The 48,196-nt window shown below is 66.7% G+C and carries 41 protein-coding genes, 2 tRNA genes and 1 riboswitch (1 of these 44 only partly in view); of the genes, 12 read left to right on the top strand and 31 right to left on the bottom strand.

The genetic code is table 11. The features are described 5' to 3' along the window. Positions 1-163: 163 nt before the first annotated feature. Positions 164-236 (bottom strand) — tRNA-Arg (locus tag ABIE24_RS09050). 108 nt (positions 237-344) lie between these two features. On the opposite strand from ABIE24_RS09050, the gene orn reads away from it, so the two are divergent. From orn to ABIE24_RS09030, 4 genes are all read left to right on the top strand, one after another. Beyond that, a complete protein-coding gene (gene orn / locus ABIE24_RS09045) occupies positions 345-965 on the top strand; it encodes an oligoribonuclease (RefSeq protein WP_354498860.1) in 621 nt (206 codons plus the stop codon). 49 nt (positions 966-1,014) lie between these two features. Further along, positions 1,015-1,090, top strand: a tRNA-His gene (locus tag ABIE24_RS09040). Positions 1,091-1,186: 96 nt separating this feature from the next. Continuing rightward, positions 1,187-1,537: a metallopeptidase family protein gene (locus ABIE24_RS09035; RefSeq protein WP_354498859.1), complete on the top strand. Its 351-nt coding sequence runs from the start codon at positions 1,187-1,189 to the stop codon at positions 1,535-1,537. Between the two features lie 59 nt (positions 1,538-1,596). Then, positions 1,597-2,829 carry a D-alanyl-D-alanine carboxypeptidase family protein gene (locus tag ABIE24_RS09030; protein ID WP_354498858.1) on the top strand — a complete coding sequence of 411 codons (1,233 nt, stop codon included), beginning with the start codon at positions 1,597-1,599 and terminating at the stop codon, positions 2,827-2,829. A gap of 11 nt (positions 2,830-2,840) precedes the next feature. Here ABIE24_RS09030 and ABIE24_RS09025 read toward each other — a convergent pair whose 3' ends face one another. The 10 genes from ABIE24_RS09025 to gatC form a co-directional block, all read right to left on the bottom strand. Further along, complete coding sequence (locus ABIE24_RS09025; protein ID WP_354498856.1) at positions 2,841-3,410, bottom strand: nucleoside/nucleotide kinase family protein; 570 nt, start codon at positions 3,408-3,410, stop codon at positions 2,841-2,843. Next, positions 3,397-4,185, bottom strand: coding sequence for an energy-coupling factor transporter transmembrane component T family protein (locus tag ABIE24_RS09020; protein ID WP_354498854.1), 789 nt, complete (start codon positions 4,183-4,185; stop codon positions 3,397-3,399). The genes ABIE24_RS09025 and ABIE24_RS09020 overlap by 14 nt, the downstream gene beginning before the upstream one ends. After that, positions 4,182-5,684 carry an ABC transporter ATP-binding protein gene (locus ABIE24_RS09015; RefSeq protein WP_354498852.1) on the bottom strand — a complete coding sequence of 501 codons (1,503 nt, stop codon included), beginning with the start codon at positions 5,682-5,684 and terminating at the stop codon, positions 4,182-4,184. The genes ABIE24_RS09020 and ABIE24_RS09015 overlap by 4 nt, the downstream gene beginning before the upstream one ends. Next, positions 5,681-6,337 (bottom strand): ECF transporter S component, encoded by a 657-nt coding sequence (locus ABIE24_RS09010; protein ID WP_354498850.1) that lies wholly within the window; start codon positions 6,335-6,337, stop codon positions 5,681-5,683. The genes ABIE24_RS09015 and ABIE24_RS09010 overlap by 4 nt, the downstream gene beginning before the upstream one ends. 26 nt (positions 6,338-6,363) lie before the next feature. After that, positions 6,364-6,474, bottom strand: a riboswitch (TPP riboswitch). Positions 6,475-6,490: 16 nt separating this feature from the next. Continuing rightward, the gene (locus ABIE24_RS09005; RefSeq protein WP_354498849.1) at positions 6,491-6,850 is read right to left on the bottom strand and encodes a hypothetical protein; all 360 of its coding nucleotides are present in this window, start codon (positions 6,848-6,850) and stop codon (positions 6,491-6,493) included. Positions 6,851-6,902: 52 nt separating this feature from the next. After that, positions 6,903-8,150 (bottom strand): DNA polymerase IV, encoded by a 1,248-nt coding sequence (locus tag ABIE24_RS09000; RefSeq protein ID WP_354498848.1) that lies wholly within the window; start codon positions 8,148-8,150, stop codon positions 6,903-6,905. Positions 8,151-8,222: 72 nt separating this feature from the next. Beyond that, positions 8,223-8,816 (bottom strand): hypothetical protein, encoded by a 594-nt coding sequence (locus tag ABIE24_RS08995; RefSeq protein ID WP_354498845.1) that lies wholly within the window; start codon positions 8,814-8,816, stop codon positions 8,223-8,225. Between the two features lie 117 nt (positions 8,817-8,933). Beyond that, the gene (gene gatB, locus ABIE24_RS08990; protein ID WP_354498844.1) at positions 8,934-10,448 is read right to left on the bottom strand and encodes an Asp-tRNA(Asn)/Glu-tRNA(Gln) amidotransferase subunit GatB; all 1,515 of its coding nucleotides are present in this window, start codon (positions 10,446-10,448) and stop codon (positions 8,934-8,936) included. Further along, positions 10,448-11,959: an Asp-tRNA(Asn)/Glu-tRNA(Gln) amidotransferase subunit GatA gene (gatA, locus tag ABIE24_RS08985; RefSeq protein ID WP_354498842.1), complete on the bottom strand. Its 1,512-nt coding sequence runs from the start codon at positions 11,957-11,959 to the stop codon at positions 10,448-10,450. Before gatA ends, gatB begins: the two co-directional genes overlap by 1 nt. Further along, positions 11,959-12,258 carry an Asp-tRNA(Asn)/Glu-tRNA(Gln) amidotransferase subunit GatC gene (gene gatC / locus ABIE24_RS08980; protein ID WP_354498841.1) on the bottom strand — a complete coding sequence of 100 codons (300 nt, stop codon included), beginning with the start codon at positions 12,256-12,258 and terminating at the stop codon, positions 11,959-11,961. The genes gatA and gatC overlap by 1 nt, the downstream gene beginning before the upstream one ends. Positions 12,259-12,344: 86 nt before the next feature. Here gatC and ABIE24_RS08975 point away from each other — a divergent pair, with 86 nt between their 5' ends. Beyond that, entirely contained in the window at positions 12,345-14,057 is a 1,713-nt protein-coding gene (locus ABIE24_RS08975) for a long-chain-fatty-acid--CoA ligase (RefSeq protein WP_354498839.1), read from the top strand. 398 nt (positions 14,058-14,455) lie between these two features. Here the strand turns inward: ABIE24_RS08975 and ligA are convergent, their stop codons facing one another. The 3 genes from ligA to ABIE24_RS08960 form a co-directional block, all read right to left on the bottom strand. Beyond that, the gene (ligA, locus tag ABIE24_RS08970) at positions 14,456-16,762 is read right to left on the bottom strand and encodes an NAD-dependent DNA ligase LigA (RefSeq protein WP_354498837.1); all 2,307 of its coding nucleotides are present in this window, start codon (positions 16,760-16,762) and stop codon (positions 14,456-14,458) included. Between the two features lie 86 nt (positions 16,763-16,848). After that, on the bottom strand, positions 16,849-17,991 hold the full coding sequence (mnmA, locus tag ABIE24_RS08965) for a tRNA 2-thiouridine(34) synthase MnmA (RefSeq protein ID WP_354498835.1): 1,143 nt from the start codon (positions 17,989-17,991) through the stop codon (positions 16,849-16,851). A gap of 41 nt (positions 17,992-18,032) precedes the next feature. Continuing rightward, positions 18,033-19,253 carry a cysteine desulfurase family protein gene (locus tag ABIE24_RS08960; RefSeq protein WP_354498833.1) on the bottom strand — a complete coding sequence of 407 codons (1,221 nt, stop codon included), beginning with the start codon at positions 19,251-19,253 and terminating at the stop codon, positions 18,033-18,035. A 57-nt stretch (positions 19,254-19,310) separates the two neighbouring features. On the opposite strand from ABIE24_RS08960, the gene glgX reads away from it, so the two are divergent. From glgX to ABIE24_RS08945, 3 genes are read left to right on the top strand one after another with little or no spacing between them, the layout of a single operon-like run. Continuing rightward, the gene (glgX, locus tag ABIE24_RS08955) at positions 19,311-21,365 is read left to right on the top strand and encodes a glycogen debranching protein GlgX (protein WP_354498831.1); all 2,055 of its coding nucleotides are present in this window, start codon (positions 19,311-19,313) and stop codon (positions 21,363-21,365) included. Positions 21,366-21,367: 2 nt separating this feature from the next. Next, positions 21,368-21,865, top strand: a complete 498-nt coding sequence (gene ybaK / locus ABIE24_RS08950; RefSeq protein ID WP_354498829.1) for a Cys-tRNA(Pro) deacylase — start codon at positions 21,368-21,370, stop codon at positions 21,863-21,865. A gap of 50 nt (positions 21,866-21,915) precedes the next feature. Beyond that, positions 21,916-22,836 (top strand): CPBP family glutamic-type intramembrane protease, encoded by a 921-nt coding sequence (locus ABIE24_RS08945; protein WP_354498827.1) that lies wholly within the window; start codon positions 21,916-21,918, stop codon positions 22,834-22,836. A 31-nt stretch (positions 22,837-22,867) separates the two neighbouring features. Here the strand turns inward: ABIE24_RS08945 and glgP are convergent, their stop codons facing one another. Next, the gene (glgP, locus tag ABIE24_RS08940; RefSeq protein WP_354498825.1) at positions 22,868-25,429 is read right to left on the bottom strand and encodes an alpha-glucan family phosphorylase; all 2,562 of its coding nucleotides are present in this window, start codon (positions 25,427-25,429) and stop codon (positions 22,868-22,870) included. A gap of 84 nt (positions 25,430-25,513) precedes the next feature. Here glgP and ABIE24_RS08935 point away from each other — a divergent pair, with 84 nt between their 5' ends. After that, entirely contained in the window at positions 25,514-27,634 is a 2,121-nt protein-coding gene (locus ABIE24_RS08935; RefSeq protein WP_502916258.1) for an alpha-1,4-glucan--maltose-1-phosphate maltosyltransferase, read from the top strand. Positions 27,635-27,780: 146 nt separating this feature from the next. After that, positions 27,781-29,913: a 1,4-alpha-glucan branching protein GlgB gene (glgB, locus tag ABIE24_RS08930; RefSeq protein ID WP_354498881.1), complete on the top strand. Its 2,133-nt coding sequence runs from the start codon at positions 27,781-27,783 to the stop codon at positions 29,911-29,913. 95 nt (positions 29,914-30,008) lie between these two features. Here the strand turns inward: glgB and ABIE24_RS08925 are convergent, their stop codons facing one another. Together ABIE24_RS08925 and ABIE24_RS08920 are read right to left on the bottom strand one after the other, a co-directional pair. Further along, a complete protein-coding gene (locus tag ABIE24_RS08925; RefSeq protein WP_354498824.1) occupies positions 30,009-30,956 on the bottom strand; it encodes a tetratricopeptide repeat protein in 948 nt (315 codons plus the stop codon). After that, positions 30,956-32,791, bottom strand: coding sequence for a DUF8094 domain-containing protein (locus ABIE24_RS08920; protein WP_354498822.1), 1,836 nt, complete (start codon positions 32,789-32,791; stop codon positions 30,956-30,958). The genes ABIE24_RS08925 and ABIE24_RS08920 overlap by 1 nt, the downstream gene beginning before the upstream one ends. Positions 32,792-32,993: 202 nt before the next feature. On the opposite strand from ABIE24_RS08920, the gene ABIE24_RS08915 reads away from it, so the two are divergent. Beyond that, positions 32,994-34,040 (top strand): AI-2E family transporter, encoded by a 1,047-nt coding sequence (locus tag ABIE24_RS08915; RefSeq protein ID WP_354498821.1) that lies wholly within the window; start codon positions 32,994-32,996, stop codon positions 34,038-34,040. 91 nt (positions 34,041-34,131) lie between these two features. Here the strand turns inward: ABIE24_RS08915 and ABIE24_RS08910 are convergent, their stop codons facing one another. The 9 genes from ABIE24_RS08910 to rpsB form a co-directional block, all read right to left on the bottom strand. Beyond that, on the bottom strand, positions 34,132-34,854 hold the full coding sequence (locus ABIE24_RS08910) for an alpha/beta hydrolase (RefSeq protein ID WP_354498819.1): 723 nt from the start codon (positions 34,852-34,854) through the stop codon (positions 34,132-34,134). Positions 34,855-34,864: 10 nt separating this feature from the next. Next, complete coding sequence (locus ABIE24_RS08905) at positions 34,865-35,158, bottom strand: Rv1322 family protein (RefSeq protein ID WP_354498817.1); 294 nt, start codon at positions 35,156-35,158, stop codon at positions 34,865-34,867. 108 nt (positions 35,159-35,266) lie between these two features. Next, a complete protein-coding gene (locus tag ABIE24_RS08900; RefSeq protein ID WP_354498815.1) occupies positions 35,267-35,980 on the bottom strand; it encodes an aggregation-promoting factor C-terminal-like domain-containing protein in 714 nt (237 codons plus the stop codon). 55 nt (positions 35,981-36,035) lie between these two features. Beyond that, positions 36,036-36,587 carry a DivIVA domain-containing protein gene (locus tag ABIE24_RS08895; protein ID WP_354498814.1) on the bottom strand — a complete coding sequence of 184 codons (552 nt, stop codon included), beginning with the start codon at positions 36,585-36,587 and terminating at the stop codon, positions 36,036-36,038. Between the two features lie 37 nt (positions 36,588-36,624). After that, complete coding sequence (locus ABIE24_RS08890) at positions 36,625-37,629, bottom strand: phosphatidate cytidylyltransferase (protein ID WP_354498812.1); 1,005 nt, start codon at positions 37,627-37,629, stop codon at positions 36,625-36,627. A 36-nt stretch (positions 37,630-37,665) separates the two neighbouring features. Further along, positions 37,666-38,220, bottom strand: a complete 555-nt coding sequence (frr, locus tag ABIE24_RS08885) for a ribosome recycling factor (RefSeq protein WP_354498811.1) — start codon at positions 38,218-38,220, stop codon at positions 37,666-37,668. 71 nt (positions 38,221-38,291) lie between these two features. Next, complete coding sequence (gene pyrH / locus ABIE24_RS08880; protein ID WP_354498810.1) at positions 38,292-39,008, bottom strand: UMP kinase; 717 nt, start codon at positions 39,006-39,008, stop codon at positions 38,292-38,294. Positions 39,009-39,120: 112 nt separating this feature from the next. Beyond that, the gene (gene tsf / locus ABIE24_RS08875; protein WP_354498809.1) at positions 39,121-39,972 is read right to left on the bottom strand and encodes a translation elongation factor Ts; all 852 of its coding nucleotides are present in this window, start codon (positions 39,970-39,972) and stop codon (positions 39,121-39,123) included. Positions 39,973-39,996: 24 nt separating this feature from the next. Beyond that, the gene (gene rpsB, locus ABIE24_RS08870) at positions 39,997-40,965 is read right to left on the bottom strand and encodes a 30S ribosomal protein S2 (RefSeq protein WP_354498808.1); all 969 of its coding nucleotides are present in this window, start codon (positions 40,963-40,965) and stop codon (positions 39,997-39,999) included. Between the two features lie 304 nt (positions 40,966-41,269). Here rpsB and ABIE24_RS08865 point away from each other — a divergent pair, with 304 nt between their 5' ends. Beyond that, positions 41,270-41,809, top strand: a complete 540-nt coding sequence (locus tag ABIE24_RS08865) for a M23 family metallopeptidase (protein ID WP_354498807.1) — start codon at positions 41,270-41,272, stop codon at positions 41,807-41,809. 25 nt (positions 41,810-41,834) lie between these two features. On the opposite strand, the gene ABIE24_RS08860 is transcribed toward ABIE24_RS08865, so the two are convergent. From ABIE24_RS08860 to ABIE24_RS08840, 5 genes are all read right to left on the bottom strand, one after another. Next, entirely contained in the window at positions 41,835-42,746 is a 912-nt protein-coding gene (locus tag ABIE24_RS08860) for a tyrosine recombinase XerC (RefSeq protein ID WP_354498805.1), read from the bottom strand. A 160-nt stretch (positions 42,747-42,906) separates the two neighbouring features. Continuing rightward, positions 42,907-44,037, bottom strand: coding sequence for a hypothetical protein (locus tag ABIE24_RS08855; RefSeq protein ID WP_354498804.1), 1,131 nt, complete (start codon positions 44,035-44,037; stop codon positions 42,907-42,909). A 367-nt stretch (positions 44,038-44,404) separates the two neighbouring features. Further along, positions 44,405-45,739, bottom strand: a complete 1,335-nt coding sequence (locus ABIE24_RS08850) for a CHAT domain-containing protein (protein ID WP_354498802.1) — start codon at positions 45,737-45,739, stop codon at positions 44,405-44,407. Then, positions 45,726-46,619 (bottom strand): hypothetical protein, encoded by an 894-nt coding sequence (locus tag ABIE24_RS08845; protein WP_354498800.1) that lies wholly within the window; start codon positions 46,617-46,619, stop codon positions 45,726-45,728. Before ABIE24_RS08845 ends, ABIE24_RS08850 begins: the two co-directional genes overlap by 14 nt. A gap of 470 nt (positions 46,620-47,089) precedes the next feature. Continuing rightward, positions 47,090-48,196: the 3' portion of a hypothetical protein gene (locus tag ABIE24_RS08840; RefSeq protein WP_354498798.1), read on the bottom strand. The gene runs 330 nt beyond the window's last position; only the last 1,107 of its 1,437 coding nucleotides appear in the window; its start codon lies beyond the right edge, outside the window; it ends in the stop codon at positions 47,090-47,092.

Genomic DNA, 48,196 nt, shown 5'->3' with positions numbered 1-48,196 from the left:
CTATCAAGCCAAGAAATGACGAAAACCCCCTCCCGAAGGAGAGGGTTTTCAAGAATGTCTCGACACATTTGTCAACGATGTCCCGACACATCACAAGAGTGCCCCCGGCAGGATTCGAACCTGCGACCAAGAGATGAGAAGCACCGCGAGATTGCTGACAGAGTGCCCCCGGCAGGATTCGAACCTGCGACCAAGAGATTAGAAGGCTCCTGCTCTATCCCCTGAGCTACGGAGGCGGGCAGAACCCAGAATACCGCAGCGACCAGTGCCTTTCCCCCAGGCGTCACGGCGGCCGTCGACACCCGGCGGCGAGCGGCGTCGCAGGTCGCAAGTAGCATTGACGCATGAGTAATGTGACCGACCGCCTGGTATGGATTGACTGCGAAATGACCGGGCTCGACCTCGCCGTCGATGAATTGGTGGAGATTGCGGTGGTGATCACCGATTTCGACCTCAAGCCAATCGACGCGGGAATCAGCATCGTCATCAAGCCCGACGCCTCCGCGCTCGAGAACATGGGCGATTTCGTGACCAACATGCATCGCTCGTCCGGCCTGCTGGAGGAGATCCCGAACGGTGTCAGCCTCGCGGATGCCGAATACCAGGCTCTCGAATACATCCTCAGCCACGTTCCCGACGAACAGAAGGCGCCTCTCGCCGGCAACTCGATCGGCACCGACCGTGCGTTCCTCGCAAAATTCATGCCTCGGCTCGACTCGCACCTGCACTACCGCAACGTCGACGTGTCGTCGATCAAGGAGCTTGCCCGCCGCTGGTATCCGCGGATCTACTTCAATGCTCCGGCAAAAGACGGCGGCCACCGTGCACTCGCCGACATCCTCGAGTCGATCCGCGAGCTCGCGTATTACCGCGAAGCCGTGTTCGTGCCCCTCCCCGGTCCGACGTCGGACGAAGCCAAAACCGTCGCGGCGACGGTGGTGCACAACTACACCCAAATTGTGTAATAGACTCTTCTAGTTGCAATCGAACGGTTCCGATCGTGAGTTGCGCATGGTGGGTATAGCTCAGTTGGTAGAGCGCCTGGTTGTGGTCCAGGAGGTCGCGGGTTCAAGCCCCGTTACTCACCCCAAATCGAAAGCGCCTGGTTGTGGTGCAGCATCCACGGTAAGGTCGCGGGTTCAAGCCCCGTTACTCACCCCAAGTAGATGAAGATCGGTGTACTCACATGGTCGACATGGATGCAGACACCTTTGAGGCCCTCGTCGGCGACGTATTCGATGACCTACCCGACGACATGGTCGAAGGCCTCGTCAATGTCGCCATCGTGATCGAGGACCGTCCCGAGGACGGGTCCCTCGACCTGCTGGGGCTGTACCACGGCGTCGCCCTCACCGACCGGGACCAGTACGGGTTCGGTGAACTGCCTGACATGATCAGCATCTACCGGGAGCCGCTTCTCTCTGCCGTCGACGACGCGGCGGAGCTCCGGGAACAGGTGCGGATCACGCTGGTGCACGAGATCGCCCACTTCTACGGAATTGACGATGACGAATTGCACGCCCTCGGGTGGGGCTGACGACCGATTCTCCCGGCCGGGGGTTAGCCTGAGGCCGTGACAGTTTCGAAGGACACCCCATGGGCCTAGCGCGCGGGATCGGTGTCTTTGCCGGCACCGTCGTGATTCTCGGGCTCGGGGTCTATGGGCCGGCCACCCTCCTCGGGCCGCTGCCGGCGGCATCCGTGTCCCGGGTCGCCCTCACCGAGCCGGAACCGGCGACACCGCCGGCGCTCCCGACGACCGGCGCCAGCGCGGTCGCCCTGTCGCCGACCGAAGCCCCCCTTGCATCGGCGGGGGCCGTCGAGGCCCTGCCCATGGCGAGCATCACCAAGACGATCACGGCGCTCGTGGTGCTCGACAGGCATCCCCTCGCCGACGGAGAAGCCGGGCAGACCGTCCCGATCACGAGCGACGACTACTTGTCGTATATCGATTACCAGCAGGCCGGAACCCGCACGGTGACGGTCTACACCGCCGACGCCTGGACCGAACGTGAGATGCTCCAGGCCATGCTGCTCGGCTCCAGCAACAATCACGCCGACACCCTGGCCCGGTGGGCGTTCGGCTCGGTCGAAGACTACGTCGCCGCCGCGAACACCTGGCTGGCGGAACAGGGCCTCGCCGACACCGTGGTCGTCGACAGCACCGGGCTCAGCGACGGAAGCGTCGGCACCGCCGCCGATCTCGCGCGCCTCTCCGCCCTCGCCCTGGAGGATCCGGCCATCGCCTCGGTACTGTCGGAGCCGGTGACGGGGCTACCCAGTCGTCGCGGCATCGTGAACACCACGACCTACCTCGCCGAAAGCGGCGTTGTCGGCATTTCGCGGAGCTACACGGATGCCGCCGGCATCTGCTTCCAGTTCGGACTCGACATACCGGTCGAAGGCTCAGCCGAACCGTTCCGGGTCTACGGCGCGTTCCTCGGGCAGCCCGATTGGGACACCCTCGACGCGGGAATGACGGCGCTCGTGGCCAGCGCCCAGGCAGGGGTGTCTGCGCTGCCCGTCATCGCGGAGGGCACCCCGGTCGTGACGTTCACCAGTGCCTGGGGTGATTCGGCCCAGGGAATCGCCGGGCTTTCGGCCGAGGCGGTGCGCTGGGGCCCCGTCACGCCGGAGATCACCGTCGACACCGATCCGGTATCCACGGCCGGAGCGGGAACGAAGGTCGGCACCGTCCTCGTCGACGACGGCTCGGGCACCGAGCGGTCCGTCACACTCAAGCTCGACAAGGCGCTTCATGGTCCGGGTGTTTTCTGGCGGTTGTCGCATCCTGTCGTGGTGGTCGGGGCCTTGATCGACTCGTTCTGAGCCCTCGTCGTTCAGGGAAGCCGGATGCGCAGGTCCGCTGCCGTGATCGGGTCATCGTCGGCCACGAACCGGGCGAACTGCCGCTGCCAGTCATCCCAGTGGGCGTCGAACCCGCCGCGGTCCCGGGCGAGCGCCCGGTCTTTCCTGACGCCGTCATCGGCATCCAGCCAAACCCGCAACGTCGCCAGCGGTGCGTTGCGGCGGGACAGCGCGCCGCACCCTTCCAGGAGCAACGACCGGGCGACCGGGACCGTGTGCCACTCGGCGGGTCGGTCGTTCTCCCAGTCATGCCTCCGCCAGCGGGAGTCGGCACCGCGGTACCGGGGTTCGAGCAGACTGTCGTGCACCTGCTCACTGCCCGCCGCCAGCCCGCCCCAGCCCGGGTAGATGTTGTCCATCCGCACCAGGCTGACCGCGCCAGGCCACGCGACAACGAGGGCATCGGCGAGGGTCGACTTGCCCGCGCCGCTCGGGCCGTCGAGGAGCACTGTTTCGACGGCCCGCGTACAGCGGGCCAGGACGAGCGCCACGGCGTCGTCCAGGCTGAGCACCGGCGCCCCCGCGGCGTCACGCCCGGTCAAGGATGAAGTTCCAGGTTCCGGCGGCCACAGCAGCAGCCACCGAGACGGTGGCGATGACGATCCCGATCAGGATCACGACTGCCTCGGCGACCCCGAACCGCGACGGCCGCGCCCAGGTCCTCGGGATGTCGGATCCGAAACCTTTCGCCTCCATCGCCGTAGCAAGTTTGCTGCCGCGCCTGATCGCGAGGACCAGCAGCGCGAAAGCCTGGGTGCCCAGGCGCACGAGCACATGGGCGTCGCCGACCCCACGGGCGCGCCTGGCCTGCCCAAGAGCGCGCCAGTCGTCGAGGAACAACCCGATCATGCGCATTCCGGCGAGGCCGCCGAGGACGAACCGGGCGGGCAGGCGCAGGACCTGGGCGAGACCGTCGGCGAGGTCGGTGGGGTCGGTGGTGGCGAAGAGCACAATGCTCGGCAGCCCGATCGCCAGCACCCGGAGGGTGATGGCGACGCCCAGGGTGAGCGATCCCTCCGTCACGGTGACCGGACCCCACTCCCACAGCAGCGCTCCGCTGTCCTCCCCATACAGCACGGTCGTGAGTCCGGCGAACGGCGCCGCGAGCCAGAGGGGCGCCGTCCGCATCCAGAACTGGCGAGCATCCAGTCCCGACCAGAACAACAGGATGCCGACAAGCAGCAGAGCGACGGCTGCGGAGACGACATCGATCGAGAGCAGGAGCGTGACACTGAGGAACACGGCGACGGCGAGCTTCGCGACCGGGTTCACCCGTGCGATCGCGGAATCGCGGATCTCGGGCAGGAGCGCACTCACGCCGTCACCGCCGTGGCTGCGCCGAGGACGAGCTCCGCGTCGGCGAACGCCGCCACGAGGGCGAGATCATGGGTGACGGTGACGACGGAACTGCCGCCGTCCACCAGTTCCCCGAGCAGCGAGACGAGTTCACCCCAGGTGACGGCATCCTGCCCGAAGGTGGGTTCGTCGAGAAGCAGCACCTGCGGCCGGGTCGCCAGAACGGTCGCGACCGACAGTCGGCGTTTCTCACCGCCGGAGAGCGTGAACGGATTCGCGTCGGCGAGGTGGTCCAGCCGGAGCCGCTGGAGAAGCTCGTCGACCCGCGAGCCGACCTCCGCCGGTGCCAGTTTGAGCGCCAGCGGCCCGATGGCGAGTTCGCGGCGCACCGTCGACGCAAGGAATTGATGCTCGGGCTCCTGGAACACCGTGCCCAGCCGGGTGAGCAGCGCGCGGGACTTCCAGCGGATCGGCTCGGGAGTAAGCCCGCGGGCCAGCGCCTCCGTGGCGCGGAGCGACCCGCCGACGGGCTCCAGCAGCCCAGCGAGGGTCAGGGCGAGCGTGGACTTGCCTGAGCCGTTCGGCCCGCTCACCGCCAGACCTGTCGACTCGGTCAGGTCGAGATCGAGACCGGATGCCGCGATCGACGCCACCTTCGAGGCGAACGGTGTTCGACCGACGGTGAGCCCGCGCGCCTGGAGCAGGTCGATCCCGGGAGCAGAGCGGTGGGGTCGGGCAGAGACCCGGGGCAGGATGCCGGGAACCCAGACGCCCGAGGCGGCGAGGCGCGGACCTTCGCGGTCGAGCACGATGCCAGGCGGGCCATCGGCGAGGATCCCTCCAGAGGGGTCAAGGACGATGACGCGGTCGACGACGTCCCGCCAGACGGCGACGCGGTGTTCGACGACCACGAGGGTTGCTCCCGTGTCGGCGACCACCTGGTGGACGACGTCCCGGATCTCCTGCACTCCGTCCGGGTCGAGGTTGGCGGTCGGTTCGTCCAGCAGCAGGAGGCCCGGTCGCATGGCGAGGACACCGGCAAGGGCGAGCCGCTGCTTCTGCCCGCCCGAGAGGGCGGATGATGAATGCCGCAGCGGAAGGTCGAGGCCGACCGCGTCGAGCGCCCAGCTCACCCGGCTCCAGATCTCGTCCCGGGGGATGCCGAGATTCTCAGCGGAGAACGCGACGTCGTCCCCGATCCGTGCGAGGACGATCTGCGAGTCGGGGTCCTGGAGGACGAGTCCCGCCCGCCCCCTGGCATCCGCCGGTCGTCTTCCGTCGAGCAGGAGGCTGCCGGATTCGTCACCCTCCTCCTCGCCGCCGAGAACGCCGGCCAGGGCCTGCAGAAGAGTGGACTTGCCCGCTCCTGACGCTCCGAGAAGGAGCACCCTCTCCCCCGGCGCGATGTCGAGGGTGAGCGCAGAAACGGCCGGCGTGGCGCGGCCGGCATGACGCCAGCCCCAGTCCCTGGCGCGGATGTGCACGCCAGGGACAGAGGCCGACCGGAACGCGGCGGTCATCGACTGCTGGCGCCCGCGACCGTCCTCGCTTGGCGGCCGGATGCGAATCGGCTGAGCGCTCCCGTGGCAGCGAGCCCGCGAACGGCGAACCAGGAGAGGAGGCCAGCGATGACGGTGCCTGACACGATGGCGCTGACGACGTAGGTGGTCTTCGCTGCGATGTCCAGAGCGGCGTAGCTGGTGAAGGTCGTGTCGAGGAGTCCGACAGCCAGGCCGGTGGTGGCGCCGGCGAGCAGGGCAACGCCGATCCTCCAGTTCGCGTAGAGGAACAGCGCGAAGACCAGCTCAGCCGCGAGCCCCTGCACGAAGCCCCAGATGAGGGTTTCGAAGCCCCAGACGGTTCCGATGAGCGCAGAGACGGCCGCGGCCACGAGTTCGGTGTAGAGCGCCGCGCCCGGTTTGCGGATGACCAGGCCACCGAGCACCCCGGCGAAGAGCCAACCGCCGGCGAGCAGGCCGCCGAGGCCCGGCGTGAAGGCCAGTGCCGCACTGAGCGGGCCCCAGGCCAGACCCCAGGCCCAGAAGATGACGCCGGAGGCGACGCCGAGCACACTGGCAGTGACGATGTCGACGACGCGCCAGCGAAGGTTGCGCTTCGGCTGACCTGCTCCGGCGAGGACAGATGATGATGATGATGAAAGAGTGGAATGCACGAAACGCGCCCTTCTGTGGGCACGGGTTGTGAGATAGTTTGCCTCCCTGCGCTGGCATGACCCAGATCAGGTTCGACGGTCGAAGATTACGGAATCTTCCTCTCAGCCCGGTTCACCGGACTCCCGTGTTACTACTCCCAGTCTAGGCGAGAATCATTTTTTCAGCGCACGGATGATGAGGGAAAGCGCCCTGCCGACAACCCAGACGAACGGGATTCCGATGGCGACGAGGGAGACGATGTTCGGCTCGAACCGCAGGCCTTCACGGGTCTTGAGATAGGCACCGATCGGAAGGGCGAAGCCGCCCCCTCCGCCGCCGGAACCGGCACCGTTGCCGTGGACGGTCACCGACGAGGCGTCACCTTCGCCCTCGGCTTCACCGGCGCCGAAGCCGTACCAGGCGAGCGCAACGGGTACGAGCTTTTCTCCGTCGACGTCCATGGGATCGCCGTACACGGTGGTCACTCCGACAGACTTGAATTTATCGGCCAGTTCGAGCGGTAGTTTTGTCATACCCGCCACGCTATCGGGCCGGGCCGGGCGAACAAAGGGGTTGCGCCTGATCTCAGTCCCGTGGCGCGCGGGTCCCGCCGGCCGTTTCGCCGCTGCCCCGGCCGAGCATCGATGCGCGACGGACCGCCGTTTTCCCGAACCGCGCCCGGAGGGAGTCGATCGTCGTCTCGGCGTCGCGCCATTCCTCGTCAGGATCCCAGAGGGCAGCCATCTGGCCGTCCCCGTCGACAAGGTGCTCAGCACGGACGCCGACCAGCCGCACCGGGCGGCCGTTGACCTCGAGCGCCGTGAAGAGGTCGTTGGCCTCCTCGTACAGCCGGCGCCCGACGTTGGACGGCTCCGCCAGGGTGTGCGAGCGGGTGAGCGTGGTGAAGTCGTCGAAGCGCACCTTGATGGCAACGGTCCGAGCCAGGAACCCGGCCTTCCGCAGGCGCACGGCGACCTGGTCGGCGAGCCGCAGCAGTTCCAGGCGCAGTCTGGCCGCATCGGTGATGTCGGTGTGAAAGGTGACCTCGTGGCCGATGCTCTTCTCCGTGGTTGCGGTGACCACGGAGCGGGGGTCGCGCCCGTTCGCGAGATCGTGCAGCTTTCGACCGGTCGCCTCGCCTACCGCCTTCCGCAGGGTGGCGATCGGAGTGTCAGCGACATCGCCGACCGTGTGCAGTCCGATTCGGAGCAGCGCCTCCTCCGTCTTCGCTCCCACCCCCCACAGGGCGCGGATCGACAGGGGGTGGAGAAACGCGAGCGTCTCGGCGGGAGGAATGACCAGCAGGCCGTCGGGTTTGGCGCGGCCGGATGCCACCTTCGCGACGAACTTCGTTGCCGCAGCACCGACCGAACAGGTGAGGCCTGTTTCGCGGTGGACCCGTTCCCGGATGAGCTGCCCGACCTGAGCCGGGGACCCGAGCAACCTCCGTGCGCCGGATACATCGAGGAACGCCTCATCGATGCTCAGCGCCTCAACGAGCGGCGTTGTGTCGCGGAAGATACCGATCACCTGCCGTGAGAACTGCGAGTACCGCTCGTGGTGCGGAGGAAGGACGACCGCCTGCGGGCACAACCGCATCGCTTTCGACACCGGCATCGCCGCCGTCACACCGAACCGCCGGGCCTCATACGTCGCACTCGTCACGACCGAGCGCCCCTCAGCGTGCCCGATGATCACCGGTTTGTCGCGGAGTTCGGGGTAATCGAGCAGCTCGACCGAGGCGAAGAAGGCATCCATGTCGATGTGCAGGATGGAGGCGCCCTCATCGTTCAGGGCAGAGACCTGCCGTGCGCTGCCGTCCTGCTTGCTCATGTGTCGATTCTCCCACAGTGCCGGAGAGATGCGAACATGTGTTCGACAGTGGGAAGCATGCTTCCATCGTCGTCAGACCAGGGCGATGACGATGGGTTTCAGCCACTCCCGGAACGCGGCCGGGTCGTCGCGCAGCGTCTCGCTGATGATCACGGTGTCCGGGGCGACCACCCATGCTCCTGATCCGCGAACCGGCAGGACTTCCAGGTCGAGCCGGAACGATCCGCTCTGCCGGCGCAACTCGAATTGCCGCCGTTGCACGAGCTCATACGCGTCAGCGAGCGGATGCTCTCGCGCGGCCACCGCACGCAGGTACTCGGCGTGTCGGTCCTCCACCCACTCCATTGCCTGTCCGTAGCAGGTGTAGACGAGATCCTGGAGTTCCAGCGCCCGGTCGAAGACTTCGAAGTGCGGTGGTCGCACCTGGCTGATGAACGGTCGCGTCGCGCGGCGGACGATGCCCGCCCACCAGCCCCGCCATTGGGCGGCGAGAGCCTCGGTGTCCATCCCGCCCAATTCGATGGGTTCCAACGCCGGGTGCGCCGGCGGAATCTGCTCTTCGCAGACGTCGCTCAGCCCGCCGAGTTCGCGCAGGGCAAGGGCAAGCAGCAGATCCCTTGGGCAATCCTCGGTGATCTGCCAGCGAATCGAGCCCTCGACCAGCATGGCAGCATCGTACCTCCGAAAAAAACGGCAGCAAAGACTGCAAGCTGGCAGCCTCCTCCCAAAACGACGAAGGGCGGTTCCCGGCTCTGAAGCCAAGGAACCGCCCTTCTCGATTCGTCAGCCGGCGGCGCGTTCCAGGACGAGTTCGCGCACGCGTGCAGCGTCGGCCTGGCCTCTCATCGCCTTCATGACGGCGCCGATGACGGCCCCTGCAGCCTGGACCTTGCCGTCGCGGATCTTTGCGAGCACATCGGGCTGGGATGCGAGCGCTTCGTCGATGGCGGCGATGAGCGCTCCGTCGTCGGACACGACCGCGAGCCCACGGGCGTCGACGACCTCCCGCGGCGTGCCTTCCCCGGCGATGACGCCTTCGAGCACCTGGCGTGCGAGCTTGTCGTTGAGCGTGCCGTCCTCGACGAGGGCGGCGACTGCGGCGACCTGTTCCGGGGAGACGAGGGCGGATGCCTCAACCCCGTTCACGTTCGCGATCCGGCTGATCTCACCGGTCCACCACTTTCGGGCGGCGGCGGGCGACGCTCCGGCGGCAACTGTCTCGGTGATCTCGACGAGGAGCCCGCCGTTGACGACATCCTGGAACTCGAGGTCGGTGAAACCCCAGTCCGCCTTGAGCCGGCGACGGCGTTCGGCGGGCGGTTCGGGCAGCGCGGCACGCAGTTCCTCGATGAGTTCGACGCTTGGCTCGACCGGGAGCAGGTCGGGCTCCGGGAAGTACCGGTAGTCGTCGGCGTCGCTCTTGGGCCTGCCGGCGCTCGTGCGACCGGTGTCCTCGTGCCAGTGCCGTGTCTCCTGCGTGATCGTGCCGCCGCCGGCGAGGATCGCGGCCTGGCGCTGGATCTCATACCGGATGGCACGCTCGACGGAGCGCAGCGAGTTCACGTTCTTGGTCTCGGTGCGGGTTCCGAGCGGCGCAGGGGGCTGACCCTCCGGCGTGCGGGGGCGGAGCGAGATGTTAGCGTCGCAGCGCAGGTTGCCGCGTTCCATCTTCGCGTCGGAGATCCCAAGCGAAACGACGATGTCGCGAATCGTCGAGACATACGCTTTCGCGAGCTCCGGGGCATCCGCTTCCGCGCCGTAGATGATGTCGGTGACGATCTCGACGAGGGGAACGCCGGCACGGTTGTAGTCGACGAGGGAGTATTCGGCGCCCTGGATCCGTCCGGTGGAGCCGCCGACGTGGGTCAGCTTTCCTGCGTCCTCTTCCATGTGGGCACGTTCGATCGACACGGTCACCGTGCGGCCGTTCGGCAACTCGACGTCGACGGAGCCGCCGAAGGCGATCGGCTCGTCGTACTGCGAGATCTGGTAGTTCTTCGCAAGGTCGGGGTAGAAGTAGTTCTTGCGAGCGAACCGCGACGACGGCGCGATCGAGCAGCCAAGGGCGAGGCCGAGGCTGATCGAGTACCGCACGGCCTGTTCGTTGACGACGGGCAGCGCACCGGGCAGGCCGAGGCACACGGGTGTGACGTTGGTGTTGGCATCCGATCCGAAGTCGTTCGGAGCGTGGGAGAACATCTTGGTCTTGGTGTTGAGCTCGACGTGAACCTCGAAACCGAGCACCGGCTCGAACAGTTCGAGGGCTTTGTCGTAGTCCATCAGGGCGTCTTTAGCCATTATTTGCCTCCCAGTGCCGGAGCGGTGGAGATCAGCGTGTGACCCCACTGTTGCTCGAGCAGAGCTTCGATTGCCGCGCCGACGCGGTAGAGCCGGGCGTCTTCGCGCACCGGTGCCATGATCTGGATGCCGACCGGCAGTCCGTCTTCGGGCGCGAGCCCGATCGGGACGCTGATGCCGGGCACGCCGGCGAGGTTCGCCGGGATCGTCGCGACGTCGTTGAGGTACATCGCCATCGGGTCTTCGAGCTTCTCGCCGAACTTGAATGCCGTGGTCGGCGCACTCGGGCTGACGAGCACGTCGACCTGCGCGAAGGCGGCGTCGAAGTCGCGCTGGATGAGCGTCCGGACCTTCTGCGCGCTGCCGTAGTAGGCGTCGTAGTAGCCGGCGCTCAGGGCGTAGGTGCCGAGGATGATGCGTCGCTTCACCTCGGGTCCGAACCCGAGTTCGCGGGTCGCCGCCATGACCTGCTCGACGGTTCCGCCGCCGTCGGGCTGCACGCGCATGCCGAACCGCACGGAGTCGAACTTGGCCAGGTTGGACGAGGCCTCAGCCGGGAGGATCAGGTAGTACGCCGAGACGGCGTACTCGAAGTGCGGTGCGCTGACTTCGACGACTTCGGCACCGTGCTGCTGCAGGAGCGCGACCGCTTCGTCGAAGCGGCTCTGGACCCCGGCCTGGAACCCTTCGCCGGAGAGCTCCTTCACGACGCCGACCTTCAGTCCCTTGAGCACGTCGCCGCGGGCGCCCTCGCGGGCGGCGTCGGCCATCGACGGCCAGACGTCGGTGAGCGAGGTCGAGTCGAACGGGTCATGCCCGCCGATGACGTCCTGCAGGAGGCCGGCGTCGAGGACGGTGCGGGTGACCGGCCCGACCTGGTCGAGGCTGGATGCGAGGGCGATGGCTCCGTATCGGCTGACGGCCCCGTAGGTGGGCTTCACGCCGACCGTGCCGGTGACGTGTGCGGGCTGGCGGATCGACCCGCCGGTGTCGCTGCCGAGGGCGAGGGGCGCTTCGAAGGCGGCCACGGCAGCCGCCGAGCCTCCGCCGGACCCGCCGGGGATCCGGCCGAGGTCCCACGGGTTGCGGGTGGGACCGTATGCCGAGTGCTCGGTCGACGAGCCCATGGCGAATTCGTCCATGTTCGTCTTGCCGATGGGGATGAGGCCCGCCTCGCGCGCCCGCTTGACCACGGTCGCGTCGAACGGCGACATGTAGCCCTCGAGGATCCTGCTGCCCGAGGTGGAGGGCATGTCGGTGGTGACGAGGACGTCCTTGACGGCGAGGGGGACGCCGGCCAGCGGACCGAGCTTCTCACCGGCGGCGCGCTGCTCATCGATGCGACGAGCGGTGTCGAGCGCGGAGCCGGAGACGTGGAGGAAGGCGTGGACGTCGTGGTCGACGGCGTCGATCCGGTCCAGGTGGGCCTGGGTGACTTCGACGGCGCTGACCTCACCGGCCTGAAGCTTCGCTGCCAGATCCGCTGCCGTCAGTCGGATGATGTCGCTCACTACTGCTCCTCGCCCAGGATCGCCGAGACCCTGAATCGGTTGTCGTCGTGCTCCGGGGCGTTCTTCAGCGCCTGCTCGATCGTGAGCGTCTCGCCGACCACGTCGGGCCGGAAGACGTTCGACAGCGGAACGGGGTGGCTCGTCGCCGGAACATCCGGGGTCGCAACCTGCTGAACCTTCGCGATGCTGTCGACGATCTGGTCGAGTTCGGTCGTGAGACTCGAGATCTCTTGGGGAGTGAGGGCAATGCGGGCGAGGTTCGCCAGGTGCGCCACCTGCTCCTCAGAAATTTCAGACATGGGGCTCCGTCGGTAAGTACTGGGGTGTGGTTCCATTCTATTGGGCGCTCGTAACAGCCGACTCGCCCGCCGGTAGGGTTGGACGAGTGACCGATACCACCACGCGTCCCTGGCTGGCCAACTACGCCCCGGGTGTTCCCCACGACATCCCCGAGCAGACCGGATGCCTCGGCGACCTGGTCGACGCATCCGCCGTCGCGCATCCTTCCCAGGTGGCACTCGAATTCTTCGGGGCGAAGACGACCTACCGTCAGCTGCAGCACGCGATCGCCCGCGTCGCCGAGGGTCTGAGGGCACTCGGCGTGCGGAAGGGCGACCGCGTCGCGGTGGTCCTGCCGAACTGCCCCGAGCACATCGTCGCCTTCTACGCGATCCTCCGCCTTGGCGCGATCGTCGTCGAGCACAACCCGCTCTACACACCGAGGGAACTGCGGCACCAGTTCGAGGACCACGGCGCGAAGGTCGCGATCGTCTGGGACAAGGTCGTCGCCACGGTTCAGGACTTCCCCGAGGACATCGCCGTGACCTCGCTGGTCTCGGTCGACATCACCCGGTCGATGCCGCTCGGCATGCGCCTGGCCCTTCGGCTTCCGGTCGAGAAGGCCCGCGAGTCGCGCACCGCCCTCACCGCGAAGACGAAGAACACCATTTCCTGGGCCACGCTGAGCGCGTCGCGCACGATCGAGCCCGGGCATCCCCGTCCGGAGTCGGCGGATGTCGCGATTCTTCAGTACACGTCGGGAACGACCGGCATGCCGAAGGGGGCCGTACTGACCCACGCGAACCTGCTGGCGAACGCCGCGCAGGCCCGGTCGTGGACCCCCACCATCACCCACGCGGGTTGCACGATCTACGCCGTCCTGCCGATGTTCCACGCGTACGGGCTCACCTTGTGCCTGACCTTCGCGATGAGCCTCGGCGCGCGCCTCGTGCTGTTCCCGAAGTTCGACGCCGACCTCGTCCTCAAGGCTGCCGCGAAACATCCGCCCACTTTCCTTCCCGCGGTTCCGCCGATCGCGGAGAAGTTGCTGGTGCGGGCGAAGGAGAAAGGTGTGTCGCTGCGCGGCCTGGAGATCGGGATCACCGGTGCGATGGCGCTGCCGCATGACCTCGTCGTTCCGTTCGAAGAGGCGACCGGGGGTTACCTCATCGAGGGGTACGGGCTCAGCGAGTGCTCCCCCGTGCTCATGGCCAACCCGGTCTCCGATCGGCGCAGAGCCGGCACGGTCGGCCTCCCGCTGCCCGGCACCGAGATCCGCATCGTCGAACCGGAGGACCCGACGGTCGACGTCGAGCCGGGCCGACCGGGCGAACTCCTCGTCCGCGGCCCGCAGGTGTTCTCGGGGTACTACCGCAAGCCGGAGGAGACCAGCGCGGTCTTCGTCGACGGCTGGTTTCGCACCGGCGACCTCGTGACGATGGATGACGACGGTTTCGTCACCGTCGTCGACAGGCTGAAGGAACTCATCATCACGGGCGGCTTCAACGTCGCGCCGACCGAGGTCGAGAACGCCTTGCGGCTGCACCCCGCCATCCGGGACGTGGCCGTCGTCGGGATGCCGAGTGCTCATTCCGGTGAGGACGTCACAGCCGCCGTCGTTCTCAAGCCCGGGGAGAAACTGGATCGGGAGTCCATCCGCCAGTTCGCCCGCGACAACCTGACCCCGTACAAAGTGCCGCGCCGCATCGTCGCCATCGACGAACTCCCCACCTCGCTCATCGGCAAGGTGCTTCGCAAGCAGGTGCGGGACGCCCTGCTGCAGAAGGAGACCGGCCGTCAGGCCGACATCTTGCGCTGACGGCTCCGGTCACCTCGCGCGGAGATTCTCCGGACACGCCGCGACAAGCCGACCGCCACACCGACGTTCACCGAACTCATCCTCCCGAACGTCACCAGCACGGCGTTCATCCCACGCGAGTTGCTGGACTTGAGGGGGTGCAGAGCGACCGCGACCCCTCAAACCCGGCAGTTCGCGGGAAGGCGACCCGCCGGCAGGCAGACATTTTGCGCTGACGGCTCCGGTCGCCTCGCGCGGAGATTCTCCGGACACGCCGCGACAAGCCGCCCGCCACACCGACGTTCACCGAATTCATCCTCCCGAACGTCACCAGCACGGCCTTCATACCCACGCGAGGTTGCTGGACTTGAGGGGGTGCAGAGCGACCGCGACCCCTCAAACCGGGCAGTTCGCGGGGTTCAGTCGCCGTCGAGCGCAGCCGGACCCTGCGTCACGAGCACGGCGAACTGGGCTGCGTCGATGATGCGCAGGCCGAGCTCCTCGGCCTTGCCGAGCTTCGATCCGGCGCCAGGGCCCGCGGCGACGAAGTCGGTCTTCTTCGACACGCTCGAGGCGGCCTTTCCTCCTGCGGCGATGATCGCCTCCTGCGCGCCCTCGCGCGAGAAGCCTTCGAGCGAACCCGTCGCCACAACGGTGATGCCGGCGAGGACTCCCCCCGCCTCAGCCGCGGCTCCAGGCCCCGGATGCCCGGGGGTCGTGAACTGGACGCCAGCGGCGGTCCACCGATCGATGATCTGCCGGTGCCAGTCCACGTCGAACCAGTCGAGAACGGCGTCGGCGATGATCCCCCCGACCCCGTCGGTCTCGGCCAGCTGTTCGCGGCTCGCGGCCCGGATCGCATCCAGCGACCCGAAATAGTCGGCGAGGGCGCGTGCGGCAACCGGCCCGACATGACGGATGTTGAGGGAGACGAGGATGCGCCACAGCGGCTTCGTCTTTGCCGACTGCAGGTTCTGCAGCAGCTCGATCGCGCCCTTCGATGGCACGGAGCCCTCGTCGCCGGAGAACTCCGCGGCATCAGGATCGTACGGCCCATCCGTGCGGGGGTTTCGCTTGCGCCGGAACGGTGTAACCCGTTTCGTCTCGCCGTCGAGTCCGACTTTGGCCAGACCGGTCTCGAAATCGAAGACTGTCACCGTGACCGGGAAGAGGTCTTCGATCGTGAGATCGAACAGGCCGGCTTCTGAGACGTCGCCGTTCGCATCGGCGAGCGGTGCCCGTGCGGGTTCGAAAGGCTGGGTGAGCGCTGCGGCGGAAACCTCACCGAGTCCCTCGACGTCGAGCGCGCCCCGGGAGCCGATGTGCTCGACCCGGCCGCGAACCTGGGCCGGGCAGGAGCGGGAGTTCGGGCAGCGGAGGTCCTTGTCGCCCTCTTTCGCCGGGCGAAGCGGCGTGCCGCAGGACGGGCAGTTCTCGGGCATGACGAACGCCCGTTCACTGCCGTCACGGAGTTCGACGACCGGCCCGAGAATCTCGGGGATCACGTCGCCCGCTTTACGGAGGACGACGGTGTCGCCGATGAGCACGCCTTTGGCTTTGACAACATCCTGGTTGTGGAGGGTCGCCTGGCTCACCGTCGACCCCGCGACGCGGACGGGCTCCACCTGGGCGAACGGGGTGGCGCGACCGGTGCGCCCGACGCTCACCACGATGTCGAGGAGCTTCGTGTTCACCTGCTCGGGCGGGTACTTGAATGCGGTCGCCCAGCGGGGTGCACGGCTGGTCGCGCCGAGCTCGTCGTGGAGGGCGAGTTCGTCGACCTTGACGACGATGCCGTCGATCTCGTGCTCGACACTGCCCCGGTGCTCGCCGTAGTACTCGATGAATCCGATGACGCCGTCGATGGAGTCGAACACCCGGAAGTGCGTCGAGGTGGGGAGCCCCCAGTCCGTCAACAGCGCATAGACCTCGGACTGCGCGGAGACCGGCGGGTTCGGCCAGGCGCCGACGCCGTGCACGAGCATCTGCAGCCGGCCGAGGCGGTTGTCCATGAGCTTGCGCTGGGCGGCGTTCTTGCCCTCGGCCTTCTGGCGGAGGCTGCCGCTGGCCGCGTTGCGCGGGTTCGCGAACACCTTCTCGCCTGCTGCCAGCTGCAGTTCGTTGAGTTCCCGGAACGACTCGACGGGGAAGAAGATCTCACCACGCACCTCGACCCGTGGCGGGTGTCCCGACCCGGCCAGGCGGGTCGGGATGGAGCGGATGGCGGCGATGTTCTCGGTGACGTCTTCGCCGACGACACCGTCACCGCGGGTGGCGGCACTGACGAGCCTGCCATTCTCATAACGCAGGCTGACGGCGAGCCCGTCGATTTTGAGTTCGGTGAGGTAGTGCACCGTCCGCGCGGATGCCCGCTCGACCCGTTCGCACCAGCCGCGCAGTTCATCGGCGGAGAAGACATTGTCGAGGCTGAGCATCCGTTCGGCGTGGGTCACCGGGTCGAACAACGACGCCTGCGCCCGGCCACCGACGGTCTGGGTGGGGCTGTCCTGCCCCTGGAGTTCCGGGAAGAAGTGTTCGATCAGTTCGAGCCGGCGCATCAGGGCGTCGTATTCGGCGTCTGAGACGAGTGAGGCGTTCTGCTCGTAGTACGCGTCGCGCAGTTCGAGGATGCGCGACGTGAGCGTCGCGGCTTCGGCCGCGGCTTTCTCGAGGTCTTTCGGCGTCGTCTGCTGGGCTGCGCTTTCGCGTTCGGTGCTCTCTGTCACGCGCCCAGTCTAGGGAAACCCACCGACACCGGTGAGGGGGTAGCGCGGCGCGCTCCGGCTTTCCTCAGCCTCCGGAAACAGCGGGGTCAGGCGGAGACGGCCGTTGGCGCGATCGAGGGAACGGCGCTGACCGTACGGTCGATCGTGCACTGGCCGAGCACCCGCGTGCCGACGTACACGACGGCTGTCTGGCCGGGGGCGACGCCGTCGAGCGGGTTCTCCGGGCGGATCATCAGTTCCGGTTCGCCGGTCTCGGCGTGGGGCTGGACGACGGCGATCGCAGGGACGGGGTCGGCGTGGGCGCGGATCTGCACGTCGCAATCGAAGCGAGTCTCGGGGTGCTCAGGCGCGACACCCGCCCAGGTGAACCGGGAGCCCGCGATCTCGCCGATTGCGAGGGCCTCCTTGGGACCGACGACGACTTCGTTGGTCTTCGGGCGCACTTCGAGAACGAACCGGGGGCGGCCGTCCGGGTCGGGAACACCGAGGTTGAGCCCGCGGCGCTGTCCGACGGTGAACGCGGCGGCGCCTTCATGGGAGCCGACGACGGAGCCGTCCCGGTCGAGGATCTGCCCCTTTTCGGCGCCAACCCGCTCGGCGAGCCATCCGCGGGTGTCTCCGTCGGGGATGAAACAGATGTCGTGGCTGTCCGGCTTGTTGGCGACACTGAATCCGCGCGACGCGGCTTCAGCACGGACCTCCGCCTTCGACGGGGTGGCCCCGAGGGGGAACATCGAATGGGCGATCTGCTCAGCGGTGAGCACGCCGAGCACGTAACTCTGGTCTTTCGCCCACGCGCTCGCGCGGTGCAGTTCGCGGTTCCCCGCGGCATCCGTCACGATCGTCGCGTAGTGCCCGGTGCAGACCGCGTCGAAGCCGAGGTCGATCGCCTTCTCGAGCAGGGCGGCGAACTTGATCTTCTCGTTGCAGCGCATGCACGGGTTCGGGGTGCGCCCTGCCGCGTATTCGGCGATGAAGTCGTCGACCACGTCGAGCTTGAACCGCTCGGAGAAATCCCAGACGTAGTACGGGATCCCGATGATGTTGGCGGCGCGCTGGGCGTCCATCGAGTCCTCGATGGTGCAGCAGCCGCGGCTGCCGGTGCGCAGGGTGCCGGGCATGCGGCTGAGGGCGAGGTGGACTCCGACGACGTCGTGTCCTGCTTCGACCGCGCGTGCGGCGGCGACTGCGGAGTCGACTCCGCCTGACATTGCTGCTAAAACCTTCACCCGAGCAGTGTACGCGCCGCTTGCTGGACGCCGTCTGCGGGTCAGGATCCGAGCGTGGTCGCCCGATCGGCGAGCCCGGCCCGCGATGCCTGGGCGTAGGCGCCTGGGAGCGCGGCGAGCAGCGCGTTGACGTCGTCTCCCGTCGTCGTGTGGCCGAGCGTCACCCGGAGGGCGCCGCGTGCCTCCAGCTCGCTCCTGCCCATCGCGCGAAGCACGTGGGAGGGTTCCGGGATGCCGGCCTGGCACGCCGAGCCGGTGGAGACGGACACCCCGGCCATGTCGAGCAGGAAGAGCAGGGAATCGCCCTCGCAGCCGGCGAAGGCAAAGTGCACGTTCCCGGGCAGCCGGCCGGGGCCGGACGGGCCGTTGAGCCGCGCCGCAGGAACGGCGGTGAGGATGCCGTCGATCAACCGGTCCCGGAGGGCGGCGAGCCGGGCGGCTTCGTCGTCCCGGTGCAGCGCAGCGTGCGTGGCGGCGACCGCGAAGGAGACCGCACCGGCGACGTCCTGGGTTCCCGAGCGCACCTGGCGCTGCTGCCCGCCACCGTGCAGCAGCGGCTCGATGCTTGCAGACCGTGACAGGACGAGCGCGCCGACCCCGACAGGGCCACCGATCTTGTGCGCTGAGACGCTCATCGCGACGAGCCCGGCCCCGCCGACACTGCCGGAGGCGTCTCGGACGGCGCTGAAATCCGTCTCCAGGTGGCCGTAGGCGGCGACGGCGTCGACGTGGACGGGCACCCCGTGGGCTGCGGCGAGCGCAGCGATCTCGGTCACCGGCTCGATCGTTCCGACCTCGTTGTTCGCCCACAGCAGGGTGACGAGAGCGACGCGATCCCCGTAACGGTCGAATGCCGCCTGCACCGCGTCCGAATGGACGAGCCCGTCGTCGTCGAGGGGCAGCCAGCCGATCTCGGCGCCCTCGTGCTGTTGCAGCCACTCCAGCGTGTCGATGGTGGCATGGTGCTCGCCTCCGGGGGCGAGGATCACCGGGCGGGCGGCGTTCCGGTTGCGGGACCACCAGATTCCCTTGAGCGCCAGGTTGATGGCCTCGGTCCCGCCGGAGGTGAGGACGACTTCGATCGGATCGCAACCGAGGGTGGCGGCGATCTGTTCGCGCGCCTCCTCCAGCATCCGCTTGGCCGCCTGGCCCTGGGAATGGATGGAGGCGGGGTTCCCCACCACCCCGAGTGCGTCGGCGTACGCGCGGATGGCGTTCGGCAGCATCGGGGTCGTCGCCGCGTGATCGAGATAGACGACCATGCCAGTCCCCTTCCGTCAGGTAAGCGCACGCTGTGCGCACAAACTACTCTAGAACGCATGACCCCAGCCGATCCCCTGCACGATCTCGGCGTCCGGATCACCTCACACGGTGGCGAACTTCGGGTCTGGTCGGCGTCAGCCGACTCGATGGACCTCGTGATCTTCGACGACACCGACCCCAACTGGGTGACCAAGACCGTTCCGATGCACAAAACGACGGGTTCCGTGTGGGTGGGCCGTTCCCGGACCCTCAAGGTCGGAACCCGGTACTCGGTCAGGGCGTCCGGGCCGTCCTCCCCCACCTCGGCGTTCAACCCCGGTCATCTGCTGATCGACCCGTATGCGCGCGGAATCGTCCGCGTCGCCGCCGGCCAATACCGCTCAGCGGTCGTCGACTCGACGTTCGACTGGGGGGACGTTCCGAAACCTGCTGTTCCCCTCGACCGCACCGTCATCTACGAGGCTCACGCCAAGGGGATGTCGAAGCTCAACCAGCACGTGCCCGAGACTCTCCGCGGCAGCTACGCCGGACTCGCGCACGAGGCGTCCATCGGCTACCTCGCCGATCTCGGCGTCACCGCTGTCGAACTGCTTCCCGTGCACGCTTTCGTTTCCGAGCAGCGCCTCATCCGGCAGGGGCTGACCAACTATTGGGGCTACAACACCCTCAACTTCTTCACCCCACACGCTCCGTATGCGTCCAAGGCCGCCCAGTCCGCGGGCCCCGGCGCGATCCTCCAGGAGTTCAAGGGCATGGTTCGCCTGCTGCACGAAGCGGGGATCGAGGTGATCCTCGACGTCGTCTACAACCACACCGCCGAAGAAGGCAGGGGCGGTCCGACCACCAGCCTGCGCGGACTCGACAATGCCGCCTACTACCGCCAGACCGACACCGGCGAGTACATCGACGTCACCGGATGCGGAAACAGTCTCAACACCTCGCACCCGGCGGCGCACCGACTGGTGATGGACTCGCTGCGGTACTGGGCGAACGAGGTGCAGGTCGACGGGTTCCGGTTCGACCTCGCCGTCACGCTCGGCCGCGACGAGACGCACGAATACACTCCGGAACACCCGCTGCTCACGGACATTCTCGCCGACCCGGCGCTCGCCGGGGTGAAGATGATCTCGGAACCGTGGGATGTCGGGATGGGCGGATGGCAGACCGGCAACTTCCCCACCGGCTGGCTCGACTGGAACGACCGGTACCGCGACCGGGCCAGGAACTTCTGGCTCTCTGACGTCGACTATGCGCGGCGAGCGAGTACTGCTCCCGTGGGAATCGGCGGGTTCGCGACGAGACTGGCCGGGTCAGCGAACACCTTCTCCAACGAACGCGGCCCGCTGGCATCCGTCAACCTCATCACTGCGCACGACGGGTTCACCCTCGCCGACCTCGTCTCGTACGACGTCAAGCACAACGTCGGCAACGGCGAGTCGAACCGGGACGGGACCGACAACAACCGTTCGTTCAACCACGGCGCTGAAGGTCCCACCACCGACGACACGATTCTCGCGACCAGGCGCAAAGCGATGCGCAACCTGTTGGGAACCCTGCTCATGTCGGCGGGCGTGCCGATGATCACGGCCGGAGACGAGTACGGGCGCACGCAACGCGGCAACAACAACGCGTACTGCCACGACTCCGAGCTGACCTGGCTCAGCTTCGCCGTCGACAAGTGGCAGCACAACCTGCATGCTCACGCGAAGCGACTCATCGATCTGCGGCGGGAGAACCCGGCGCTGCGTCCCGTGCGGTTCGGCCGCCCAGGAGAGTCGGTGCTCAGTTCCAGCCAGATGGACTGGTACGACCAGTCCGGCCGGACGATGAGCGATGACGACTGGGCCAGCGCCCGCAACAGGACGCTGCAGTATGTGGCGGCCAGCACTCCCGAGCAGGAGGACTTCAATCGGATCCTGCTCGTCGTGCACGGCGTCGAATCGGGAACGACCGTGACACTTCCCCACCATGACGGCGTGGTGCGCTACGACCTGCTGTGGCGCAGTGAGGACGAGACGCCGCAGACCGAGGTCATCCCGTTCACGCCCGGCGAGACCATCGAGGTGTCGCCGACGTCGATGCTGCTGTTCCGGGCTTTCTCTCCGAGCTGACGATGGCGAAGAAAACCTCGGCCGGAACCCCGGCGACAGCCGCGCTGACAAGCCTCGGAGTCCCGTTCACTGCCCGCGCGTACGAGCACAAGCCCGGGTCGACGGGGTACGGCCGTGAAGCGGCGGAAGCACTCGGCGTCGACGGGGACCGGGTCTTCAAGACGCTGCTCGCCGACGCAGACGGAACCCTCGTGGTCGCCGTGGTCCCCGTGACCGGGCAGCTGGATCTCAAGGCCCTCGCCGCAGCGGTCGGCGCGAAACGTGCCGTCATGGCCGACCCGGCACTCGCCGAACGGAAGACCGGCTACGTCGTCGGGGGAATCAGCCCGATCGGCCAGCGGGCCAGACTCCGAACCGTCCTGGACGCGTCGGCTGCCGACTTCGACACGATCTTCGTCTCGGGCGGGCGCCGCGGATTCGACATCGAACTAGCCCCGGAGGATCTCGTCGCGGTCACCGGCGCCACCCTCGCGACGGTGGCACGCAGCACCGCACACTGACCCGGAGCCGGGGGTTCCCTGTGGCACCGGCGCGGTGCACAATGGGCGCCATGAACGGTTCGATCGGCGGCCGCTGGGCCTGGCCGCTCTTCCTCGTACTCGCCTACGGGATCACGTGGTCCGTACAGATCCCGGCCTATCTCTACCTCGTACCGCGGGGCATCGCTCCCACGAACGAGACGAACTTCCTCCTCCTCGGCGAACTGAGCACGGGCACGCTCGACCCGGGGACAACCCTCGCCGTGCTTCTGTTGTGTTTCTCGTTCGGGCCCTCGCTCGCGGGCATCATCGTCATCGCCCTGGCGTCGGGGCGCGCCGGCCTCCGTGACCTGTTCGCCCGGCTCGCCAAGGTCCGGATCCCGGGCACATGGATCGTCTTCGTGCTGGTGTTCCCGATCGCCCTCTGCCTGGCAGCCGTCGCCATCGGCTACCTGCTCGGCGGGATGACCCCTCTCGACTACGCCTTCCTCGTCCCGGTGGCACTGGCCATCCCGTTCCTGCTGTTCCTGATCGTCTGCACCGGCCTGGCCGAGGAGCTCGGCTGGCGCGGTTTCGCGCTGCCGCATCTGCAACAGTCCCGGACGGCGGAGCGTGCGAGCTGGATCCTCGGCCTGGCCTGGGGCCTGTGGCACCTTCCCTCGGTGGTCCTGCTGCCGTTGATGACCGGTGCGGCGGGCGTCCCGCAGGCGGCGCTGTCTCTGGTCGGGCTGACGATCGGCATCATCGGGTACACGATCGTGCTGACCTGGTTCTACAACAACACCACGAGCCTCTTCTGGATCGTCATCCTCCACGGGTATGCCAACGCCTGGCAGTCCTACGTCGTGCTCTCTTCCGGGAACTTCATGGCACAGGTCGCCTACGGAGTCCTGCCGTGGGTCCTCGCCGCCTGGTTGCTGAAGCGATTCGACGTGCAGACCCTCACCCACCGCGTCCCCAAGCAGGCAGCCCGGTCCCGGCGCGCTGCCTGATGAGCGACCCGGTGACGGCGCACACGGGCGCTCAGGCGACCGCGATCAGCCCCAGCTCGGCAGGGTTCACAAGGAGCGCATTCTTGGGCACGACCCGCACGCTGTAGCCGAACCCGCCCGGGCGACGGAGGCTCACCGTTCCGGCGAACACCCACTCCCCTGACTCGGACGGCCCCGTTCCGGTGGCTGCCTCGAGCTCCGCGGTTTGGACGTCGCGCAGGTCGTCGCCGTTCGCCGTGCTGCGGCCATGCATCACCTGGACGGAGACGTCGTCCGGCGTGAGGGCCCCGAGCCGCACCGTCGCGCGCAGGTGCAGTTCGTCGCCGACCTGCGGGGCGAAGTCGAGTCCACCGGACTCCACATGGGGGATCGCGACGTCGGGCCAGGCAGACCTCACCCGCGACTTCCATTCCGCCAGACGTCGCGCCTGGCGGAATCCGTCGTGGCGAAGGACCGACGTGCTGTCGAATGCCGGCCGGTACAGGGTTTCGACGTACTCGCGCACCATGCGGTCGGCACTCAGTCGCGGAGAGAGGGTCGAGAGGGTGTGACGGATGCGGCGCAGCCAGTCGGCAGGAAGACCATCGGAATTGCGCTCATAGAATCGCGGCGCGATCTGGTGCTCGATGAGATCGTACATCGACTCCGCTTCGAGCCGGTCGCGCTCATCGGCGTTCTCGGTGACCGCGGACGGGATCGCCCAGCCGTTGTCGCCGTCGAAGAACTCGTTCCACCAGCCGTCGAGGATGGAGAGGTTGAGTACGCCGTTGAGGGCGGCCTTCATTCCTGACGTGCCGCACGCCTCGAGGGGCCGGAGCGGGTTGTTGAGCCAGACATCCGTGCCCGGGTAGAGCTTCTGCGCCATCGAGATGTCGTAGTTGGGCAGGAATACGATTCGCTCACGGACTGCGGGGTCCTTGGCGAACTCCGCGATCTTCTGGATCAGCCGTTTGCCCTCGATGTCCGCTGGGTGCGATTTGCCGGCGATGACGATCTGCACGGGGCGTTCAGGGTGCAACAGGATGCTGCGCAGTCGCGCTTCATCGTGCAGCATGAGGGTGAGACGCTTGTACGTGGGAACCCGCCGGGCGAAGCCGATCGTCAGCACGCGCGGGTCGAGGAGAGTGCTGATCCAGTCCGGCGCGACCCCTCCCGGGTTCTGGGCGAGCCACGCTCGCTGCAGGCGCTTGCGGGCGTCCCAGACCATCTCCTGCCGCATCTGGTTCCGAACCGTCCACAGGTCGGCGTCCGACACAGCAGGCGAGGCCCAGTCGGCGTCGGCCGTCTCGGCTGTGCCCAGGTGGCGGATCGCCAGGTCGGTGAGCTGAGGCGCCGTCCAGGTGGCGGGGTGCACGCCATTCGTCACTGAGCCGATCGGCACGTCATCAGGATCGAAGCCCGGCCACAGGTCGTTGAACATGCGCCTGCTGACCTCGCCGTGCAACTGAGAGACGCCATTCGCGCGCTGGCCGAGCCGGAGTCCCATCACGGCCATGTTGAAGGCTCCGTTGGCGCCTGCGCCGGGTTCGCGCCCGAGCTCCAGAACATCTTCCACCGAAACACCCGGCAGCAGGTCTGTTTCGAAGTACTGGCGGATCAGCGAGGCGTCGAACCGGTCGATGCCGGCAGGCACGGGCGTGTGGGTGGTGAACACGGTACCGGCCCGAACGACCTGGAGCGCCTCAGAAAAACTCAGCCCTCCACGGATGAGGCCGCCGATCCGTTCCACACCGAGGAATCCTGCATGGCCCTCGTTGGTGTGGAAGACCAGGGGCGGCTGGACCCCTGACCGCTCAGCCCACGCGCTGATCGCGCGGACGCCACCGATACCGAGCAGGAGTTCCTGCCGCAGCCGGTCTTCCTCAGCGCCTCCGTAGAGCCGGTCGGTGACGCGGCACAGTTCGTCGGTGTTCTCGGGGATGTCGGAGTCGAGCAGGAGCAGGGTGACGCGTCCCACCCGGCCCAGCCAGACCCGTGCGCTCAGGACCTGGTCGTCCGGGAGCATGAGCGTGATGATGACCGGGCTGCCGTCCGGCTGGCGCAGCACCCGCAGCGGGAGCCCGTCCGGGTCGAGCACCGGGTAGGTTTCCTGCTGCCAGCCGTCCGGCGACAGCGCCTGGCTGAAGTATCCGGAACGGTAGAACAGGCCGACGGCCACGAGGGGAACGCCGAGGTCCGACGCGCTCTTCAGGTGGTCTCCGGCGAGGATGCCGAGGCCGCCCGAATACTGCGGGAGCGCGGCGGCGATGCCGAACTCGGGTGAGAAGTAGGCGATGAGTTCGGGTTTGTCACCGTCGAGCCCCTGGTACCACCGGGGTTCGCTGAGGTACCGCGACAGGTCGTCGCCCAGCGCGTTCGCGCGTGACACGAAGCTGTCGTCCGACGCGAGCTGGTCGATCCGTTCCTGGCTGATCTGGCCGAAGAGACTGATCGGATCGTGCTGGAACTCGCGCCAGGCATCCGGCGCCACTTCGGAGAACAGCTGCTGCGTCGGGCCATGCCAGGCCCATCGCAGGTTGCCGGCCAGGTGTTCAAGGGCAGCCAGCCGCTCGGGAAGCGCCGGCCGTACGGTAAATCGTCTAATCGCCTTCACGGGTTCAGCCTAGGCGAGCGGGGCCCCACGCTGGGTGGTTCCATTCCCTATTGGTCCTGCAACGTTTGGTCAAGGCACCGACGAATGGGATGGATTCGCGGTACGGTCGGGTTTGTGGCGAAGAAAGCAACCAGCGCAACGTCCAGGCCCCCCCGGGCCGCCGCGGCGCAGTCCAAATCCAGTACGACGACACAGGAAGTCGCGAGAACACCACCCGGCATCGGGAGGATTCCCGTCCTGGGCCTCTCACCGGTGGTCTCCTGCGGACGATGGCCCGCTCGCGGGTTCGTCGGCGAGGTGATCCCGTTCCGGGCGACCGCCTTCCGCGAAGGTCACGACGCGATCGGGGTGGAGCTGCTCCTCACCGATCCCACCGGAGCGTCGACGCGGCATCCGATGCGGCTGATCACCGTCGGACTCGACGACTACCAGGTGCTCGCCCAGGTGACGGCACCGGGTACGTGGCGATTCCGTGTGCGTGCATACAGTGACGATTTCGAAACCTGGCACCACAACGCGGCCATCAAGATCCCGGCGGGCCTCGACGTCGAGCTGATGTTCACCATCGGCGCGGAGCTCCTGCAGCGCGCTGCGACGGAGAAGACCCGGCCGGCCGATGAGCGGGACTATCTGACCGCGAAAGCTCGGGAACTGGCGGCGACGGATGCTCCGCTCGAGCACCGCACGGCCGTCATCGACGACGAGCGGCTGCATGAAATCGCCCGCGATCGTCCGATGACGAGCCTGTCGAGCGAGTCGGAGGAAGCAACGGTCCGGGTGGAACGTGCTCGTGCCGGCGTCGGCTCCTGGTACGAATTCTTCCCCCGCTCAGAGGGAGCGAAGCAGAACGACGACGGCTCCTGGACCTCGGGAACGTTCCGCACCGCCGCGAACCGCCTTGCGGGTGTTTCAGCGATGGGCTTCGACGTCGTCTACCTGCCGCCGATCCACCCGATCGGCACGGCGTTCCGCAAGGGTCCGAACAACACGCTCAACCCCGGCCCCAACGACCCGGGCTCCCCGTGGGCGATCGGCTCCCCCGACGGCGGACACGACGCCATCCACCCCGAGCTCGGAACGGTGGACGACTTCCGCTACTTCCTCGGCGAAGCGGCGAAGAACGACATCGAAATCGCCATCGACCTCGCCCTGCAGGCCTCCCCCGACCACCCGTGGGTGGCTGAACATCCCGAATGGTTCACGACGCTTCCTGACGGCACGATCGCCTACGCCGAGAACCCGCCGAAGAAGTACCAGGACATCTACCCGGTCAACTTCGACAACGACCCTGCCGGCATCCGCGCCGAGGTCCTCCGGATCGTGCGCTACTGGGTCTCCGTGGGCGTGAAGATCTTCCGGGTCGACAACCCCCACACCAAACCTGTCGAGTTCTGGGAGTGGCTGATCGCCACCGTCAACGCCGAAGACCCCGACGTCGTGTTCCTCGCCGAGGCGTTCACCCGCCCGGCCATGATGCAGGCGCTCGCCCGGGTCGGGTTCCAGCAGAGTTACACCTACTTCACCTGGCGCAACACCAAGGCGGAGCTCGAGGAGTTCTTCACGAGCATCAGCTCCGAGACGGCCGACTTTCTCCGACCCAACCTCTTCGTCAACACGCCTGACATCCTCACCGAATACCTGCAGTTCGGCGGACCGGCGGCCTTCACCATCCGGGCAGCCCTCGCGGCGACGGCCGCGCCGGTCTGGGGCGTGTACTCGGGCTTCGAGCTGTTCGAGAACGTCGCCCGCCCGGGTGCCGAAGAGAACATCGACAACGAGAAGTACGAGTTCAAGCCACGGGACTTCGCCGCAGCGGATGCCGCTGGCGCATCGCTGACGATCTATCTCGGCATGCTCAACCGGATCCGCAAGGACCACCCGGCGCTCCTGCAGCTCCGGAACCTGACGCTGCACTCGAGCGACGACGACTCGATCCTCGTCTACAGCAAACATCTCGACGCCGGTTTCACCGGAACCGGTGTCGCCGACACGATCCTCGTCGTCGCCAACGTCGACCCCCACTCGGTGCGGGCGACCACGGTCCACATCGACAGTTCCGCGTTCGGCATCAGGCCCGGCACCCCCTACCAGGTCACCGACCTCATCACCGGCGCCAGCTGGCAGTGGGGCGAGCACAACTTCGTTCGCCTCGACGCCTTCACCGAACCGGTACACATCTTCCACGTCCAGGAGGCCACCTCGTGACCGATCCCATTCAGCCCGCATCGACCTCGTCGGCGTCAACGCCCAAACCGCCGGCATCCGCCCCGCCTGCGTCGACGACCCCCGTAACGCCCCCGGCGTCAGCGGTACCCGCCGCGCCGCAGAAGGCGGCGCAGCCGTCGACTCACATCCTCGGCTCCGTCGCGACCGGCTCGTACTATGACCCGCACTCCGTGCTCGGGCAGCACCCGTCAGGCGACAAGACGGTGTTGCGCACGCTGCGTCCGCTGGCCGAGAGCGTGACCGCGGTGCTGGCCGGCGGCGAACGGGTCGAACTCCATCACCTGTACCACGGCATCTGGGAGGGCGAGCATTCCGCCGGCTTCCCCGACTACACCGTCGAGAGCGACTACGGCGACGGCGTCGTCTGGAGCACCGAGGACCCGTACCGGTTTTCCCCAACCATCGGCGAGCTGGACCTGCACCTCGTCGGTGAAGGCAGGCACGAGCAACTGTGGGAGGCCCTCGGCGCCCACCTCGTCGAGCACGCCGGCGTCCAGGGCACCGCTTTCACGGTGTGGGCGCCGCACGCTCGGGCCGTCCGGGTCCTCGGGGAGTTCAACGGCTGGGACGGCCGCTCCCACGCCCTCCGCAACATGGGTCCGACCGGGGTCTGGGAACTGTTCGTGCCCGGGCTCGCGGCAGGGACCCTCTACAAATTCGAGCTTCTCGGCGCTGACGGCACCTGGGTGACCCGTGCCGACCCGATGGCCCGCTTCACCGAGGTTCCCCCGTTGACGGCATCCGTCGTCGGAGAGTCCAGCCACGAGTGGGCGGATGCCGCGTGGATGGAACACCGCGCCGCCACGAACCCGCACAACGCGCCGATGAGCATCTACGAAATGCACCTCGGCTCGTGGCGGCCGGGGCTCGGCTACCGTGACGTCGCCGACCCGTTGATCGAATACCTCCGTGCCCTCAATTTCACGCATGTGGAGTTCATGCCCCTGGCGGAGCATCCGTACGGCGGATCGTGGGGTTACCAGATCACCGGCTACTTCGCGCCGACCAGCCGTTTCGGACACCCCGACGACCTCAAATACCTCATCGACCGGCTGCACCAGGCCGGCATCGGCGTGCTCATGGACTGGGTCCCTGGTCACTTCGCGACCGACGAATGGGCTCTCGCGAAATTCGACGGGCAGGCGCTCTACGAGCACGCCGACCCGCGTCGCGGTGAGCACAAGGACTGGGGAACCTACATCTTCGACTTCGGCAACAGCCAGGTCAGAAACTTCCTCGTCGCGAATGCCCTGTACTGGCTCGAGGAGTTCCACGTCGACGGACTCCGCGTCGACGCCGTGGCCTCGATGCTCTACCTCGACTACTCCCGTGAAGCGGGCGAGTGGTACCCGAACGTGCATGGCGGGCGCGAGAACCTCGAGGCGATCAGCCTGCTCCAGGAGGCCAACGCGACGGCGTACAAGCGCAACCCCGGCGTCGTGATGATCGCCGAGGAATCCACCAGCTGGCCCGGGGTCACCGCGCCGACCTCCGGGGGCGGACTCGGGTTCGGCATCAAGTGGAACATGGGCTGGATGCACGACTCCCTGCAGTACATCAAGCACGACCCGATGTACCGCTCGTACCACCACGGCGAACTGACCTTTAGCTTCGTATACGCGTTCAGCGAGAACTTCCTGCTGCCGATCAGCCACGACGAGGTCGTGCACGGCAAGGGTTCGCTACTGTCGCGGATGCCGGGCGACCATTGGCAGAAGCTTGCGAACATGCGCGTGTTCCTCGCGTTCATGTGGGCGCACCCCGGCAAGCAGTTGCTGTTCATGGGTACGGAGTTCGGCCAGCCCTCCGAGTGGTCGGAGTCCCGCGGCCTCGACTGGTGGATCCTCGACCAGCCCAGCCACCAGGGGCTATTCAGCCTCGTCGGCCAGCTCAACAACCTGTACAGCGAGAACTCGGCCCTCTGGGCGCGCGACAACGACCCGGGCGGATTCGAGCTCATCGACGGCGGCGACGCGGCGCACAGCGTCGTCTCGTTCCTCCGCCGCGACCACGACGGCAACGAGATCGTCGCGCTCTTCAACTTCTCGGGCGTGCCGGTCGGAGCGCACCGGGTGGGCCTTCCGGCAACCGGTCAGTGGGAAGAGATCCTCAACACGGATGCCGCGGAGTTCGGCGGGTCCGGCGTGGGCAACTACGGGACGGTCACGGCGCGAAACGAGCCATGGGCGGGACGGCCGGCGTCGGCAGAACTGACCCTGCCACCGCTCGGCGGCATCTGGCTCCGCCGGCGCGGCTAGGCCCGCCCACCCGGCGCAAAAACACCCGTTCCGGTCGAAATCACCTGCTGTACCGGGTGATCTCGACCGGAACGGGTGTTCTGGTCTGCTGGCCTCTAGAAGAGCAGGTTGGTCAACCGTGCCCGTGCGCGCATGACCCGCGGGTCGTCCAGGCCGGCGACCTCGAACAGTTCGAGGAGCCGGGTGCGGATGGTGTTGCGGTCGTCGGCGTCCGCAGTCTCGAAACGCGTCAGAAGGCGGTCGAACGCGTCCTCGACGTGTCCGCCCGAGAGGTCCAGGTCGGCGACGTCGAGCTGGGCTGCGAGGTCGTCCGGCTTCGCAGCGGCCGCCGCGCGGATCTGGTCGATCGTCTTACCCTGCAGCCGGTCGAGCAGGCTGACCTGGGCCAACCCGGCGACGGCCATCTTGTCGGTGGGATTCTGGGCGATCGCCGTCTTGTACGCCGTGATCGCGCGTGGGTAATCGCCCTGCTCGATCGCGTCGTACGCTTCGGCGTGAAGCGGCGGCAACGGCGGTTCGACCGGCTCCTCGTTCTCTGAGGCACCGGTGACGGATGCGACTCCGGTCACGCCGCTCTGCGCCGCCGCCTGAAGCACCTGCTCGAGCACCTGGCGCACCTGGTCCTCGGGAAGCGCGCCGGCGAACAGCTGGAGCGGGCGGCCGCCGATGAGCGCCACGGCGGCGGGCACCGACTGCACCTGGAACGCTTGGCGCAGTTGCACGTTCGCGGTGACGTCCACGGAGACGAGAAGGAGTCGCCCGCCGTAGCTTTCCACGATCTGGCCGAGGCCGGGCGTCGGTGACCCGGCGAACAGGTCGACGAGGACCGGGATCTGCATCGACAAGTCGAGGAACTGGCTGAAGTTCGCGTCTGACCCCTCCAGCAGGAGGCTGGGGACCTCGACCGCCGCCCCGGGCGCGGCGGCAGCGGGCGCGCCCGGCCCCGCGGGAGTTCCGGGGGCGGTCGCCGGCGCACGGTTCACGAGGCTGGACAGGTCGATCGCGCCGCGGAGATGTTCCGCGGCCGGCTGGCTTCCACTCATCAGAGCTCAGCCGCCTTGGTCAGGGCCTGGCTGAAGCCGAGCAGCCGGATCTTCTCCGAGCTGCCGGCAGGCGGAACATAGAACAACAACTGGTCCGTGTATGTCGACTGCACACCCTTCTCCGTTTCTTTCACGCCGCTCAACGCCGAAATGGCGCCGGCGGGCTCGATCTTCGCACCGGTGTCGACCGGTTTGACGACCTCGGTTTCGACAATGTCCACGGCTACGATGGCGCCCGACTCGTTCGTCGCCAACGCGACAGGGGATGCTGTTCCCGCTGCGGTTGCGAACTCGATCGTTGCCGTACCGGGGAGCTGGTCCTTCTTGGTCTGGCGGTCCGTCGCAATCGCGGTGCGCAGGGAGTCGCCTTCTGCTTCGAACAGGTCGAAGAATTCACTCTCTTCGCCCTTGGTGATGATGTCGGCGTACGCACCGGCCAGCTGATTGGGCTGGAGGATCTGGAACGTCGACTCCGGAGGGAGCCGCGCCGTACCGATCGTCGCGGGCGCGACATCCGGAATCTGGGCGTCAGGCTCGAGCCGCACGGCGGACTGAACGACGTAGTTGGCGCGCGGGGTCTCCTGGATGAGGACGACGGCCGTCGGCGCGATCGACGGGTCGGTGTCGTCCTGCACAACCGTCAGCACGGTGCGTGGCCAGGTTTCCGTCGCCTCGGGCAGGGTGAGACCCCCTGCGGATGCCGGGATCGGCGTCGGCTGCGCGTACTCCGGCAGGGAACCTCGAATGGCGTAGTTCGCGGTGCGCTCGTCGAGAGCGGGACCGACGAAGCGGCTGGCGGCCAGGGTGCCGTCGCGGGCGGCGTCAGCTTCAAGGGCGACACCAGAGATCCGGGAGATGATCCGATCCAGCTGCGGTGCCGACACGGCAGGCGACGGTTGCTCTTCCGCGGGAAGAACCTCGCCGGTGGGGGTCGGTGTGGCTGTGATCTCGTCCGAACCGGAGAAGTCCGGCCAGAAGCTCGGCGAACACCCGGTGAGCACAAGAGTCGAAACGAGGGCGAGCGGAGCGATCGCGACCACAGACTTGCGAACGGATCGCTTGCGCTTCGGCGCGCTGCCGTGCTGCTTGTCGGACTTGTACCGTGTCGGCTTCGGCACCTTCGGCATCTTCTCCATCCCCGGGCCCGACGTGACACTCTTGCGGCGCGGTCCGCGCGATCGGCGCATGTGCTGGATGCCGAGAAGGTAGAGCACGAGCCCGACCAGCAGCAGAAGGATGCCTCCCACGATCAGCGGGCCCGCCCACGGTGTGGCATTGTCGAGCGGCCAGGAGACTTCGACCCGGTCCGGCGCGGCCTCGGTGCCGTCGGACGCGAGAATGACACTGACATCCTCGGGCACGCTGATCGTCTGCACCAGGGCGCCTTCCTCCGAGTACTCGGCAAGCCACAGGTCGGAACCGGACGGGTCGGCCAGGGCTTCGGCGGCTGCCTGGTCTTCCTCAGCCGGCGGCTCCTCGCCGGGCACAGGCTCCGGCTCCTCGGCCGGCTCGGGCGTCACGACGGATGCTGTGAGGCGCTGGTTCTCCGTGTCCACGGTGAGCGTGTTGTACGGCGAGTCGCCCAGCCAGGCGACGACATCCGGCGTCTTGCCGTAGGCGAGGAAGACCTGGTCGGAACCCGAAACCGTCAGCGACTGCTGGCCGGGCTGGGCGGCGAGCTGTTCTCCGCTGATCACGGTGTAGGGCAGGTCGCCCTTGACCGTCGTCTCGACAGCGTAGGTGGACGGGCCGAGAAAAATCGTGTTCTGGGCGATGCCCAGCACGATCATGGTCGCGGCGACCACAAACGCGATTATCGCGAAAACGAAGCGCACTACATCTCCTTCACAGGCCGCGACCGCAGGGGCGGTGCGCCCGGGATAGCGTGAAATCCCGGGCCGGTCGCAACAGGACAGACGTTTTACAGTAGTCGAAATCCCTGAGAGGGCGCTTAACACGCTAGCGGATGCCCGTCGATGCGGCGTCGTCGGCACCGGACAGTACGATGATCTGACGACCGCCTCGAGAGGGACAGCAGTGAAGATTTCGAACCCGTTCCGTGTCGGCCTCATCGGCACACTCGGCGTCGGGCTTGGCCTGCTGATCATCCTGTCGGTCGTGACCCTGCAGACGATCCTCAGCTACATCGGTGCGGCCATTTTCATCTCACTCGGTCTTGACCCGCTTGTTTCCTGGCTGGAGAAAAAACAGTTTCCCCGCTGGGTGGCGCTTCTCGTAGTGATCATCGGCGTCCTCGCCTTGTTCGCCGGGCTGGTCTGGATGGTCGTGCCGATCATCATCGACCAGGTGACTGAACTGATCGAGCTCATTCCAGGACTGCAGGCACAGTTCCAGGACTACCCGCTCGTCGACGTCCTGTCCGACCAGTTCCCGGGTCTCGACGTCCGGACGATCATCGCCGACGCCGGAACGTTCCTCACCGAGAACATCACGAACATCGGGTCGGGTGCCATCCAGGTGGCGTTCGCCATCGGCTCGGCATTCTTCGGCGCGCTGATCATCCTCATCCTGACGATCTACTTCACGGCGTCGCTCGGTTCGATCAAACGCGGCCTGTACCAGCTGGTGCCCGCCACGAAGCGGGAGCGCTTCGCCGATCTCGCTGAGCAGATCACCGAGTCCGTGGGACGGTACGTCATCGGCCAGGTCGGCACGGCCGCGTGCAACGGCATCCTGTCGTTCATTTTCCTGTCGATCATCAATGCTCCGTTTCCGCCTGTGCTCGCCACCATCGCCTTCTTCTTCTCGATGATCCCGCTCGTCGGTACCCTCATCGGCTCGATCATCATCACGCTTGTCTGCCTCATCCCCGGGCTCGGCTCCCCCGTGACAGCGCTCTTCGCCGGCATCTACTACCTCATCTACATGCAGATCGAGGCCTACGTGATCAGCCCGAACGTCATGCGGCGGGCGGTCGCCGTGCCCGGGGCGCTCGTCGTCATCGCCGCCCTGGCCGGCGGGTCACTGATGGGGCTGCTCGGGGCGCTCATCGCGATCCCCACTGCGGCGGCGTTCCTGCTGATCATCAAGCAGGTCGTGATCCCCCGAGCGAACGAGCTCTGAATTTGCGATGCGGCACGCTTGCCGCCTCGCAGATTGAGTAGGGGCCGCGACGCGAAGCGTCGCAGCCCCGTATCGAAATCCGGCACGCCCCCTAGTCCTCGCTCGGCCACTCGGTCGGCAACGGCAGCGCCGCCGGGTTCACTGCCCGCACGATCTCCTCGAGCACCCGCCTGGTCTGGTTCTCGCCCACCCACAGATGCCTTCCGCCCTCGACCGGGATGAGCGTCATACCCGGCACGCTGGCGAACCGCTCAGCGGCCTCCTCGGGGCGCAGGTAGTCGTCGTGCTCGGGGATCAGGGCGATCAGCGGGCGGTCGTCGCCATGCCACGCCGCCACTTCGTGTTCTTGCGCCCGGTGCAGGGGCGGCGACAGGAGTATCGCCCCGGCGATGGGATGCGATCGTCCGTACTTGAGAACGAGTTCGGTGCCGAAGGACCAGCCGACCAGCCAGGGCCGGGGCAGGCCGCGCTCGGCCACGAAGGCCATGGCGGCGTCGAGGTCATGCTCTTCGGTGATGCCCTCGCCGAAGGCGCCGTCACTCGTACCGCGAGGTGAGGACGTCCCGCGGGTGTTGAACCGCAGCACCGCGATGTCGGCGAGGGCAGGCAGGCGCCCTGCTGCCTTGCGGAGGATGTGCGAGTCCATGAACCCCCCGGCGGTGGGCAACGGATGCAGCGTCACGAGAGTCGCCACCGGCTCCCGGCCCTCAGGCGTCGCGAGCTCGCCGACGAGGGTGAGCCCGTCGGCCGTTTCGAGTTCGATGTCCTCACGGGTGGCGGGCAATTCGATGCCGCCTCGGATTTCCAGGGTCATGGCATCCTTCCTAACCGATTCGCCAACAGTGGGTGTGCCAGTGCCTGCGCGACGCGAGATCGGCAGCGTCGCCGAGGACGCCGTCGGCACGCCAGACGACAAGGTGGGCCGTGCCGCGGGCGACGGGCAGGGAGCACGCCGGGCAGACGTAGTCCTTCACCGCGTTGGCGGCAGTCACCGGCTGTACGTTCCATTCGGCGCCGCGCCGCGTCTCGGTGCGTTTCCAGCCGCTCAGCAGATGCGACAGGTCGTCGCCGTCGTCCCTGGCGGGCCGGGCGCCGCGGGGGCGATTGCTTCGGGGCATGATTTCATCCTAGGCACTGGCATGAAGGACCAGACGGCCGGGCGCACCCTCAGGGACGCGGCCAGAGCGCCCCATCGGCCGGGTGCCGGCTCAGAACCAGTTCCTGGCCTAGTACCAGTTCTTGGCCTGCGAGTGGCTCCACGCGCCGCACGGCGTGCCGTAGCGGCCACTGATGTAGCCGAGACCCCAGGTGATCTGCGTGGCCGGGTTCGTCGCCCAGTCACCGCCTGCGGTCGACATCTTGCTTCCGGGAAGGGCCTGAGGGATGCCGTAGGCGCCACTCGACTTGTTCTCGGCGTTGACCCGCCAGCCGGATTCTTTGTTCCAGAGCGCCACGAGGCACGAGAACTGGTCTTCGCCCCAGCCGCGGGAGAGGACCATACCGTGGGCGATCGCCTGCGCGGATCCGGGATCGGCAGTGACCTTGGGCAGGGGCGCTGCGGGGGCCTTCGGCTTCGGAGCCGGGGCGCTGCCGCTGACCTTCTTCTCAACGACCGGCTCGACCACGACGGGCGGTGGCGGTGGCGGTGGGGGTGGGGGCGCGATAACGGTGTATCCGTCACGGGTGAAGCTGGTTTCGTAAGCGCCGGCGACGGCGAGGTTCTGGGTGGCCTTGCCGTCGTACCGCTCGGCGACCTGGAAATACGGGGATGCCGTCGCACCGGAGTACGGGTCGACCACGTTCACGGCCACGACCGCGACGGCCGCTGAGAAGGCGAAGACGAAGAGGGTGAACGGGCTCCGCGACCGGGGTCTCTCGAAAGCCCTTCTGACCTTCGGAGCTGGTTCAGAGGACTCGACCTGCGCTAGATGTTTACCCACGATTTTCCGACCTTAGCCCAGAATGGGGGCGTTTGCGAGTCACGTGCACGGCCGGTCACCGAACCGCAAGCATGACTTCGGTCACGGCGTCGAGCAGCAGATCGACCTGAGACTCCACGTATCCGCCCCTCTGGGCCCGGAAAACGGCGGTTCTCACCGCGTCAGCGCTGACGGGGGTTCCCTTTTCGAAGTAGGCGACCAGTTTGTCGGTGAATGCGTCGACGTCGTCGGTCCGATAGCCCTGAGCGAGGAAACTCGTGCGGGAGAAACGCTGGCCTTCGGGTCGGGCCAGACGGTTGAGGATGACCTGGGCGGTCCCGCGTGCCGACGCCAGCCATTCTCTCTTTCCCTGGGCCGCGAGCGCGTGGTCGCGCTCACGCAGGGCAAAAGCGTCCTCGAGGCGTTCCAGAGCGGCATCGACCGCGCTCGTGGCATAGCCGCCTCGGGTGAGCGCGAACGATGTCCTCCGGATGTCGGTCGATGTCATCGTCGGGATCTCATCCTCATCGACGTCGTAGGCCTTCCGAGCCGCCTGGAGAAATGCGTCGACCTGGTCACGGCGGTACCCGCGATTGCGTCCCTGGGCGGTCGGGAAGGTGCTTGTCACGTGTTTCTCCTTTCGGCTTCGCGGCGGGTTCGCTGGGTCATCCGGCGATCGGCGCGCCGCTGAACAGAAGGTACAACGCGAACGCGACCGGGGCCGACGGGAGGATGGAGTCGAGGCGGTCGAGGAATCCGCCGTGCCCCGGCAGCCAGGAACTCATGTCCTTGATTCCGAGGTCGCGTTTGATGAGCGATTCGGTGAGGTCGCCCATCGTGGCTGATCCGAGCAGCGCCAGCCCGAAGAGAAGTCCGACCCACCAGGGGCTGTGCAGCATGAAGATCGACAGCAGGATACCGGCAAGCACGGCGGCGACAGCGGCCCCGGCGAGCCCTTCCCAGGTCTTCTTGGGGCTGATCAGCGGCGCCATCGGGTGTTTGCCGAAATTGAGACCGCTCACGTATGCGCCGATGTCCACGGCGATCACGATGATGAGGAAGGCGAGCGTCCACCACTGGCCCTCGGGCTGGCGCACGAGTATGACAGCGAAGCTGCCGAGGAACGACACGTACACCTGGACGAAAATCGCCGCCGCAAGGTCACGAACGACGTCGAGAACACGGCGGGGCGCCGGATGTGCCATCTGCGCGACGAGCCGCCAGGCGATGATGAACACGATCACACCGACGAGCATTGCCCAGCGAGAGGCCGGGTCGAAGAAGTACCCCGAGACCACGATGGCGACACCGCCGATGAGCGCCGGCCAGACATCGATCGCGCGGCCCGCCCTCCGGAAGGCGTGGGCGAGTTCAAAGATGGTGAACGCGACGATCGCCGCGCCGAAGAGAACGAAGAGTTCCTTGACGACGATGAGGCTGAAGAGCATCGAAAGGCCGAGGCCGAGGCCGATGAGCGTTGCGAGAACGAGGTTTCGCCCCGCCCGGGCTTCCATGCGGGTATTCGCTTCGTCGATCTGTGCGCGGGTTGCGCGCACCTGTCGCTCGAGGTCGGCGCGGCGCGACCTCAGCTGCGCGGAGATATCGTCACGGGAGCCACGTTTGCCCCTGCGTCGACGCTCGCCGCTGCCGTCGTCGTCAGTGTCAGGCACTGGCGCACCCGTTCCTTCGGATCACAGATTCCGGTCCTAAATCTCGAGAAGCTCTGATTCTTTGCGCTTCAGTGCGTCGTCAATGGCGTCGATGTGCGACTTGGTGAGCTGCTCCAGCTCCTTCTCGCCCCTCGCGACGTCGTCGTCCCCGACTTCGCTCTTGAGGGCGTCGAGGTCATCCTTCGCCTTGCGACGGATGTTTCGGACGCTCACCTTCGCGTCTTCGCCCTTGTTCCGGACGATTTTCACGTATTCCTTGCGCCGTTCAGCGGTGAGCTCGGGCAGCGTGACGCGCACGATCGTGCCGTCGTTCGTCGGGTTCGCACCGAGGTTCGGGGTGTCGCGGATCGCCTGCTCGATGTCCTTCAGCGCGCTCTTGTCGTACGGAGTGACGATGATGGTACGGGCTTCGTTGTTCTGGAGCGAGGCAAGCTGCTCCAGCGGTGTCGGAGTGCCGTAATAGTTCACCAGGATCTTCTGGAACATCCCCGGGTTGGCGCGGCCGGTGCGCACGGTGGCGAAGTCTTCCTTGGCCACGTCGACGGCCTTGCCCATCCGGGTTCCAGCGTCAGTCAAAACATCCGCGATCACAGCGACTCCTTCTCATAGCGTGTTGTACCGCACCCATTCTAGAGGGGACGGCGCCGTGCACTCGCGTCGGCTCAGTTACTGACGAGCGTGCCGATGCTTGCCCCGAGGATCGCCTTGGTCACGTTGCCCGCCGGTGCCATACCGAAAACCTGCATGGGCATCGCGTTGTCCATGCACAGGCTGAACGCGGTGGAGTCGACGACCTTCAAACCGGTCTGCAGCGCTTCCTGGTAGGTGATCGAGTCGATCCTGGTCGCGTTGGAATCGAGCTTCGGGTCTGCCGTGTACACGCCGTCGACGCCGTTCTTGGCGACGAGGACGATGTTCGCGTCGATCTCGAGTGCGCGCTGCGCAGCGACGGTGTCGGTCGAGAAGTAGGGCAATCCGGCGCCGGCGCCGAAGATGACGACGCGTCCCTTCTCGAGGTGACGTTCAGCGCGACGGGGAATGTACGGTTCGGCGACCTGGGTCATCGAGATGGCGGACTGCACGCGGGTCTCGGCCCCAGCCTGCTCGAGGAAGTCCTGGAGCGCGAGCGCGTTCATCACGGTGCCGAGCATTCCCATGTAGTCGGCGCGGCCGCGGTCCATTCCGCGCTGGGAGAGTTCCGCGCCACGGAAGAAGTTGCCTCCGCCGACGACGATGGCCACTTCGACGGTCTCCGCCGCTTCAGCGATCTCGCGTGCGATCTGGCTGACGACATCCGGGTTCACGCCGAGCGAGCCGGCACCGAAGGACTCGCCTGACAGCTTGAGCAGGACCCTGCGCTTTTTCGTGGGTGTTGACATCCGAGGACAGTCCTTTCGTGGATCCCTGACAAAACTTTATGTGTGCCGTGCGACGGCGTGCACATGAAAAAGGAGTCCGGATCACAAAGTGATCCGGACTCCCATGGCGAACCTACGCGCCGACCTTGAAGCGGGCGAAGCCCGTCACGTCGAGCTTGGCATCGGCCAGAACCTTCTTGACCTGGACCTTGCTGTCGCGTGCGTAGTCCTGTTCGAGCAGGGCGACCTGCTTGAAGAACCCGGTCAGGCGGCCTTCGACGATCTTGGGCAGTGCAGCCTCAGGCTTGCCCTCGTTCTTCGAAATCTCCGTGACGATGTCGCGCTCCTTGTCGACGACCTCGGCCGGCACGTCCTCACGGGTGAGGTACTGCGGGTCGAACATCGCGATGTGCTGGGCAACGGCGCGGGCGGTCTCTGCGTCGTCTCCGCTGTAGCTGACGACGACTCCGATCTGCGGGGGCAGGTCCTTCGACGTCTTGTGCAGGTAGGTGGCGAACTTCTCGCCCGAGACGAGCGCGACGCGACGGAGTTCGACCTTCTCGCCGAGGATCGCGGCTTCGTCGTCGATCAGCTGCCCGACCGTCTTGTCGCCGGCCTGTCCTGAGCCTGTTGAAGTGGCCGGAGCGGCAAGCGCCTCCTCGACCGATGCGGCGCCTGAGGCTGCGACAGCCTCGAGCACCTTGTCGGCGAGAGCGACGAACTTCTCGTTCTTCGCAACGAAGTCGGTCTCGCAGGCGAGCTCGATCAGTGTGGTGCTTGCACCGTTGTCCTTGGCGGCGACGAGGCCTTCGCTCGTGGAGCGGTCGGCACGCTTCGCGTTGCCCTTCGCACCCTTGAGACGCAGGATCTCGGTTGCCTTCTCCAGGTCGCCCTCGGCTTCGACGAGAGCGTTCTTGGTGTCGACCATCCCGGTGCCAAGCTGCTCACGAAGAGTCTTGACATCAGCAAGATTGAAATTTGCCATAGTTTGTTGCACTCCTCGTTCGGATTAGTTGTTGTCGGCGGCCGGCTGCTTCTCAGCCTCGGTCGCTTCGGCCTCGAGGCGCTCTTCGGTCTTCTCGTCGCTCTCGACTTCGACGACCTCAACCGGTGCGTCGTCGCTCTTCGCGGCGTTCTTCTCGGCAACCTCGGCGTCGGCGTCGTTGTGCTCGACCGGTGCTTCAGCGGCTTCGGCGGGTGCTTCAGCCTTCTCGGCCTCGGCGCCCAGGAGCTCAGCTTCCCAGGCCGCGAGCGGCTCGACGGGGGCGGAACCCTCTTCAGGCTTCTGGTGGCGCTGGATCAGGCCCTCGGCGGCAGCGTCAGCGATGATGCGCGTGAGCAGGCCGACGGAGCGGATGGCGTCATCGTTACCCGGGATCGGGTAGGTGACTTCGTCGGGGTCGCAGTTCGTGTCGAGGATGCCGATGACGGGGATACCAAGCTTCTTGGCCTCGTCGATCGCGAGGTGCTCCTTCTTGGTGTCGACAACCCACAGCGCCGACGGCGTCTTGGTGAGGTTGCGGATTCCGCCGAGCGACTTGTGAAGCTTGTCGAGCTCGCGCTTCTTGATGAGGAGCTCTTTCTTGGTGAAGCCGGACTTCGAGGAGTCTTCGAAGTCGAGCTCCTCGAGCTCCTTCATGCGGGCGAGTCGCTTCGACACCGTCTGGAAGTTGGTGAGGAGGCCACCGAGCCAGCGCTGGTTGACGTAGGGCTGGCCGACGCGGGTCGCCTGCTCGGCGATCGCTTCCTGGGCCTGCTTCTTCGTTCCGACGAAGAGGACGGTCCCACCGTGGGCGACGGTCTCCTTGACGAAGTCGTACGCCTTGTCGATGAAGCCGAGCGACTGCTGAAGGTCGATGATGTAGATGCCGGAACGCTCCGTGAAGATAAAACGCTTCATCTTCGGGTTCCAACGGCGGGTCTGGTGCCCGAAGTGCACGCCGCTGTCGAGCAGCTGGCGGATGGTTACGACGGCCATGAGCCGTTCTCCTGTTCTGACGCGCCCATGCCGGGCAGGCGTCGATCGGTTTTCTCGAAGCGAGCCGTGTGGCCGCTCGTCCTGGTGCCCGGCGCACGTCCGCCGAACTCCGAAGAGCCGGACCGAGTGGATGTGTTGGCCGAATGGGCACGCGTAGTCACCCCGACACGCGGGATGCTTCCTTCAGCATAACAGGATCGGGAGCTCTTCCTACGTCCTCCACAGACGGCTGCGTGTCGACCGGGCTTCCCCGTTCCGGTGCATCCCGACCCCACGGCCGCCGCGCGCGCCAGACTGGCGAGCCATGGGGACTCTCTCTGGCCGTGGACGCGTCGCCGCCGTGATTCTCGTGGTCGCGGTGCCGACGATCATCCTGTGCGCGCCGGCGCCGGCCGCCGCCGAAACCGGCGACGGAACCTCGGCGGACACGGCGGGTGCATGGGAATGGCCGATCGCCGCACCGCACCAGGTGCAGCGCCCGTTCGAGGCTCCCCCGACCCCGTACTCGGCCGGGCATCGCGGCATCGACCTTGCCGCACCCTCCGGTCGTGCCGTCCTCGCCGCGGCGGACGGTGTCGTCAGCTTCTCCGGTTTCGTGGTCGACCGCCCGGTTCTATCGGTCCGGCACGACGGCGGACTCGTGTCGAGCATCGAACCTGTCGCCGCGACGGTGGCCGCGGGAGACGCGGTGCGCACCGGTGATGTGATCGGTGTCGTGGCATCCGGTGGTCACTGCGACGGGCGTTGTGTGCATCTCGGTGCTCGGCTCTATGGCGAATATGTGAACCCGATGGCGCTGCTCGGCCTTCTTCCGAACGCGGTGCTGCTGCCGCTCGGCCGGTAGGTCCCGTGACGTTCCCGGGAAGGAGCTAGGCCCGGGGGTGGGCGGTTCGGTAACTTTCCTTGAGCCGTTCCACCGACACATGGGTGTAGATCTGGGTCGTGCCGAGCGACGCGTGCCCGAGGAGCTCCTGCACCGCACGCAGGTCCGCTCCCCCGTCGAGCAGATGGGTGGCTGCGGTATGGCGGAGGGCATGCGGGCCGGCCGCGCTTCCGCCCGGGATGCCGGCGAGCAGACGGCTGACCAGGTTGTACACGCTGCGCGGGTTCAGGCGACCCCCGCGCACCCCGACGAAGACGGCGGGCGGTGGCGACCCGGTTCTGGCCAGCAGCGCCGGACGCGCCTGGCGGAGGTAGTCGACGAGCGCGGAGTGCGCGGGCACGCCGAACGGCACGACCCTCTCCTTCGCCCCCTTGCCGAGCACCCGCACCGTCAGCCGGTCCAGGTCGACGTCGTCGACGTCGAGACCGCACAGCTCCGAGACCCGAAGACCGCTTGCGTAGAGCAGTTCGACCAGTGCCGAGTCTCGAAGCGCGACGGGGTCGCCGGAGGCCGCTTTCTCGCCGAGGGCGTCCAGAAGCGCTTCCATCTGCGGTCGCTGCACGACATGGGGCAGTGACCGACCGGTCTTGGGAGATCTCAGTCGCGCCGCGATGTCGACGGAGATGTGCCCGTTCCGGGCAAGCCACGCCGACCAGCCACGCACGGATGCCGACCGTCTCGCGATCGTCGCGTGGCCCAGCCCCGCCTGAGAGGACTGCCAGAGCCAGTCGCGCAACAGTTCGAGGTCGACGGCGAGGACGTCGTCGATGCCGCGTTCGGAGGCGAAAGCGGCCAGCGCCGCGAGGTCGGACTCGTATGCCCGGCTGGTCGCGTCGGAGTACTGCCGCTCCACCGACACGTAGTCGATGTAGCGCGCGACGGCCTGCGGAATTCTCACTCCCCCAGAATCCCCCACCGTTGGTGGAATTCGCCGCAGACTCGCTCCCGGAGCTGCTTCTGTCGTCAGACGAGGAAACAGGACACCAGGACCACAACCGAGGGGCATCCCGGTGGCGTTGACGAGGACCTTCCGGCCGACGTCAGGGGGCGTCTGGCAGTCAACTCCTGTTCGGCAGCGGGATCGACACGGTCGGATCGCCGAGCAGCACCGTCGCCGCCCGATCGAAAGCGGTGACCTTTCCGTACAAGGCCAGGTCGAGAGTCCGCTTTGCTCGCAGCTCGTCGGTTTCGCTCGCGTAGTCCTTCAAAGCCGTCGCCTGCCGGAGAAGCAAGGGACCCACCGGTTCGTACAGGCCGGCCGATTCCAAGGCAAGGCCGATCGGTATCCCTCCATACGCGCCGGAGTACATCGTTTCGCGGGCCCAGTGCGTCAACTGCTGGCGCGTCGGCGGGAAGGTCATGGTCCAGTCGAAGGTCGGCTCAACGTGCCCGATGAATGCACGCAGCGGTCGTGCCGCGCCAAGGAGGGCGCGCGGAAGCGGGGAAACCACCGGTCCCACCGATGCCGCAGATTCGAGCACCGAACCGACAGCAGATGTCGGTTCGAAGAGGTCACGGAACATGCTGGGCGACTGCGAACCCGCTGAGCAACAAGCCTGTGCCAGCCAGATTGCGCCATCGGGCTTCCAGACGGAGAGAAGCTCCTCAGGACCTTCGGGGGTGAACTCCGCGTCGACGATCGCCCCCAATTGCCGTCGCATGAGATCGGGATTGCCGGGAGGGCCGATCTGTCCGTGACTGGTCGTCACGATGATCAACGGTTTCAACCTCGCGAGGTGTTCTCGAAGGGCTTTCGCTGTGGCCGGCACGGTGCGCCCGTCGACGAAAGCCGCACCGGCGAGGTCAGCATCCGCGCTGAAGGCTTCGTACAACGGCGCCCCAACGGCGTCGCGCATGAGTGCGGTGATGTCGTCCGCGCTGTGGACGACCGACCACACAAGTGGATTCTCGTATCGGCCCTCGCTGTCCTTCCATCCGGTCATAAGCGCATGGACGTAATTGTCGAGTCCGTCGTCTGTGAGATCCAACCGCCCGACCCGTCGCACCAAACCCAGCTGGAACTGCACGTCCCAGGGGATCTCCTGCGGAGACCCGATGATCAGGAGGTAGGCAGGAATCCCATCGGGTCCTGTGCCGGGCGGGGACGTGTCGATCGGGCGGTCGCCGCCGTTCGCATAGTCACGCAGCACCCACTTCGAGAATTTCTCGTCGTGGATGTACCTGAGCACCTTGGACCCGGGCCTGCTGGCGAGAAGTTCTCGGACGGACGGGCGAGCATCTTCTGCTCTGGCAAGTTGTTCCGGAGACCATCCGGCCCGGTCCGGCAACACGAGACCCCACCCCACGCGCGCGTCTTCCCAGTCCGCGGGTGATGCGGGCGGCGGGGGGAACATCTTGCCACCGGTGGGCCATTTCGGTTGGGTCCCCGCCCAACCGGGATACCCGGGACCGAATGGCGATTCAGCCACATGGTCCCCCGTCCACGCGTTTGTTTTGATGATCTGCGCTTCGTCGAGTTCAGGGGCGTCAATGGTCGTGAGGTCATCGACTGGTTCAGGCAGGAGGTTCACCACGGCGTCCTTTCCAGGTGCTGACTTAGTTCGGCGAGTCAGGGCCGGGCGGGCCCGGTACGATGCCGGAGAGCACATCGTTCATCGTGCTGGCCATCTCGTCCTGCAGGCGTGTGGTCACCGGCATCGGGGCAGCGACTTCCAGCCGGAAGGGGTCGCGACGAACGGTCAGGGTGGGCCGAATCCATTGCTTTCTGCGAGCAGCGGCGGCGAAGTCTTCATCCGGTGGCTCCTGACTCAAAACGGTCCGGGGCGCAACAGTCAACGTTGCCCAGTCCAGAATGCGCGCGGCATTGCCGCCAGCCGCGATTCCTTCGTCCACAGCGAAGAACAGTGAATGCACGGTCCTGAAGAGCGAGGAATAGAAGTTGCTGGTGAATTGGGCGGCGTCGCCACTCAGCACCGGCTCAATCATTCCCACGACGGCCTGGATGCCATGTTCTTTCACGAGGTCGGCAGCCAGGGATTGAGCCCCGGAGAAGTGTCCGCTGTCGGCGCTTGAGCAGGCATTGAGCACGATGGCCCATGGCGGTTCGGCCGGAGGCTGAACAAGTCCCCTGATCGTCCTGGCCGTCATCCAGTGGGTACTCGGCCCGTTCTTATTAAGCCAATCCACGGCGGTTGCCACGTTCAGGTGGGGACTGCCCACCGTGTCGCCGTGGCAGAAGAAGTGGAGGACATGGGGTGCGTGGTCTGAGATCCTGGCCGCGAGATTGACACGCTCGCTGGGAATCAGGTCTACGTTCACCCATGGCAATGCGAGCTTCCGTATTTCGTTGACCAGTGGCGCTTCTGATAGCAGGAGAAGCATGTCGATGTCCAGCGGAGAATTGTCGACTGCCGTCTTGAGAGCTTGCCACTCCTCGCGCGCTGAGACGCCAAGGCAGGAAAGCACCGCGGTTATCCTGAGAGGCGGTTGGAACGTCCGCACTTTCACGGGACTCGCACGACTATTGAGCATTCGGCCAACAGGCCAATGCTCCAATGCCAGGAAGCCTCCGTCCTCCCGACACAAAGCTTCCCAGGGCAATTCCTGACAGGTGAGCGCACCACCGAGATCAATGTAGATCGGGCGGTATGAGCCGAGGTCCGCTGCTATGCCGAATGCGTTTGTCAGCACTCCCGCTGGTCCTGGATTCGCTGTGATCGCGGCAAGCAGCCGTCTGCCGGCCGACGCGACAGGCTCGGCCCCGACCCCGTCGGCTAGGGCTGAGAACTCCGCGTCCGTTTCGGTGCATTCGAAGGGCCACATCCCCTCATCTTCATTGGGTTCGCTGATGAGCAAGCGAACCACCGGGGTTCCATCGATGATCGTGCTGTCGGATTGAAGCTTGAGCACCACGCGTTCATCGTCCGTCACGTCTCACCTCCTCGCTGTCAGAGATCAGGCTGTCCACTGTGTCGTTGAACGTTTTCGCTACCGCATTGAGCGCAACCGCAACATCAGGATCCATATTGAGCCCATCAGGGCCGAGAGCGCGCGCATGCAGGCCCTCGAGCGCCCGTGCGCCGGCGGCAACCCAGGCTGGGGTTTCTGCACTGGCCAACACCGACTGTGTGAGCTCCGAAAGCAGCGTCGTCGTCGCATCTGAATTCGAGAGCTGGGGCGGCTCGGGAAAGAGCACGAACGCGGGGTGGCTCCAGCAGATGGCGCCCGGCAGCGACGTACCCGGGGGCTCGCCTTCGAACAGCATTCTCTGCGCAGCAAGAAGTTCAGTGGCCTCAAGGTCTCTGTCGAGCTCCTGGAACGCTACGACGCCCGGACGCGACTGCGCGACGATGTCCGACAGGTCACGCATCGCAGCGGGCGACGGGTTCTCCGGCCACGACGTTGCGATGAAGGAAAAGGCACCTCGCCGGTCCAGTGCCCGGCACACTTCCGTCGCAGAAATTGCATCCGAACGGGAAGTACCCGGAGACGACGGCTCGAAGCTCGGCACCGCGAGGGCTCCGCGCCCGGCAAGGAAGATGCCGTCACTCGCAACGTGGACGACGTCGACGGAGCGACCTGCGAGTTGTTCACCGATCCAGGTGAACCATCTGCTTCGACCCGCTGCAGCCGACGGGTCGATCCGGTATTCGGGACTCGGTTCAGGGCTCGGCGGGTCGTGCACGGTGATGCCTTGCAATGAGCTCAGAAGTCGCCGTGTTTCTTGTGTCGCCTCTGCTTCGACGAAGACGTCCATCGTCACCGTCCACTTTGCGGAACTCAGCCACGTCTCCGCCAGAGTCTTCACCACGGCGGAAACCGGGAGCCGCCGACTCGCGCCGCCGGCGGCGAGCACGACATGAAGCGCGGTACCGGGGGCTTCAGGCCGCAACTTGAAGTACGGGAGCCGCACCAGTGGCCGGCCGAGCGTCGGAGACAGGAATCGCTCCCAGGGGAAAAGGTGAAGATAGCCCCGGGGCGACGGCAACTCGAGCCAGAAACAGGGGTCGTCCCTATCGATGTGCGTGAGTGCCTCACAGATCGAGTGAGCAAGGTCGGATGGTATGCGAAGCCGTGATTCGGGCAGGGTGTCCGAGGCTTTCATCCAGTCTGGGAGCCCGAGCGAGCGCGCTGGAACGGACGCCACCTTCCGCGCCTCCCCTTTCCCGCGAACGACCTCGAAGACGGCCACCGGTACAGGTCGACCCGACTCGTCATCAGCCAGAGAGCTCATGTGAATGCGGAGAGTCGGAAGATCGTTCTCAGACCGAACGACATCCGTCATTGTGACCTTCTTACCTGCTCGAGTAGCATCCAGGCCGTGGTCGAGGAGCTGACGTCGCCATGGTTTCTGATGAGGTCATGGGACTTCACGCCGAGGACCTTCACATCTTTCCTCGAGAAGGCCTCGTATGGCTGTGGAGCGCTGGTTGCGTTGATGGTCTCGGAGGCCGCCACGCCTTGTGGCCCGTAGCCACCCAACGCCGCGTATCGGCTCGGAGGCGCCCCGGCGATCTTGACCTCTCCCAGGTCAGACTGTCGACGAGCGGCGATGTGGAACAGACGCGAGAGAGGGATGTCCCTGTTGCTGAACGTGCAGACGATGGGAAGACGGCTGCGCTCGAGCGCCTTAAGGTAGCCGCCCGGATGCCTCACCCCTGGGACCCCGTTCTCCTCGGCGAAGCAATAGCACGATACGGCCGGCTGCAGCAGGAGAACGGAGTCGACCACGACTGCGTGCTCGTCGTCCGGAGCACAGAGGGCAGAAAGCACCACCTTGCAGCCATAGGAATGACCGACCAGATGGATCCGGGGCCCGGCGTTCACAGCTGCCGCGTTCGTCGGTCCGCGGGCAAGACTCGAGAGGAGTGACGCAACGCCGTTAGCCCCCACCCTCCCAGCGCGGTCCTTCATCATGAGAACGCTGAGTGATCGGACGATATTGCGCGGGTTCACACTGCTCAGGAGCCTTCCTGGATCGAGGCCGAGAAACCCGCCGGCCGCCTGAGGTCTGGCTTCGTCGGACTCCTGCCCCACGTAGCCTCCAACGCGCGTCGTCGCCTCGATGTCGTCGTCCTGCAACCAGCTCTCGGCGAGTCGGTCCGGCTCCTCCTCGGATTCCGAGAGATCGGTATCGACAGCACCGACCCATGGGTAGATGATTCTCGCAATCTCACGGGTCTCGTCTTGATTCACGGAGGGTTGGTTCAATAACTCATAGAACCGTTCCCGGTCCCCCTCGGGCAGGTTGGCTGACAGCGCAAGAACCTCGGAAATGAGTTCGGTGTCGATCCCGACTGGGCCGCCGTCTCCGCCCGCGATCCTGGGCGGTGCATCCGATTCGTCCACGAGGACCATGCTGGGCCAGAAGATGCCGGCGAGAAGGGG

It is taken from the genome of Mycetocola sp. 2940 (assembly GCF_040548835.1).
GTDB lineage: Bacteria > Actinomycetota > Actinomycetes > Actinomycetales > Microbacteriaceae > Mycetocola_A.
Note: the sequence above shows the minus strand (reverse complement) of the source record. Positions and strands in the feature narration are given on the sequence as shown.

Coding starts and splice junctions, on each gene's coding strand:
- orn (WP_354498860.1), top strand. CDS start 345: ATGAGTAATGTGACCGACCGCCTGGTATGGATTGACTGCGAAATGACC.
- ABIE24_RS09035 (WP_354498859.1), top strand. CDS start 1,187: ATGGTCGACATGGATGCAGACACCTTTGAGGCCCTCGTCGGCGACGTA.
- ABIE24_RS09030 (WP_354498858.1), top strand. CDS start 1,597: ATGGGCCTAGCGCGCGGGATCGGTGTCTTTGCCGGCACCGTCGTGATT.
- ABIE24_RS09015 (WP_354498852.1), bottom strand. CDS start 5,684: ATGACCGCCGCGTTCCGGTCGGCCTCTGTCCCTGGCGTGCACATCCGC.
- ABIE24_RS09005 (WP_354498849.1), bottom strand. CDS start 6,850: ATGACAAAACTACCGCTCGAACTGGCCGATAAATTCAAGTCTGTCGGA.
- ABIE24_RS09000 (WP_354498848.1), bottom strand. CDS start 8,150: ATGAGCAAGCAGGACGGCAGCGCACGGCAGGTCTCTGCCCTGAACGAT.
- ABIE24_RS08995 (WP_354498845.1), bottom strand. CDS start 8,816: ATGCTGGTCGAGGGCTCGATTCGCTGGCAGATCACCGAGGATTGCCCA.
- gatB (WP_354498844.1), bottom strand. CDS start 10,448: ATGGCTAAAGACGCCCTGATGGACTACGACAAAGCCCTCGAACTGTTC.
- gatC (WP_354498841.1), bottom strand. CDS start 12,258: ATGTCTGAAATTTCTGAGGAGCAGGTGGCGCACCTGGCGAACCTCGCC.
- ABIE24_RS08960 (WP_354498833.1), bottom strand. CDS start 19,253: ATGGTCGTCTATCTCGATCACGCGGCGACGACCCCGATGCTGCCGAAC.
- glgX (WP_354498831.1), top strand. CDS start 19,311: ATGACCCCAGCCGATCCCCTGCACGATCTCGGCGTCCGGATCACCTCA.
- ybaK (WP_354498829.1), top strand. CDS start 21,368: ATGGCGAAGAAAACCTCGGCCGGAACCCCGGCGACAGCCGCGCTGACA.
- ABIE24_RS08945 (WP_354498827.1), top strand. CDS start 21,916: ATGAACGGTTCGATCGGCGGCCGCTGGGCCTGGCCGCTCTTCCTCGTA.
- ABIE24_RS08935 (WP_502916258.1), top strand. CDS start 25,514: ATGGGATGGATTCGCGGTACGGTCGGGTTTGTGGCGAAGAAAGCAACC.
- ABIE24_RS08925 (WP_354498824.1), bottom strand. CDS start 30,956: ATGAGTGGAAGCCAGCCGGCCGCGGAACATCTCCGCGGCGCGATCGAC.
- ABIE24_RS08910 (WP_354498819.1), bottom strand. CDS start 34,854: ATGACCCTGGAAATCCGAGGCGGCATCGAATTGCCCGCCACCCGTGAG.
- ABIE24_RS08905 (WP_354498817.1), bottom strand. CDS start 35,158: ATGCCCCGAAGCAATCGCCCCCGCGGCGCCCGGCCCGCCAGGGACGAC.
- pyrH (WP_354498810.1), bottom strand. CDS start 39,008: ATGTCAACACCCACGAAAAAGCGCAGGGTCCTGCTCAAGCTGTCAGGC.
- tsf (WP_354498809.1), bottom strand. CDS start 39,972: ATGGCAAATTTCAATCTTGCTGATGTCAAGACTCTTCGTGAGCAGCTT.
- rpsB (WP_354498808.1), bottom strand. CDS start 40,965: ATGGCCGTCGTAACCATCCGCCAGCTGCTCGACAGCGGCGTGCACTTC.
- ABIE24_RS08865 (WP_354498807.1), top strand. CDS start 41,270: ATGGGGACTCTCTCTGGCCGTGGACGCGTCGCCGCCGTGATTCTCGTG.